The organism is Vibrio sp. R10-SG3-ISO3 (assembly GCF_059834225.1).
Genome location: NZ_JCBDHE010000054.1, coordinates 1 through 57,421 on the forward strand (window position 1 = coordinate 1; position 57,421 = coordinate 57,421).

The window sequence follows — 57,421 nt, forward strand, 5'->3', positions numbered from 1 at the left end:
CCAACAACATCCTCAAAAAAGGCGGCGCCTGCGGCCGACGCCTCGACTTTATGATGCAAGAGTTCAACCGCGAGTCAAACACGCTCGCCTCGAAGTCGATCAGCACCGACATCACCGCATCCGGGGTCGAGTTGAAAGTGTTGATTGAGCAGATGAGAGAGCAAATTCAGAACATCGAATAGTCTCTTTTAGATGACTAACTGTGCAAAGCTCCTGTTTACTTTATAAGTCGATAGGGGCTTTTCATTTTTCCACCAACATCCTCTGACTTCACCCAACAGCCCCACCACTGCTCTGACCTTTAAATAAAATTAGACTATCCCCTCCAGCCTAACCTTTTGATTTATTTTGGAACGCACTCTCTTAGCACTCGTTAATGACAATAAACTAAACTATTAAGTCACTTGCCCTAAGGTAATGGGATGTCAAAAGGGCGGCCTTGATGCCGCCCTTGTTGTGTCTGCAATAGCAATAATGGCGATGGCAGCCATATGTCCGCGATTATAAAAGCACCAAATACGCCATAAACAGCCCAGACAGCACATAAATGACTGGGTGAACCTGCTTGGCTTTGCCTGCTACCACCATGCTAAAGGCGTAGCTGATAAAGCCCATCGCCATGCCGTTGGCCGGTGAGAAGCTCAGTACGGTGAACATGATGGTGAAAAACGCCGCGATGCGAGACTCTTTTTGCTCCCAGCGGATTTGGCCAAGGCGACCAATCATGTAGATGCCGACCACCACCATCGCCGGGGCGACCATGGCCGCAGAGAAGATGGAAAAAAGCGGGTAGAGGAACAGCGACACCAAGAAGAGCCCCGCAACCACCACCGCAGCCAGGCCGGTTTTCGCGCCTTGCGCAGAGGCAATGCCCGATTCTGAGAATGCGGTGACTGAAGTCGTACCCAGCACAGAGCCAATCACGGTGCCGCCTGCGTCCGCAACCAGCGCCGAGCGCGCGTTCGGCACTTTGCCATCTTTGTCGATGATGCCCGCATCTCGGCCGACGCCAACAATGGTGCTGAGGCCATCAAAGAAATCGACAATCAAGAAAATCACCACAATAAACAGCAGATCAAACAGCTTGTCGGCCGTCAGCCCTGAGAAATTGAAGATGGCGCCAACGCTGCCCGACAGGCTTGGCGGCGCAGCCACTAGGCTCTCTGGGATGGGGGCGTTTTGCGTCCCTAGCATCCAGTCGGCCACAACGGTCAGCACAATCGCCGATACAAACGAGATAAAGGTCGCCAGTTTGATGTCACGAATCATGCAGCCGAGCGCGATAAAGATACTGATGTAGGCAATGATGACTTGCGGGTCATTGATTTTGCCCATGCTGACCAAAATGATCGGGTTCGAGACGATGATGCCGGCGTTTTTCAGGCCCAAAAAGGCGATAAACAGACCAAGCGATACGGTGATCGCCAATTTGAGATCTTCTGGAATAGACTCAATCATCGCCTTGCGAATATGGGTCATCGACAAAATCAGATAGAGCACACCAGAGAAGAAGATCCCCAGCAGCGCTTCGTGCCACACCAGCGCCACTGAGCCGCTCAGCAGCATGCCTTTAAAGAAGCCGTTCATGCTCATGCCTGGCGCGAGCATGACTGGGTAGTTACCAAACACACCCATGATCAGCGTGGCCGCTGCCGCCGCCAGTGCTGTGGCGGTAAAAATCGCGCCGCGATCCATGCCTGGGATGTCACCCAAAATCGCGGGGTTAACCGCCAAGATGTAACTCATCGCCAAAAAAGTAATAAATCCAGCGTACAGCTCCGTGCCTAGGGTCGATTTGCGCGCAGAGATATGAAAAGTGGATTCAAGCCACCCAGCGTTGGCTGAGCGTGGAAGTGCAGTGTCAGAACTCACAATACAACCTATCGGTAGATAAATAAGAGGGCCATAGCCCATCGCCAGCAGCAATGCCCGCAACAAGCCAAACGTTTGCGCGAATTGTAATGAGATGGGAACGGATTTCAACTGGTTTGGAAAAAGTGGGTGGTGGGTGGTGGGTGGTGGGTGGTGGGTGGTGGGTGGTGGGTGGTGGGTGGTGGGTGGTGGGTGGTGGGTGGTGGGTGGTGGGTGGTGGGTGGTGGGTGGTGAAATTTTGATGGATGAAAGGACCATGTCAAGAACATTCCCCCAACCTAATACCCATTACCCCTAACCCATTACCTATCCCCCCTTACCCATCACCCCTTACCCACCTCCCCCCTAGTCACTCCCCCCGATCCATGCTACTCTTCGCCTCCCTTTTTCTGGCCGAATTTTCGCCACCGATGTTGAGAGAAATCGCGCTCTTGACTGACGTTATGCCCGCGGTCAGTGCTATCTTTAATACATCGAATCTTATGGTGGACGTAACCTTATGGCCAAAGGCACCCTATACATTGTTTCTGCGCCCAGCGGCGCGGGTAAATCGAGCTTGATTTCAGCCATGCTGGAAACCAACCCTACCTACGCAATGAAAGTGTCCGTGTCGCACACGACACGTGGCATGCGCCCGGGTGAGCAAGATGGCGTGCACTACCACTTTGTGCAAAAAGAGCAGTTTGAAGCGCTGATCGAACAAGGTGCGTTTTTGGAATACGCGGAAGTGTTTGGCAACTACTACGGCACCTCTCGCCCGTGGATTGAGCAAAACCTCGATAAAGGCATCGACGTCTTCCTCGACATTGACTGGCAAGGCGCGCGTCAAATTCGTGAGCAAATGCCACAAGCTAAGAGCTTGTTCATCCTGCCGCCGTCAAACGGTGAGTTGGAACGTCGCCTGAACGCACGCGGCCAAGACAGTGAAGCGGTGATCGCAAAACGCATGGCGGAAGCGAAATCGGAAATTTCTCACTACAACGAATACGACTACGTGATCATCAATGATGATTTCGATAACGCGCTGATGGACTTTAAAGCCATCATTCGCGCCGAACGCCTCAAGCAAGATAAGCAAGCCCTCAAGTACAAAGGCATGCTGGATGCGTTGTTGAAATAAGAATCTAGACTATTCTCTACGAGATCTTGTATAATTTCTCGTCATACAAAATTTTAGTTAACTATTTGGAGTCCTTATGGCACGCGTAACTGTTCAAGACGCTGTTGAAAAAGTTGGCAACCGTTTCGACCTAGTTCTCATTGCGGCTCGCCGCGCTCGTCAAATGCAAACTGGCGGCAAAGATTCACTGGTGCCAGAAGAGAACGATAAGCCAACGGTTATCGCTCTGCGCGAAATCGAAGAAAGCCTTATCACAAAAGAGATCCTAGATGCGCGTGAGCGTCAAGAGCAGCAAGAGCAAGAAGCCGCTGAACTTGCCGCTGTTAGCAGCATTGCTCACGGTCGATAATCCTCTTCATCACACTCTGCCGGGCCTAAAATTTGTATCTATTCGATAGCCTCAAAGACGTTGCCCAAGAATACCTAACAGAGCCTCAAATTGAGGCTCTGCGTCAATCTTATGTGGTAGCGAAAGATGCCCATGAAGGGCAAACCCGCTCAAGCGGGGAACCATACATCATCCACCCTGTTGCTGTTGCTCGTATCTTGGCGGAAATGCGCCTGGATATTGAAACCCTCCAAGCCGCCCTTTTGCACGATGTCATCGAAGATTGTGATGTCACCAAAGAGCAGCTAGAAGAGAAGTTTGGCAACACCGTCGCAGAACTGGTCGATGGCGTCTCTAAGCTGGATAAGCTCAAGTTTCGTGATCGCAAGGAAGCTCAGGCTGAGAACTTTCGTAAGATGGTCCTTGCGATGGTGCAAGACATCCGCGTCATTTTGATCAAACTGGCAGACCGCACGCACAACATGCGCACGCTCGGCGCACTGCGCCCAGACAAAAAGCGTCGCATCGCACGCGAAACCCTCGAAATCTACTCACCCTTAGCGCATCGCTTGGGTATCCATAATATTAAAACCGAACTGGAAGAGCTCGGTTTTGAAGCGCTCTACCCCAACCGCTATCGCGTGTTAAAAGAGGTCGTCAAGGCCGCTCGCGGTAACCGTAAAGAGATGATTCAACGCATCCACACCGAAATTGAAGGCCGACTGGAAGAAGTGGGCCTGTCTGCGCGTGTGGTGGGGCGTGAGAAAAACCTCTTCTCCATCTACAACAAGATGAAGACCAAAGAGCAGCGCTTTCACACCATTATGGACATCTACGCGTTTCGTGTGGTGGTGGACACCGCTGACACTTGCTATCGCGTACTGGGCCAAGTGCACTCGCTCTACAAGCCTCGCCCGGGGCGTATGAAAGATTACATTGCGGTGCCGAAAGCGAACGGCTATCAGTCTTTGCATACCTCGATGGTCGGCCCACACGGCGTGCCTGTCGAAGTGCAAATTCGCACCGAAGATATGGATCAGATGGCGGACAAAGGGGTCGCAGCACACTGGTCTTACAAAGGCAATGGCGAGCGTACCGGCACCACCGCGCAAGTCAAAGCGCAGCGCTGGATGCAGAGCCTGCTTGAGCTCCAACAAAGCGCGGGCAACTCGTTCGAATTTATTGAAAACGTCAAATCGGATCTCTTCCCAGATGAGATTTACGTCTTCACCCCAAAAGGGCGCATCGTGGAGCTGCCTGTCGGCGCCACTGCGGTCGATTTTGCGTATGCCGTGCATACCGATGTCGGCAACACCTGTGTCGGCGCGCGCGTCGATCGCAACCCTTACCCTCTCAGCAAAGCGCTGAAAAACGGCCAGACGATTGAGATCATCAGCGCACCGGGCGCCCGTCCGAATGCAGCATGGCTCAACTACGTCGTGACCTCACGTGCGCGCACCAAGATTCGTCAAGTGCTGAAAACCATGCGCCGTGAAGAGTCGATTACCCTTGGCCGCCGATTGCTCAATCACGCCTTGGGTGATTTGTCGGTTTCCGACATCAATGAAGAGAACATCAATCACGTCTTGAGCGATCTGAAAATCAAATCCCTCAATGATCTGCTCGCCGCTATCGGTTTGGGTGAGTTGATGAGTATTGTCATCGCCCGCAGACTGCTTGGCGACGCCGATGAGCTCACCGAAGTCATCAACACCGACGGCAAGCCGAAGAAGAAGCTGCCGATCCGCGGCGCAGAAGGCATCTTGCTGACGTTTGCCAACTGTTGTCATCCGATTCCGGACGATCACATCATTGCTCACGTCTCTCCGGGTCGAGGACTGGTGGTGCATCGTGAGACGTGCCCGAATGTGCGCAACCACGAAAAAGAGCCAGATAAGTACATGGCGGTGGAGTGGTCAGACGATTACGATCAAGAGTTTATCGCCGAGCTGCGTGTCGATGTGCAAAACCGTCAAGGCGCCCTCGCGGAACTGACCAACGTCATTTCACAAACCGGCTCCAACATTCACGGTCTCTCGACCGAAGAGCGTGACGGGCGTTTGTACACAGTGACTGTGGTGCTCACCACCAAAGATCGTGTCCACCTAGCGGGCATCATGCGCAAGATTAAAGCCATGCCGCACACGCTCAAAGTGCGACGTAGAAAGTACTGATCCCCATCCAAATCAGAAAGCGGTCTTTAGGGCCGCTTTCTTTATCATCCATTTTTGATCACCATATTCTTTATCAACTAAGCCCTAACACCATGAATTTAGAACGTTACCAACGCATTCAAGAAGTGTTAAAAGCGCGCCAAGCGGATTTGACCCTTTGCCTCGAAGAAGTCCACAAGCCCAATAACGTCTCGGCGGTGATCCGCAGCGCCGACGCCACCGGCATTCACAAAGTGCACGCGGTTTGGCCTGATAAAATGCGCACCTTAAGCCACACGTCGGCGGGCGCGCGCAACTGGGTGGAAGTGGAAACGCACGACACCATTGAAGACGCGATGGGTGAGCTCAAACGTCAAGGCATGCAAGTGCTGGTCACCAATCTCTCAGAGACGGCGGTCGATTTTCGTCAGATTGATTACACCAAACCGACGGCGGTGATCCTCGGCAGTGAAAAAATCGGCGCGTCAGAGCAAGCCAAAGCGCTCGCCGACCAAGACATCATCATCCCTATGGTCGGTATGGTGCAATCGCTCAATGTCTCGGTCGCCAGCGCAGTGATTCTCTATGAAGCCCAGCGCCAACGCCAAGCCGCTGGCATGTACGACAACGCACAAAGCGCCCTGCCCGCCGAGACCATCCACCGCATCCTCTTTGAGCGCGGCCACCCCGTGCTCGCCAAAGTCGCCAAACGCAAACAGCTCCCTTACCCTCCCCTCGACGAGCAAGGCCAAATCGTCGCGGATAAAGAGTGGTGGGCGCAGATGCAGAGTAGGTAGGTAGGTAGGTAGTGCCTAGTTTCTAGTTCCTAGTGCCTAGAGGACGGAATTTCTAGGAACTAGGCACTAGGAACTCCCCCTCTTTACTGTACAAAAACACAGATAAATGCTTAACTATCCCCATCATTAATCATTGCGTGAGCGAAGCTATGTCCCAACTTTTGTCGGCTATTCCACTGACCTCTCTGGCGGGTGTCGGGGCGAAAGTGGCAGAGAAATTGGCCAAAGTCGGGCTGCTGTCGGTGCAGGATTTACTGTTTCACTTGCCGCTGCGCTATGAAGACCGCACTCGGGTCTACCCCATTGTTAAACTGCACGCAGGGCTATGGGCGGCGGTGCAGGGCAAAGTGATGAGTGTCGATACCTTGTTTGGCAAACGCAAAATGTTGGCGGTCAAACTCAGTGATGGCAACGGCACCCTCACACTGCGCTTTTTTAACTTCACCGCTGGGATGAAAAATCAATTCGCGGAAGGCAAAACGGTGCATGCTTATGGGGAAATCAAACGCGGCAGCTACGGGTTAGAGATTGTCCATCCGGATTACAAGTTTTACACGCCGCAGCAACCGGTTGAGACGGAGCCGAGTTTAACGCCCGTCTACCCAACCACCGATGGCCTGCGCCAACTCACCCTGCGTAACCTGACAGAACAAGCGCTCGCATTGCTCGATAAATCGGCGGTGCAAGAGCTGCTCCCTGCCGGGCTCTATGATAGCCAAATCACCCTCAATCAAGCGCTGCACACCATTCATCGCCCACCACCGAACATCAATCTGGAACAGTTTGATGAGGGCAAACACCCGGCGCAAGTGCGCCTCATCATGGAAGAGCTACTGGCGCAAAACCTATCAATGCTCGCGGTGCGAAGCCAAGGGCAAAAAGAGGCGGCGATCGCGCTGCCGCCGAGTCAAACGCTGAAACAACAGCTATTGGACGCCCTGCCGTTCTCTCCGACCAATGCTCAGCGCCGCGTCGTAGAAGAGATTGAGAACGACCTCGCCAAGCCACACCCGATGATGCGGTTGGTGCAAGGGGATGTCGGCTCAGGCAAAACCTTGGTCGCGGCACTGGCTGCCGTGCGCGCCTTGGAGCAAGGCAAACAAGTGGCCTTGATGGCGCCCACCGAACTGCTGGCAGAGCAGCATGCATTAAACTTTAGCCAATGGTTTGAGCCAATGGGCATTCAAGTCGGCTGGCTGGCGGGCAAGCTCAAAGGCAAAGCCAAGCAGACCCAACTCGAGCGCATTGCCTCGGGCGAAGCGCAAATGGTGGTCGGCACCCATGCGCTGTTCCAAGAGCAGGTCAATTTTTCTCAATTAGCCCTGGTGATCATCGATGAGCAACACCGCTTTGGTGTCCACCAGCGGCTAGAGCTACGTGAAAAAGGCGAGCAGCAGGGCGCGTATCCGCATCAACTGATCATGACGGCGACCCCCATTCCGCGCACCCTGGCCATGACGGCGTACGCTGACCTTGAAACCTCCGTCATCGATGAGCTTCCCCCCGGTCGTACGCCAATTCAAACCGTCGCCATCCCAGACACCAAACGCGACACCATTGTTGAGCGCGTGCGTCATGCCTGCTTAAACGAGGGCAAGCAAGCGTATTGGGTGTGTACCTTGATTGATGAGTCGGAAGTGCTCGAGGCACAAGCCGCCGCCGATACCGCAGAGGAGTTGCAGCGCACGCTGGCGGACCTCAAGATTGGTTTAGTCCACGGGCGAATGAAACCGGCCGAGAAGCAGGCCGTGATGCAGGCGTTTAAAGACAATCAACTGCACTTGTTGGTCGCCACGACGGTGATAGAAGTTGGGGTCGATGTCCCCAATGCCAGCTTGATGATCATTGAAAACCCAGAACGCCTCGGTCTGGCGCAGCTTCACCAGTTGCGTGGCCGTGTCGGACGAGGCTCGGTCGCGAGCCATTGTGTGCTCTTGTATCACGCGCCGCTGTCTAAAACGGCGCAAAAGCGATTAGGCGTTTTGAGGGAAAGCAATGATGGGTTTGTGATAGCCCAGCGCGATCTCGAAATTCGCGGCCCAGGCGAGCTGCTCGGCACCAAACAAACCGGGATGGCCGATTTTAAGATTGCCGATCTGATACGCGATCAACGCCTCGTTCCCGAAGTGCAACGCATCGCGCGCTACCTGCATCTCAACTACCCTGACCACGCCCAAGCCATCATAGAGCGGTGGTTGGGCGAGCGTGATATTTACGCGAAGGCGTAGGTAGAGGGTTGTGGGTAATGGGTCTGGGGTAATGGGTTGCGGGTGGTGAATACATTTACCGACAAGCGCAGCGCCCTACCACCTATTACCCATCACCCATCACCCATCACCTATAACCTCACCCCTTCACCTTCAATATCTTATCCCACGGCAGTGTTTCGTCGCCGAGGACGATAAAATTGGGATTCTCTAGCGTCTCGCGCTCATTGTAGGAAAGGGGTTCGAGGTGGGTGCTGAGAATGCGTCCTCCGGCTTCTTGGACGATGCACTGGGTCGCGGCGGTGTCCCATTCGCCGGTTGGCCCGAGTCGCAAGTAGCAATCGACCGCGCCTTCGGCCACCAAACACGCTTTCAGTGCGGCAGAGCCGAGTGGGACTAGGTCATAATTCCACTGGCTGCTCATGCGGGAGGTGATACGGTTGATGTTCTGCCTGCGGCTGATCGCAATCGCAATCGGGTAGGCTTTGCCATCATGCTGGTGAGTTTTGATGCGCACGCTTTCACTCATGTCGGGGATTTTCCATGCCCCTTTGCCTTGGTAAGCGTAATACGTGACCCCAGAGACCGGCCCATACACCACGCCCATCACAGGCTGATTGTTGTCGATAAGGGCAATGATGGTGGCGAAATCACCGCTGCGCGCAATGAACTCCTGCGTCCCATCAAGCGGATCGACCAACCAATATTTGTCCCACTCTGCACGTTTTGACAAGCTGATGTCCGCCGCTTCTTCTGACAGTACCGGAATATCCGGCGTCAATTCAGAGAGTTTTTCGACAATCAATTTGTGCGCAGCGATGTCAGCACTGGTGACAGGCGTTTCGTCGCTCTTGGTGTACTCTTGGTACTCTTTCTTCTCATAAATATCGAGGATCAATTGCCCAGCAGAGCGCGCAATATCGATTACCGCGGGGAGATGATGAGACAGGTCTTGGGTTTTAGGCATAATGGCAAATCCTTGGCGCGCGGGAGGCCGTAACCCGCTCGCTCATAACGCAGTGCTAAGAATGGCGCAGTGCTAATAGCAACGCCGTAATGCTTCGCGCTTCACAAAAATCAAGATGCGTAAGAAGCTCATCCGCTTGCGCCAACGGCCAGCGAATCACTTCCAATGGTTCCGGTTCGTCCCCTTGCAACTGTTCAGGATAGAGATCCTTGGCAATAAACAGGGTCATGCGGCTCGAGAAGTAGGACGGCGCTAACACCACCTCTTTAAGGGGGATTAAGGTACGTGCGCCCATACCAATTTCTTCTTTCAGCTCTCGGCAGGCCGCTTCACTGGCGGACTCACCCGGGTCAATCAGCCCTTTGGGGAACCCCAATTCGTAGCGTTCCGTACCGGCCGCGTACTCTCGAACCAACAACAGATCCCCTTGCTCTGTGATGGGCACCATCATCACCGCGTTTCGACCACTGGGCTTCATACGCTCATACGTACGGGTTTCGCCATTGCTAAAGCGCAAGTCGAGCGCTTCTATCGCAAACAATTTGGACTTCGCCACGGTGTTTTTTGCCAGAATCTCTGGCGGCGTCTGTTTCGCCACGCGCTTACTCCATCACTGGGGGAAATGAATAATAATCATTAATATAGGGGAATCACTGCGAAGATCCTAGGATCGATTGAGAAAAACCGCGCGAAAGTATCGAGCCCAAATAGGCGCACTTTAGCTATAAAAAAGGCACCCCGAAGGATGCCTATCAATAACGTTGTCAGAATTAGTAGTAAGAGTGCTCGCCGCGATCGTGCTCAGTCGCATCACGTACGGCCGACAGCTCACCCGCAAACTCTTGCAGCAGCTGCTTCTCGATGCCTTCTTTGAGCGTCACATCGACCATAGAACAGCCGTTACAGCCGCCGCCAAACGCCACAATGGCCACGCCGGCATCAGTGATTTCAACCAGATTGACATGACCACCGTGCCCGGCGAGCTGCGGGTTCACTTGCGTTTGGATCACGTACTCAACGCGTTCTACGAGCGGCGCATCGTCCGACACTTTACGCATTTTCGCGTTTGGCGCTTTGAGCGTCAGCTGAGAGCCCATTTTATCGGTCACAAAATCGATTTCAGCGTCTTCAAGGAAAGGCAGGCTCAGCTCATCCACGTAAGCCGAAAAGCCTTCGAAAGCCAGTTCCGTATCGGTCGCTTCGACCGCTTCTGGTGGACAGTAAGAGACGCCACACTCGGCGTTTTGAGTGCCCGGATTAACAACGAACACACGAATATTGGTGCCCTCGGGTTGCTGACCCAGTAGGTTAGCAAAGTGCTTTTGTGCGGTTTCTGTAATAATAATAGGTTTTGACACGACGAATACCTGAGTAATTTTGTAGGCTATTTGTTCACCATTCTACTCCTCGCCCCCTTGGCAATGCAAGCCGTTGACCTTAACTCTCATCATCCGGTTCGGGAGTGCGGCATAGAGCGTAAATATCCACCCTTTTTACCCCCACTTCAAGCAGTAGTCGAGCCAATTGTGAGACGGTTTCGCCCGTGGTCACCACATCGTCCACTATTGCCACATGATCGGCCTCCATCCCATCAAAGCGACGCTCAAACACCCCGTGTAAGTTGCGCCGCCGCTCACGTTTGGACAGCCCCTGCTGAGCGGCGCTGTGGCGGACCCGGCGAAACAGAGGCTGATAACTCACCTTCAGTCGCCGCGCTAACGCCAGCGCCAATTGCTCACTCTGATTAAAGCCGCGATAGAGCCAGCGCCGCCAGTGCAGCGGCACTGAGGTCAGCAGGGGCGCCGTCTCAGCCTCTTGGCCTATACGCGCCGCGAGCAGCTCTGCCAGCTTATCGGCCTGCCAAAATTGGCGCTCATACTTGAGTTTGTGCACGTAGTGAGACAAAGGCGGCGTGTAGTCACCGACGCACACCAAGCGTGACCAAGCCGGCGGCGATGTCAAACACTCACCACACTGCGCCTCGGCATGACACAGCACCAACCCGCAACACGCACACCGCGGCTTTGGCGCCAGCCAAACCTGACACGCCGAACACAGCCAACGAGTTGGCGGTGATGATCCCCCCTGCGCCAACGAGTGGGCCGATATGGGTAGCTGACACAGTTCGCAGTAGTGGGGGGCAAGAATGGGGGGATGGGCAGGGGGGGAGGGGAAGTGGGTGGTGGGTGGTAGGTGATGGGCACCGTGCCTATAGACGTTCAAGCTCGTCTTTCTACTGTTTTTCCCTTTACCCCCCCCCTTAAAACCCATAACCTCCCCCTATTACCTATTACCTATTACCTATTACCTATTACCCATTACCTATTACCTATTACCCATTACCCATTACCCATTACCCATTATCCCCCTCCACCCCCAACAATAAGGATGAAAAAAGTGCGAGACATTGAGACGACAAACAAAGGGTTATTTTGGCAATCTTTTGGCGATCCGAGGGGTCAGAGTCTTGTCTTGGTCCACGGTTGGGGGATGAATGGCGCGGTCTGGCAGCAAACCGCTACGGCGCTGTCGACGCACTACCATGTTCATGTCGTCGACTTGCCCGGGTTTGGTCACAGCAGTCAGCATGACTTTACCGATATGGCGCATTTGGCGCAGCAAGTGCTGGTTGACGCGCCCGCACATGCGGTGTGGCTGGGTTGGTCACTAGGCGGTTTATTGGCGACCCATATTGCGCTGCACCACCCAGATCGAGTGAGCAAACTTATCACCGTCGCCAGCTCGCCCAAATTTGAAGCGGGCGAGCGCACCTTAGCGCACAGTGAGTCGTCTCAAACACCGAGCCAAACCCCATCCCGTTCGCTGTGGCTCGGCATTGCCCCTAAGGTGTTGAGCCAATTTAGCCAGCAGTTGGCGGACGATTTCGCCCTCACCATCGAGCGCTTTATGGCGCTGCAAGCAATGGGCAGCCCTTCGGCCAGACAAGACATCAAGACGTTAAAACACGCCGTGCTCTCACGCCCTGCGCCCAATCCAAACGCCCTGATGACCGGGCTCACCTTACTCGCCGACTGCGACTACCGCCACCAGCTCGCGGCGATCTCACAACCCACACTGCGCCTGTACGGCCGACTCGATGGTCTCGTACCCGCCAAAGTGGCCAAAGACGTCAGCGCCCTGATGCCACACAGCACCAGCCATCTCTTCACCGCCTCCTCACACGCGCCCTTTATTACCGAGTTCGACCACTTCTGCCAAATCATTAAAGAGTGGGTATAAGTGCCTAGAAAAAAGAAGTGCCTAGTTCCTAGAAAAAAGTGCCTAGAAAAACAAGTGACTAGTTCCTAGAAGTCAGTGACTGGAAAAACAAATACCGAATTCCTGACGTCCACCCTCTAGGAACTAGGCACTAGGAACTCTCCCCTCAACTTTTCCGTTCACTGGTCGATAAATAATCGATACCAAAAAATCACCGCGTTTGGTGAGGATTTGGTTGGGTGTGAGGAAGATAGCTATGCTCGTTTCACCAACGAATGTCAGTGTTCCACTCATCGCCCCATCGGTTAATGTGCAAACGGAGCAAGCGGCGCGGGAGAACAAAGTTCGCGAGCCGATTGGTCCAACAATGGCATTAGCCAAGAGCAACGCTGAGCGGAAAGTGAAAGCCGACGATAAGCGTCGCCGTGACGCCTCTTGGGATCCCTCAGAGCATCCGAGCTATGAGATGGATGAGAGTGGAGAGTCACACGCCGCGATTCGTGAAGAGCCTAAAGATAGACTCGATAGGCTGTTCGAGCTGCTGTCACTGGCCAGCTACAGCGAGCACCAAGGTAAAGGCTACGCCATGCGTTTTCGCTTGCCGAAACGCATAATCGATGCGGCGATAACTGAAGGCCAAATGGAAAAGCGTCGGACCGTGATTAAGTTTCACTACGGTCATGCCGTGGCCCCCAATACGCCGTCAGATGTCATTGCGGTATTGTAGTACGGAGCGACACTGTGCTTGGAAGGTCCAAACACACCGCTCGGAAATGCCGAAAAAAAATTCCCCGCCGTGGCGGGGATTTTCTTGGTGATGCTGGGTTTAGGGTTATGGGTAGTGGGTTTGGGGTTAGCGCTTTGCTTTGGCGAACGCGGCGGCAAACGCTCCGCCCATCGCACTCGCACCTTGGCTCTCTTTGCTGGCATGCTCGCGCGAACGGCCATTCGATGGGCTCTGACGACGCGGCGCGTTGGCGCGGCGCTCTTGCCCTGGCTCATCATTAAGACGCATCGACAAACCGATACGCTTACGCGCAGCGTCCACTTCCATCACTTTCACTTTGACAATATCGCCGGCTTTCACCACATCACGAGGGTCCGCGACATAGCGATCCGTCAACGCTGAGATATGCACTAAGCCATCTTGGTGTACGCCAATGTCGACGAAGGCGCCAAAGTTGGCCACGTTCGACACCACCCCTTCCAGCACCATACCCGGTTCCAGATCGGTGATTTTGTTGACACCTTCAGCAAAGGTCGCGGTTTTAAACTCAGGGCGAGGATCTCGGCCCGGTTTGTCGAGCTCTTTGATGATGTCGGTCACCGTTGGCAAACCAAAATGCTCATCGGTGTAATCCACCGCACGCAGATCGCGCAGGAACGCACTGTCGCCAATCAGCGATTGAAGCGCCACGCCATTTTTCTCTGCGATGTTTTTCACCACAGGGTACGCCTCTGGGTGCACCGCTGACGCATCGAGTGGGTTTTTGCCATTCATAATGCGCAAGAAACCGGCACACTGTTCAAATGCTTTGGGCCCCAAACGTGCGACTTTTTTCAAGGCGCTGCGCGTATCAAATCGGCCATGTTCATTGCGGTATTCGACAATGTTTTGCGCCAGCGTGCTACTTAGGCCCGCCACGCGCGTCAAAAGCGCCGGTGAGGCGGTATTGACATCCACACCGACCGCGTTCACACAGTCTTCCACCACCGCGTCCAAACGCTTGGCCAACATTGCTTGGCTCACGTCATGTTGGTATTGACCCACACCAATCGATTTAGGATCGATTTTTACTAGCTCAGCCAGCGGATCTTGCAAGCGACGCGCAATCGACACAGCACCGCGCAGCGATACATCCAGATCGGGGAACTCTTTCGCCGCGAGCTCAGACGCCGAGTAGACCGAGGCGCCCGCTTCACTGACCATGATTTTCTGCACTTTCAATCCGTAGCGCTTGATCAGATCCGCGACAAAGCTGTCCGTCTCACGCGAGGCGGTGCCGTTACCGATCGCAATCAAATCGACCTGATGCTGCTTGACCAGCGCGGCCACCACTTGGCCTGCTTTGTCGTATTGGTTTTGTGGCGGATGCGGGTAGATGGTCTCAGTGGCCAGCACTTTACCTGTGGCGTCCACCACGGCAATTTTGGAGCCGGTGCGCAGACCCGGGTCAAGGCCAAGCGTCGCGCGCGGGCCTGCCGGTGCGGCCATCAACAAATCTTTTAGGTTAGTGGCGAACACTTCAATAGCGTCGATTTCTGCGCGCTCTTTCAATGCGCCCATCAGTTCGGTTTCCATGTGCATGGCAATTTTGATGCGCCATGCCCAGCTCACCACTTGTTTGCGCCATCCATCGGCAGGGGCGTCACTCAGTGACAAGCCGTAGTGATCGGCGATGAGGGTTTCGCAATAGGATTGGCGCACGCCCTCTTCCTGGGCAGGGTCTGCGTCCATGGTCAGCGTGAGGAAGCCTTCATTGCGGCCTCGCAACATCGCCAAGGCGCGGTGAGACGGCACTTTGGCGAGCGGCTCGCGGTGATCAAAGTAATCTTTAAACTTCTCACCGTCACGCTCTTTCCCTTCAACAACGCGTGAGACCAACTCAGCGTGGCGGGTTAAGTAGGCGCGCACCTTCTCCAGTAAGCTGGCGTCTTCTGCCAAACGCTCCATCACGATAGCGCGCGCGCCATCGAGCGCCGCTTTGCTGTCGGCGACCCCTTTACTTTCATCGACGTAACGCAGCGCTTCACGCTCCGGATCATGTTCAGGGTGATGCCACAAGGCGTCGGCGAGCGGCTCGAGTCCGGCTTCAATGGCGATTTGCCCTTTGGTGCGACGCTTAGGTTTGTAAGGCAGGTATAAATCTTCGAGACGGGTTTTGCTGTCCGCTTGTTCGATCTGCGCTTTCAGCTCCGGGGTGAGCTTACCTTGATCGTGAATCGATTTCAGAATGGTCTGACGTCGGTCATCCAGCTCACGCAGGTAAGATAAGCGGCTATCTAGGGTACGCAGTTGGGTATCATCGAGTCCGCCGGTCACCTCTTTACGGTAACGGGCGATAAACGGCACCGTGTTGCCATCATCAATCAGCTTGACGGCAGACACGACTTGCTCAGGGCGAACATTCAACTCCTGAGCGATCAATTGGCAGAGTGCTTGGCTCATCCTTTGGCTCTCATTTTTCTCTTTAATGGGCGATATATTGGGGTGTGCACGATGAAATGCAACGATTTTCCATTCGAGACGCATCGCACCTCAAACAGTATCAAGGTCAAGATAGTCGCCAAACTGGTTGGCAATTGTGTGAAAATTGTGTCAGAACTAGAAAACGTCACGAACTTAATCACTCAGCACCCCTCTCACTCATTTCAACGAGTGACATTCACTAATCATGATGGAAATGCGATGAAAAAACTCTGGCTCAGTCTCTCCTTAACGCTTCTTTCCCTGTTGGCCCCGACGTATGCGCTGGCAGACGCCGCGTACGTCACGCTCGATACGCGCATCGACGCGACCACTGATGCGCCCATCACCCGCCTCGATGAAAAATTGGTGCTCGGTCGACTCGAAAACGTCACCTTGAGCGTCAAAGATGAGCAAGGGCAAGCCGCTCTTGAAGGGGTGCCCTTTGCCGGCAAAATTGATACAGGCGCGGACACCACCTCGATGCACGCCATCGATATTCACGTCTCCAGCCAACATCCGGACTACGCCCAGTGGCAAGATGAGGCGTTAATGCGCGCGCTGGTCAAAGACGTCGAGCAAGTGCGCGATATTAATTACAACGATTGGAACCAAGCGGTGTTTGAGCCGTATCAAGTCAGCGTGCGCTTTTCCATTATTCACCCCTATAGCGGAGAGCGCGTCACCTTGGCTCAGCCTCTCGAGCGTGTCGGCGTAATTCGCAGCCGCTCCAGCGCTGAGCCCATTTTGCGTCCGACGGTCAATGTGCCGCTGACCATTGCTGGCACAACGGTGGACACCGACGTCAACTTAACCGATCGCAGTCAGTTTTCAGCGCCAATCTTGATTGGCAAAACGTTCCTCAAAGATCACGCTTGGGTGTTTGCCGGCGCCGACCATCTGCAAACGTGGAACAGCGCGCAGCTGATTGGCCGCAAAGAAACCGTAGAGATTGACGGCGTGGCGCAGCGCGTCAGCTACTCGTTAAACGCCGCCTACAGCGCGCTCGATGCCAGTGACATTGACGTGAGTGACGATGGCATGCAAGTGCGTTTTACGATTGAAGGCCCGCAAGGCGAGCGCAAAACGCTCTCTCGCCCGGTGATTCGCACGCTTAAGGTGAGCGGCAAGTCGCGCCCTATGGTTTACGTGCCTGTCACTCTCGGCGAGCAACAGAGTCAGCAGTGGCTGGTGTATCTCACCGATCGCCACCACAAGAGCAGTGACATTCGCCTCGGTAAACAGACGCTCAGCGAGCACTTTGTGATTGACCCAAGCGCGACGGATCTATTGGCCGGCAAAGCGCAAACGCTCTCGAGTCGTCAAGCGCAAGCGGCGCTTCAAATCACGGGGCAAGAAACGCTGCTGCTCGATGGTATCGCCCTGCACGCCGAGCCCTCTTGGACAGTGGGCACACCGCTATTGAAAGTCGCCAGCTTTGAGACCTATCAACAAAAAGGCAAAGAGTGGGTCACTTATTATCTCAATGACAACGAAATCGGGCTCAATAACAACAAGGGCGAGGCCAAGCAGTTCTCCAAACCGATCCACAAAAAACTCAAAGTTGGGGAGACCATACGCCCAGTAGTGTTTGGCTCGTTTATGTTAAAAGGGCAAGAGGTGGAGCTGCCATACGCGATTGAGGTGCTTGGCGATAAAGAACCGCACGAGCACTTTATCATCGGCCGCAACATGACCGAGGGTGGCGTGCTGATCAACACTCGCAGTGAAGAATTACTCAGCCGCTACCCGCTGTTTAAAGCCGGCCACATTGAAGTCGCGCAAGTGGAAGGGCTCACCTTCCCGGTGAAACTCGATACCGGCGCTGACGTCTCCTCACTTAACGCGCAAAACATCGAGCGCTTTGAACGTGATGGTCAAGCCATGGTGCGTTTTGATTATGAAAACGATCAGGGCGATAAAAAGACCTTCACCCTGCCGGTGGTGCATGAGATGAGCGTGCGCGCCAAAAAAGGCGAGCAAGCCAATGTGCGCCCAGTGGTGGAAATGCGCGTCAAGCTCGGCGAGCTAGAGAAGAAGATTCGCGTCAATTTGCAAGACCGCGACCGCTTCCACTACAGCATGATTTTGGGCAAGAACTTCCTCAAATATGGCGTGGTGGTCAGCAGTGATGATGACTATCTAGTGACGAAAAAGCCAAGCGGCGAGTAATATAATAGGCCGGTAAAGCGGTTCAATAACTTGGATTACAGCAGTGAAAACAAAACTCATCACCCGCGAAGGTTACAACAAGCTCAAAGCCGAGCATGACCATCTATGGAATGAAAAACGCCCGGAAATTACCAAAATAGTCACCTGGGCGGCCAGCCTTGGCGATCGCTCTGAGAACGCGGATTACACCTTCAACAAGCGCTTGCTTCGTCAAATCGATCGCCGAGTGCGCTTTCTTCGCAAGTTTCTCCCTGAGGTAACCATCGTTGACTACTCGCCGCAACAAGAAGGTAAAGTCTTCTTCGGCGCGTGGGTCGAGATTGAGAATGAAGCGGGTGAGGTCAAAACATTCAGAATTGTTGGGCCGGAAGAAATTTATGGCGACGCCAAAGATTACATCTCCATTGATTCACCGATGGCGCGCGCGCTCCTCAAAAAAGAGGTCGATGACGAGGTCACCGTTCGCACCCCTGAGGGCGATAAAGAGTGGTTTATCAACGCCATCAGCTACCAGAAGCCTGAGTGTTGATGCGCGTCTCTCACCGACCCCACGATTAAGATCCGGTTTAATATCAAAAAAGTCATACTCGCTAACAATTCTTTGCACCACTTTGCGCGGCGCTCTGTTACATTTTACTGTGCGCCCACTCAAATCGACTCGGTCGCATTGGAATGACATAGGTGGATTCACACATGCAAGAAAATCACAAAATCCTCGTCGTGGATGACGATGCCCGTTTGCGTGCATTGTTAGAACGTTACTTGTCTGAACAGGGATTTCAGGTACGCAGTGTCGCCAACAGCGAACAGATGGATCGTTTATTAACCCGCGAGAACTTTCATTTGATGGTGCTCGACCTTATGCTCCCTGGTGAAGATGGCTTGTCGATTTGTCGCCGTCTGCGCAATGCCGGCAGCTCACTACCGATTCTGATGCTCACCGCCAAAGGCGATGAAATCGATCGCATCGTGGGCCTCGAAGTGGGCGCCGATGACTATTTGCCTAAGCCGTTTAACCCACGTGAGTTGTTGGCGCGCATTAAAGCGGTGCTGCGCCGCCAAACAGTCGAGCTGCCAGGCGCGCCAAGTTCTGCTGAGTCGATTGTTGAGTTTGGTGAGTTTCGCTTAAACCTCGGCACGCGTGAAATGTACCGCGGCGAGGAAGCGATGCCGTTAACCTCGGGCGAGTTTGCGGTACTCAAAGCGCTCGTGACCAACGCGCGCGAGCCGATGTCGCGTGATAAACTGATGAACATGGCTCGCGGCCGAGAGTACTCCGCGATGGAGCGCTCCATCGACGTGCAGATTTCACGTCTGCGCCGCATGTTGGAAGTCGATCCCAGCAAGCCAAGATACATTCAAACCGTTTGGGGCTTAGGTTATGTCTTTGTCCCTGATGGTAAAGACGCCTAAGCGGCTAGAGAGCGGGGCGCGCCTACCACAGGCGTTCCCCATCCCCTAGCCACCTTTCGGACCCGCTAGGAAAACTCCATGCGCATTCGCAGCTCATTCACTCAATCGATTCTCATCTTTCTGACCTTGCTGATTGCCAGCCAAGTCTACTCCTACTACGCCGTATTCAACTATGCGTTGATGCCCAGCTTGCAGCAGTTCAATAAGATCCTCGGCCATGAGATCAATTTGATGCTCGACGATACGCAAGACTTAGACAGCGAGCTCGATATGGACGCGCCGCTGCGTCGCCGAGTGCTTGAGCAGCTTGGTGTCACCATTCACGCCGAAAACAGCCCGATTGCTGCGGAGTACGAGCATGCGGTGACCATCGATTTGATGAGCGAAGAGATGAGCCAAGAGCTAGGCTCGGCAACCGACGTGCGGATGATGCTTGGCACAGACAGCTACGTGCTGTGGATGAAAATCGAGTCCCTGCCCGGCTCGCTGCTGCGCATCCCGCTCTCTGAGCTGCAAGAAGAGGATTTCACGCCCCTATTTCGCAACAGCGTCATCATGGCGCTGCTGATTGTTGCTGGGTGTTGGCTGTTTATTCGCTTGCAAAACCGTCCACTGATCGCACTAGAAAAAGCAGCCAAAGTGGTGGGTCGCGGTGAAATCCCACCGCCACTGGTGGAGCAAGGCGCCTCAGAGATCCGCTCGGTCACACGAGCGTTTAATCAGATGTCGAAGGGGATTCAGGCGCTCGAAGAAGATCGCGCGCTGCTGATGGCAGGGATCAGCCACGATTTACGCACCCCGCTCACGCGCATTCGCCTGGCCACCGAAATGATGTCACCCGAAGACAGCTACTTGGCTGAAGGTATCATCAGCGATACCGAAGAGTGCAATGAAATCATCAGCCAGTTTATGGATTACCTTAAACCGGTGAATAAAGAGTCGTTTGTTGAGGTGGCACTCAATGAGATTGCCAGTGACGTCGCCAGCGCAGAGGGCGGCTATGAGATGGAAATTGACACCCACTGGCACCCTGCGCTCAAGCCGATCAACGGCAGCCCGATTGCCATTAAACGAGCGATCAGCAATCTCGTGGTCAACGCCGTCCGCTACGGCAACGGCTGGGTGAAAATCTCAACCGGCATGACCGCCGACAGCAAGCTGGCCTGGGTATCCATCGAAGACAACGGCCCCGGTATCAAGCAAAGCGACATCGGCAAATTGTTTGAACCCTTCACCCGCGGCGACACCGCCCGCGGCAGCGAAGGCACCGGACTGGGCCTTGCCATCGTCAAACGTATCATGAGCCAACACAGCGGCTCGGTGATCGTCAATAACCGCAGCGGCGGCGGATTAAAAGTGCAGTTGAGTTTTCCGGTCCGAACTAAAGGTGTTTAGGGGGGAGTTCCTAGAGAAAACAAGTGCCTAGTTCCTAGAGAAAACAATCACCTAGCTTCTAGAAATCACCCTCTAGGCACTAGGAACTAGGAACTAGGAACTAGGAACTAGGAACTAGGAACTAGGAACTAGGAACTAGGAACTAGGAACTAGGAACTAAAAACTTCACCACCTCCCCCCATATTCAAACGCGTACTTTCCGTCCGTTGGCGCGGGGAGCCATTTTAGCTGCTCTTGGAGCGCTGGGGGGAAGTTGGATTGCGGTGTGAACCAGGCGCGGGTTTGGTAGCGGCGATCGGGGGTGAGATCGAGCGTGAAAGCGCTCTCGACCTGATCGCTTTGCTGATTACCTGCGACGCTAAGCGCGCTGTCTTGACAAGTAAACGGCGCGACAACAGGGCCTGTGGTTAATTCGGCGATGGGCGTGCCGACGCCTTGCGTATTGAGCACCACGCTGCCTTTCGCCGAGCGGCACCATGGCGCTTGATAATCCCAGTGCTGGATATTGAACTCCACCCGCCCTTGCACATCGAGTGGTACGGGCGGGCGAGGTAGCCAAGGTGTGATTTTCTCAACGGAGAGACTGGCCACCACGTTTTGTGCGAATGCGCCTTGGCGATTGAGACCCAGTGTGCCACGCCCCACGACAAGGCCGCCGCCTTGGCCCACGCGCACTTGCGCTTGTAAGCGGCCACTCAAAAGCGCGCCGATATCAAGCGACCAATTCACTGCGCCCAAATCGTAGCGCTGCCAACGCACTTGCGCCGCGCGCCCTTGCCAAAGGGTGCCTTGAATGCCATCGACACGCAGTTGCGCTGGGATAGCGGCATACTGACCTAAGGTGTGATAAACAAACGATGCCGGCATGTGCACCAACGCGCTCAAGCCAAATACACCCAGTAAACCTGCGCCGAGCAGAAGCCGTTTTTTCATCCCTCTACCCCTTCACCAACTGTAAGCGACGCACATCCACTACGCCCTCTTGCTTGCCTCTATCGAGATCGAGCGCTGTGACGTGCACGCCGTGGGTCTCTTGCAAAAAGGCAATCCAACTGACGAACTGGTTGAACGGCATTGGGCTTATCCACACTTGTAGCTCCTCACCGCGTGGCTGAACGCGCACCAACTCGACGTTGAAACGCTTCGCCGTTGAGGAGACCGCCTGATTCAGCGCTAAGGTGGATACCGAGCGCCCACCGGCGGCGCGCAAACTCGCGATCGTCTCGGCTTGATCTTCGACCCAGCCCAATAACTGCTTTTCGCTTTGCAGCCTAAGCTCTGCCTGCTCTGCGCGCGTGGTCAAGGGTTCGACAATGCCCCAGTATAGGCCGCCCGCCATCACAAGGCCCGCGCATACCATCACAAGGCGCTGCTCACGCGGGGTAATGGCGGACCACCATGCGCTCAGCTTGGTACTAAGCGGCGCCAATAGCGGCGCAAGGCTCGATTGAAAACGTGCTTTCATGACTCTCCTTACGACTGGCCGTCACGTAGCGTTAAAACAAACGAGCCGTTGACACGCTCGCCACTGCGACTGAGCTGCCCTTGCTCAACCTTAAAACGCGATTCAAGCTGCGCTTTGGCACGCTCAAAACTTTGGAAATCATCGCTTTGCGCTTCAAGGCGCACTTCTTTGCGATTGCGATCAAACTTGATACTGGTCAAGCTCAAACCCGGCACTTTGCTAACCGCATCAGGCAGTTGCACCATCCACTCTAACCAGACCGTTTCACTGCTGCCACCGGACAGTTGCGCCGCTTCTCGCTCCATCTCCCGTTTTAAATAGCTGACGGTCGGGATGCGCGTGCGCCCCGGTAGTGCCTCACGAAACAGACGCTCACTCTCGTTGCGATACGCATCGGCTTGTGTTTCAAAGCGCGCGGTTTTCAGCACACTGTCGACGCAAATCAGCGCCAGTAGCAGCATCGCGGCCATGGCACTGCCTTGCCAGACGCGCCAATATTTGCCGAGTGACGATTTAGGCTTGAATGCACCGGTTAATAGATTAACTGGGCTGAGTAAGGCGTGCTCGGCGAGCACCTGCATCACGAGCTTGCCCTCCTCGTTTTCCCAAACGCAATCTTGCCAAGCGGGATGCGCCTTAATCACAGACTCAGGCAGTGGGGTAAGCGCAGTCAGCGCCAAAGGCTCGCCAGCGCTATCTTTGACCCAATCAGAGGCGGTAATCCAAGGTAAAAAGCTTGCCTCTACCGAGACGCCTTGCCACTGACCTTTGCCAATCAGCCACTGCTCACCAATTTGCGCGGCGCACAGCGGCGTCTCCTTCGGCAGTGCCAATACATCCGGCAGCACTTTGCGCACCGAGCAGCCAAGCTCACGCAGATCATCGAGCACACTCGCCAGCCAAACACGCGGCGCGGCGCACACGTGCGCTTGATTGCCTTGTTTAGCCAGCACAACAAAGTGCAGCTCATCGACATCTTGCGCCAACTCATCTTCAAGCAAATAAGGCAGCATAGACTCAAATTGACGCCCAGCGCCGGCCGGGATTTCAACCTGCTTGAGCACCACATCGGCCGCAGAGAGCAGCACAGTCGTCGCGCGCCCCTTAGCGTATTGCGCTAACGCGTCACGCTGGGAATAGTTGGCCAGTTCGCCACTGGCGATCACGGCCCGCTCGCTCGCAGACCAGACCAACCATTGAACAGCGGCATTAGGGTTGTGACTCAGTCGAACGATCAGACTCTCGTTCACCGATACCTCCAAAGCGACGGCGTATCACCGTTGCAGTTTCACGATTTTCACTATACAGCAGGCTCCGCACTCGCACGCGCGAGTCGTTGACCAGCAGTTCAGCATCCATTTCAAAATAACGGCTATCGATATCCAAATAGCCTTTCGCCTGACTTTTCACATCGGCGCTGACCGAAGAGAGCGCCGACTCGGCATAAAATTCATCGACCGATTGCCAGCCATCATAGGGGCGATTGTCGATGACGTTTTTGGCTTGTTCGACACTCAAGTTGGGCGCCAACATGGCCGCGAGCAGCGCACTGTGACGCGCATCCAGCGTATTAATGTTGAGGCGAAAATCACTGGTCGGCAGCGCGCATACATGACCGCGCAGCTTCGTCATCACCTCTGCGCTCACTTGATGAATCGCGCGCAGCTCGCTGGCATCCGCCAGTAAAGAGTTGGCCGTCAGGTAGGCTGGCGACATCGACTCATAGTAGCTGTCTTCCACACCGGAAGAGGTATTCACCGTGGTGTCTTCATCAATGAACTCCCACACCGACTCCGCGATCGCCTGCGCTTGATAACTCTCCACCTCTAGGTATTCGAGCAAGGTTTGCAGCACCTCAACCAAATAGGGCGTGGCGTTGGAGTTGGCCGTCTGCACAACCGCGTAGAGCGCATTGAGGTTCAAGCACGCTTGCCCGTCGGTCAGTGATCCGCGCAGCGTGCCAAAATCGAGCGGATAGGTTTGCTCTTCTATCGCCCAAGGCTGCGAGAGATTGACCGTGTCGCTATCTTGGTAGCTTTGTTCAATGCCCGCCCGCGCAAGCGCCTCTGCACTCAAGCTATACCAATACGCCTGCTGATAATCGAGCTGACTGCTGGCACGGCGAAACTGAGAAAAGAGCCGATCCGCCATGCTAGCGGCAATGCTGACCATCACTGCCAACAGCAGTAAGATCACAATCAGGGCGACGCCGCGCTGCGAGCTAGCCGTTCTCATCGCTCTCTCCTACGCCCGCCAATGTGCCGCCACCCGTCAAATAAATGCGCTCTATCTCACCATAATCTTCCAGCGTTAAGGTCAGTGCCACCGCACTCGGCAACTGGTTACTGGCACGCCATTCACGCTGCCACTCACTGCCATCAAAAAAGCGTAAATCAAACTGCTCGACCTTATCGAGCAGTGGCATCACGATGCCCGCCTGCCCGGTGGGCGTATCTGGGTATCGCCACCAAATTCGTTGTAATACGCCATCTTGGATGCGATAGCCCACTTTGGTCACCTCGCCGCGCGGGAACTGCTGCTGCGGGTTAAACCAACCCAGGCGTGCGAACATCACCCCTTTTTCATCACTGTCGAGCAAGTTATCTTGCCAAGCGATCAGGGTAGATGAAGGCGAATCACCGCCGGAGCGCGTTTGGCGCAGCGCCATTTGGCGAAAATCATTGTCGAGATAGACAAGGCTACGCTGCAATTCTCCTAGGCGCGCACTGCGTTGCTCTGAGAGCACATTGCTGCGCTGTACCTGATTGAGCACTTGATAGGCCGCGACGCTCAAACTGGCAAAGATCGCCATCGCGACTAAGACCTCAATCAAGGTAAAACCTTGTGTTCGGCTTGCTTGTCTAGAGCGCCACATAGCTTCTCACCACCACAATCGGCGCTGCTTGCGCGCCCAGTGATACTTTGACATCAAACGCCGCCAACAGATCGCCGGTGGTGCTTACTGGCACCACTTGCCACTGCCATTGGCGCCCCGCTAACTGAGTAGTGCCCTTTTGCGCGCTGGGCTTCACGCCCGCTAAATGTACTTTGGCCATTTGGTTGTCGGCGACCATGGCAGCGAACGTCTTTTCCTCGATGTAACTTAGCGTATTGATGTGCTGACTGACCGAGCGCACTGTGGCGATCGCCGCCGTCGCAAAAATGGCAAGCGCGACCAACACTTCCAGCAAGGTAAAACCGCGCGCGGTAGCGGGGCGAGCAGCCGCAAATCGCCGTGTCATCATCATCGCGCGTGGTTTACTCATCGCTCTCTCCCGGCGCCAGCAGCACAATTTGGCCGTTCTCTTTGGCGATCACGCGCCATGCGGCCTCTTGTGACCACTGGCCGCTACTGGCCTTTGGCGCAATCGCGAGCTCAAACGGGCTCACTTCACCGCTCGACATAATAAAGACTTGCGGCGTCGGTAGTGCGTCTTTCTCTTCAAGGTCTGCAAAACGGTCATCATCAAACAAGCTGCCGGGGCGAAACAGGCGATCTTCGTCCTGCCACGCCGAGCCGCCCATCGTGAGCTTGAGTGCCAAGTTTTCTCCAAGCTCCGTCTCTGCCGGAATTTGGCCATCGTCTAGACGCTGCCACCCCTTCGCGGTTAAGCTTACCAAACGATAGCGGCCGCGCTTTTCATCGACCCACAAACCGTAATCTTTCCCCGCCAGCATCGCCTCTTCGTTGAGGAGTTGCAGGCGATGAAACGCGGCGCTGGCCTGCTTTTTTGCCTCATCACTGCTGCGACTGACCAAGGTGGAGACCACCGCCGCCGATGACAGCGCGGCGATCACCACCACCAGCAAGACTTCAAGTAAGGTAAAGCCGCGAGCGCGTTGACGCATTATTGAAAGTCTTGGATATTCCAGTTACCAATGTCGGCATTGATGCCTTCACCGCCCTCTTGGCCATCGGCGCCCAAGGTAAAGATATCGATATTGCCGTTGTCACCTGGGCTTAGGTATTGGTAGTCGTTGCCCCAAGGATCGCTTGGCAAACGGCGAATGTAGCCACCCTCACGGTAGTTACGCGGCTCCGGGTTGGATGGCTTGCTGACCAACGCCTCTAGCCCCTGATCTGTGGTCGGGTAGACGCTATTATCAAGCTTGTACATGTCGAGTGCGTTTTCCAAGGCGACGATGTCTGTAACCGCTTTTTGTTGATCCGCCTTCTCTTTGTTACCTAACAGGTTAGGCACCACAAAGCTGGCTAAAATCCCCAAAATCACCACGACGACCATCACTTCTAATAACGTAAAGCCCGACTGTTTTTTGATTCTGTTTGTCATTGTTGTTCTCTCCGAGTGCGGGATCATCCCGCCATTAAATTATTCATTTCTAAAATGGGCATTAACGTCGCCATGACGATAAACAGCACCAATCCCGCCATCAGCGCAATCAGTACCGGAGTAAAAATGCCCAGAGCAATATTCACCATAGATTCAAAGTTGGCGTCTTGGTTGTCGGCGGCGCGCGTCAGCATGCCTTCAAGCTGACCACTTTGTTCACCACTGGCGATCATGTGCAGCATCATAGGTGGGAACAGTTTGGTCTGCTCGAGTGCGCGACGCAGGCTTGCCCCTTCACGTACGCTATCGGCGGCTAGGGTGACTTGCTGCTTGACGTAGCGATTGCTCATCACATCCACCGCCACCTTCATGCCATCCAAAATCGGGATCGCGCTCGACGTGCAAATCGACAATGTGCGGGCAAAACGCGAGGTGTTGAGCCCTTTGCTGATTTTGCCAATCATCGGCAGGCCAATCAGTTTTCGATCATAAGCCAGACGCACGCTCGGCTTGGCTAACGCCAGCTTGATGACGTAGCTCAGCGCCACGATCGCAAGTGATAAGTAGAGACCAAAGTTCTGAACAAACTCGCTTGAGGCGAGCAAAAACTGGGTCGATTGCGGCAGTGCTTGGCCCATCTGGACAAACTGACCGACAATTTTCGGCACCACCGCCGCCAACAAAAACGCCACAATGCCGATGGCAAACACCACCAGCACCACAGGGTAGATCATGGCTTGTTGCAGTTTCGAGCGCATTTTCTGCCGATTTTCGGCGTAATCCGCCAAGCGCTCTAACACGGAGTCCAGATGGCCCGATTTTTCCCCCGCCGCGACCATAGAGCGAAACAGATCATCAAACATATGAGGAAAGTCCGCCAAGCTGTCGGCCAAGGTGTACCCTTCGGTCACTTTGGAGCGCACCGCAAGCAACATCGAACGAATGCGCGCTTTTTCTGACTGCTCAGACACGGCGCGCAAACACTCCTCAAGGGGCATGCCCGATTGCACCAAGGTGGCGAGCTGGCGGGTGATCAACGCCAAATCTGGAGTACTGATTCCACGACGAAAACCGCTGCGCCCTGAATGGGCTTGCTTGGCGTTTTTCTGCCGCGTCTCTTTGACCGCCATCGGCACCAAACCCTGCTCTTTTAGCCGCGAGCGCAACTGGCGCGCTGTATCGGCTTCGAGCACGCCGGTTTTGGTTTTGCCTTTGCTGTCTAACGCTTTGTATTCAAATGCCGCCATTACGCTTCCTTGGTCACACGCAACACCTCTTCAAGCGTCGTGATGCCTTGTCTGACTTTCTCAAGGCCATCGCGTTGAATGCTTGGCGTGCGGGCACGAATGGCTTTCTCAATCGCTTGCTCGCCCGCGTCATCATGGATGAGCGATTGCACCTCGTTATCGACCCGCAGCAGCTCATGGATCCCGGTTCGGCCGCGATAGCCTTTAAAGTTGCACGCTTCACAGCCAACGGCTTTGTGCAGCGTGAGGTTCTCATCTTCGCCGAGCGCAAACCACTGTTTGATTTGCGGGTCAGCCTGATAGGGTGCTTTACACGATGGGCACAGGGTGCGCACCAAACGCTGAGCCAACACACCAAGCAGCGAGGAGGAGAGCAAAAACGGTTCAATGCCCATATCACGCAGACGCGTAATCGCCCCTGTGGCGGTATTGGTGTGCAAGGTCGACATCACCAAATGGCCAGTCAATGAAGCTTGAATGGCAATTTGCGCCGTTTCGAGATCGCGAATTTCGCCGACCATCACCACATCTGGGTCTTGGCGCAAAATGGCGCGCAAGCCGCGCGCAAAGGTCATATCCACTCTCGGGTTGACCTGCGTCTGGCCGATGCCGTCGATATCAAATTCGATCGGATCTTCCACCGTCAGAATGTTGCGCTCGTTACTGTTGATCTCACTTAAGCCCGCGTACAAGGTGGTCGATTTACCTGAGCCCGTAGGACCGGTGACCAAAATGATGCCGTGCGGGCGACCGATGAGCTGACGGAAATCATCGTGATTGGCCTTGGTCATACCAAGGCTGTGCAGATCCAATCGCGTGGCGTTTTTGTCCAAAAGACGCATCACCACGCGCTCGCCGTGCGACGATGGCATAGTCGAGACACGCACATCGACCGCGCGGCCACCCATACGCAGGGAAATTCGCCCATCTTGAGGCACGCGTTTTTCCGCGATGTCGAGCCGCGCCATCACTTTCACCCGTGAGACCAGAAGGGGCGCAAGTTTGCGACTGGGTGATAACACATCACGCAGTACACCATCGACGCGAAAACGGATCGCTAAGCTTTTCTCAAAGGTTTCGATGTGGATATCCGACGCGCCCTCTTTGATTGCCTCTCCTAGCATGGCGTTGATGAGTTTGATGATCGGCGCGTCGTCTTCTGACTCCAGCAAATCTTCATCCTGCGGCAGCTCTTCGGCCAGTGAGAAGAGATCGTCACTGTCCGCGCCAATGTCTTCCATCAACTGGCGCGCTTCCGAAGAGTCGCGCTGGTAGGCGCGGGTTAAACGCTGTTCAAACTCACTGCTGCTGACCGCTTGCATACCAAACGGCTCGCCGACCACGCGGTTCACTTCGAGCAGGGCGTCTACCGCAAGCGGTTCAACATAATAGAGCACCAAGCCAGGTGACTCGGTCTGCTCGGTTTCCAACACCAAGCTGAAACGCTTGGCAAAACTAAACGGCAGGCGACGAACGGACGGTCTCTCCATTACTGCATATCCATTTGGTCAAGGAAGGCTTGGATTTCCACCGGATGGCGGATCTCATCACCAAATTTTGGCAGCACAGGAATGTGCGCATCGTCCATCAGCTTAAGACCTTGGTCCGCTTTATAAAGCTGCTCAGCACGGATGAAGTTGTATTTACGCTGCGTGATGCCATCGGCCGTCATACCATCGCGAATGATGGTCGGTTTGATGAACACCATCAGGTTCTTTTTCTCCACTTGGGTACTGGTCGATTTGAACAGATGGCCAAGATACGGAATGTCGCCCAGCAGCGGCACTTTCGATTCGCTCTCTAGCGCGCGCTCATCAATCAAACCGCCGAGGACAATCATCTGACCGTCTTCGACCATTACAGACGTGTTGAGCTGGCGCTTGGCAAACCGCACATCCACCGCGCCATTGGCACCAAGCACGTTGGACACCTCTTGCTCAATATTGAGTTGTACTGAGTTGCCTTCGTTAATCTGCGGCACCACTTTGAGTTTGATGCCGACCTCTTTACGGTCGACGGTTTGAAATGGGTTATCGTTGTTCGAACCGGCCGTAGAGCCCGTCAATACCGGCACCTCTTCACCGACAATAAACGAGGCCTCGCCGTTATCCATCACGGTGATGCTCGGTGAGGAGAGAATATTGGAGTTGGAGTCAGTCGATACCGCGCTGATCAGCGCCGTCCAGTCGCCCATCACCACACTGAGCGCTGCGCCATTGACGCCAGAGAGTGCCGAGGCCAGCGTAGAATAGTCGCCTTCTTCCGTAGTGGTCTCATTACGCAAAAAGTCGCCATCTGAGTCATATACTGCTGTGGTGGTGGTGGTATCTTTAGCTTCCTCCAACCCGACCATCACTTCACCGATGCCAGCCCCTGTATTTCCATACTGGATGACAGAGCCGGTTTCCAACGATCCCCATTGCACACCAAGGTTGATGCCATCGCCCTCTGCCATTTCAACAATCAGTGCTTCAATCAGCACTTGCGCGCGGCGAATATCCAGTTGTGAAATCACCTCTTGCAACGCGTTCATGATATCTGGCGGCGCGGTGAGCACGAGCGCGTTGGTCCCCGGGTGGGCTGCGATCATCACGTCATTGCGCTGCGAATTGGTGTTGCTGCCGGCGTTTTTCTCCGCTTGCAGGTTGGCAGACACGCCTTTGAGCACCTCAACCATTTCATCGGCTTTGGCGTATTTGAGGTAGACCACGCGGTTGTTGCCTTTCGACGCCATTTCCACGTCGAGCTGCTTGATCAGTCGGCGCAGGCGTTCACGCACTTGCGGATCGCCGGAGATCAAAATCGAGTTGGTGCGATCGTCTGCCACCAACTTAGGCTCCAAAAACGCTGGGGTGTTTTTATCGGCGCTTTTATTCAGCGCATCGACAATACGCACCATCTCTGCGGCAGAAGCGTTGGCTAAATCCACCACTTCGATCTCTTTGTCGCCCGCCTGGTCGACGCGTTTGATGATGTCCGCCAAGCGGTTAACCACGGCGGCGCGTCCGGTGATCAAAATGATGTTGGCAGGGTCGTAGTGCACCACGTTACCGGCACCAGCGTTGTCATTGAGCTGTCTTAGCAGTGGCGAGAGCTCGCGCACCGAGACATTGCGCACGGCCACTACGCGAGTGACCACGGCGTCACCTTGCACGCTGCCATCACCCACCACTGGAATAGCCGAGGTTTTGGCGTCTTTTGCGCGAATGACTTTGAGTACGCCGTTCTCCATCTCCACCACGGCAAAGCCATACACTTCGAGCACATTGAGGAAAAAACGGTAGTACTGCTCTTCGGTCAACATGTCGTAGCTGCGCACATCGACTTTTCCGCGTACCGCTGGATCCACGATAATGGTCTTTTCTAAGTTTCGCCCCACAATGTTAATGAACTCTTGAATGTCCGTGCCCTTAAAGCTGGCACTGAAATCATTGGCGCTCACCAGTGGGGTCAATAAGCTTGCTGCTAACAGCCAAGCACTTCTCTTAATTCTCATGTCCCCACCAAAAAAGCGCCTACAAAAAACGTTCTCAAGCCACTGCTTCACATTATTCTCCTTGTGACTCGCGCCGCTGGGCAAGTCTTATAATTCAATATAAATCTCATAGGGTTGGCCTTCTCGCTCTACGGTGAGCGTCAATTCCGTTAACTCAGACAAGGCGTTGAACACCTGTGTCATTGCCGCAGCGTCCTTTAGGTCGAGGCCATTGATCTGCACCGCGATATCGCCATTTTGCAAACCCACCTCATCAAACAATTCTCGGTCTTTACCCGGAGAAAGGCGGTAACCCACCACATCATCACCTTCTTTAATTTGCGACATGCGCACGTACTGAAAAACCTGTTTGGCGTCTTGACCTATCTCTTCTCGGATACGCTCTAAGGTGTCAGGGGAGATGTCCACTCGATGGCTCGATGATGAGGAAGAAGAGGTCCCTTTCGATGAAGAGGAAGAAGGCGCCGACTGCGCAGAGTAGTCGATGCCTTGCAGCATGATGGTTTCATTGCGCCCCGCGTTGTCGATGATGACCCGATCGCTGTGGACTTGGACCAACTTGGCGCGCGTACCTTGAATGGCTTCACCGATGCCGACTGTCTCTTGCTGGCCCCTGTTGGCGATGACTGCCAAGCTCTTCTCGCTGTTGGAGCTGACCACCGCGCCCACCAGCACCAAATTGAGACGACTTTTGGGCGCTTCTTGAATCGGCGCCGCCTCGGTTGGGGTCTCTTGGGTGTAGCGGCCAAACAGGTGGCTATTTTGCAGAGAGGAGAGGTTTAAGCGCTCTGGCGCAGTTCGGGTGACTTCACCACTGGCGCGAATGGAGCGTGACACCACACTCGGCGAGTCCACCATCGACCAGACCAGCTCGCCCGCCAGCCAAGCGCACACCACCAAGAGCACAACGGTTAGCCCGCGACTGATTTTTGCTTGAACCTGACTGTTTTTGAGCGACATGCCGAGTTGCGACAGCCGAGTTGCCGAAAATTCCACTCAATTTCCTTATTGTCTGCACCTGGGAGTCCTGATATTCGGGAAAAACGACTCTGTGCAGGGAGTTAACACTGTTCTCATTGTATCAAAGTTTGCTATGAGCTCACTATCAATGCCACTGGGCGCGCTGTTAACGAACGAAAATCTGCCGATTTGCTTGAAAAATCGGATCTCCATCACCATTGTTAACGAATCGGTTATGCCGTGACCAGGTCATCGGCATCCCACTTCGATGTTTTTCATACATGAGGTCGCCTTTTTCACCTCTTTCATCTCAATACAGAGCCAAGAAAGAGACGATGAAGTTCATGCACGCTTATTAGAGAGTAAAAACCACAATGGGTTCCCAAACAGATGTCGTCAGGCTGGATAAATGGCTCTGGGCGGCTCGATTTTACAAAACACGCTCGATTGCACGAAACATGGTCGATGGTGGCAAAGTTCACTATAATGGCCAGCGCAGTAAACCGAGTAAAGCGGTGGAACTTGGCGCTGTCATCACTCTGCGCCAAGGTACGGAAGAGAAAACCGTGGTGATCGAGAAGATTTCCGATCAACGCCGCGGCGCACCTGAAGCGCAAACTCTATACAGTGAAACCACAGAAAGTATCGCCAAGCGCGAAGACAATGCCTTGCGTCGTAAGCTTCATGCTCACAACCCAAGCCCAGATCGTCGCCCGGATAAAAAGCAGCGTCGCGACATCATCAAATTTAAACATCAATAATGTCTACCCGCACCAGCAAGGCAAAAATTTACGAGGAATCGCCACATGGCAAGCAATGTTTTGAATCGCTACTTATTTGAAGATCTATCAGTACGTGGCGAGTTGGTACAACTGGACGAAGCCTACCAACGCATCATTTCCAGCAAGGAATACCCAGTCGCTATTCAAAAGCTACTGGGGGAGCTGCTTGTATCAACCACTCTTCTCACCGCTACGCTGAAGTTTGAAGGGTCCATCACACTGCAACTGCAAGGGGATGGCCCGGTCTCTCTCGCGGTGATTAACGGTGACAACAAACAGAAAATCCGCGGTGTGGCGCGCTTTGAGGGCGACATTGCCGATGATGCCAGCATCCACGATATGATGGGTAAAGGCTACTTGGTGATCACCATCGATCCGAAACAAGGCGAACGTTACCAAGGCATTGTTGCACTGGAAGGCGATACCTTAGCCGAGATCCTCGAAGGCTACTTTGCTAACTCTGAGCAGTTGAAAACGCGTCTATGGATTCGCACCGGTGAATATGAAGGGACGCCGAAAGCCGCTGGCATGTTGATCCAAGTGATGCCCGATGGCACCGGCAGCGCCGATGACTTTGAGCACTTAGAGCAGCTCACTAATACCGTCAAAGATGAAGAGTTGTTCTCACTTGAAGCCAATGAGTTGCTGTACCGTCTATACAACCAAGAGAAAGTCCGCCTGTTTGATCCGCAACCTGTTGCGTTCCATTGTGGCTGTTCGCGTGAACGTAGTGGCGCAGCAATCGTTACGCTCGACCGTGTGGAAGTAAACGACATTTTGGCCGAAGAAGGTTCAATTTCTTTACATTGTGATTACTGCGGCACGAATTATTCGTTTGATGAATTCGAAGTCGCCGAACTGTTCTCACAAGCCTCAAACGGCAATTCCACGCTGCATTAATTTTCATAACGCAGCAAGCGTGTAATTTTTCTATCAAAAGGCCGACTCTATGTCGGCCTTTTTGTGATCCAATGGCCGTAATCACTCGCTTCAGCCGTAATAAACTAACCTCTTAATTTTAAGCAATTAATAATCCCTTGCGCTCTAGCGCAATGCTTTGCGCACACGATACACTGATCGCGCCAATATGTGATGAGTCGCTTAAAACCCCACGAAAATTACGGTTAATCTTTGAACTATATCCCTGTTTTCGAGCAAGCCCATTGCTAGCATGGTGAGCAGATAAATAAAAAAATATTGACAAAATCCCTACAAAAATATTCCTATAAGGAGCACCTATGACCGTTATGGAACATACAAAGGCTGCAACACTTGATCTTACCAAGCACGGACTTCACAACGTAAAAGAGGTGGTACGCAACCCCAGTTACGAGATGTTGTTCGCAGAAGAAACTCGCGCGGATCTGGAAGGCTACGAAAAAGGCGTAGTCACCGAACTCGGCGCAGTCGCTGTTGATACCGGGATTTTTACCGGCCGCTCACCAAAAGATAAATACATCGTGAAAGACGCCACCACCGAAGAGCACATGTGGTGGACATCCGACGCGGTGAAAAACGACAACAAACCTATCGATCAAGCGGTCTGGAACGACCTCAAAGCCTTGGTCACCCATCAGCTATCTGGCAAACGCGTGTTTGTGATTGATGGCTACTGCGGCGCCAACCCTGATACGCGCCTCAGTATTCGCGTCATCACTGAAGTGGCGTGGCAAGCCCATTTCGTGAAGAACATGTTCATTCGCCCAAGCGAAGAAGAGTTGGCAACGTTTGAACCCGACTTTGTCGTCATGAACGGCGCGAAGTGCACCAACGATAAATGGCAAGAGCACGGCCTCAACTCAGAGAACTTCACCGTGTTCAACCTCACCGAGCGCATGCAGTTGATCGGCGGTACCTGGTACGGCGGTGAAATGAAGAAAGGCATGTTCGCCATGATGAACTACTTCTTACCATTGAAAGGCATCGCGTCTATGCACTGCAGTGCCAATATGGGTAAAGAAGGCGATGTGGCGATTTTCTTTGGTCTATCTGGTACAGGTAAAACCACACTATCCACCGATCCAAAACGTGCCCTGATCGGTGACGACGAGCACGGCTGGGATGACGATGGCGTGTTCAACTTCGAAGGCGGCTGCTACGCCAAAACCATCAAACTATCGAAAGAAGCCGAGCCAGATATTTACCACGCCATCCGTCGTGATGCCTTGTTGGAAAATGTCACGGTACGCAATGACGGCTCCATCGATTTTGATGACGGTTCGAAGACTGAAAACACGCGCGTTTCCTACCCTATCGAGCACATCGACAACATCGTTAAACCGGTGTCTAAGGGGGGTCATGCGAACAAAGTGATCTTCCTCTCTGCGGATGCCTTCGGCGTGCTGCCTCCTGTGTCTAAATTGACGCCGGAGCAAACCAAGTACCACTTCTTGTCTGGCTTTACCGCCAAACTTGCGGGTACAGAGCGTGGCATTACGGAGCCAACGCCGACCTTCTCTGCCTGTTTTGGTGCTGCGTTCCTCACGCTTCACCCAACCAAGTATGCAGAAGTGTTGGTCAAACGTATGGAAGCGGCGGGTGCTGAAGCCTACCTCGTCAATACCGGCTGGAATGGCAGTGGCAAACGTATCTCTATCCAAGATACGCGCGGCATCATCGACGCCATTTTAGATGGTTCGATTGAACAGGCAGAAACGAAGCACATTCCAATCTTCAACCTCGAAGTGCCGACCTCTCTACCGGGTGTCGACCCTGCGATTTTGGATCCCCGTGATACCTACGTTGATCCGTTGCAGTGGGAAAGCAAAGCCAACGATTTGGCCGAGCGCTTTATCAACAACTTTGATAAGTACACCGACAACGCTGAAGGTCAATCACTGGTTGCGGCAGGGCCACAACTCAAATAACGTGACCCTTCACCGTTAACTGTCGCCAAGCCCCTCATTTGAGGGGCTTTTTGATTGCCTGTTGAAGCAAAATGTTTCACTCTAAACACAAGGTGACCCCAACGGACTGGACTGTGAAGAAAACACTCAAGTGGTTAATGATCTCAATACTGCTGATAGCGATGATGGCTATCGGTGCGCTGTTTGCTGTGTTGCACACGAACAAAGCACCGCAAGTGGTCAAGCAACTGCTTGAGTCCTTGACCCCGTATCAGATCGAGATTGAGTCACTGCGTTACACAGCGCCTTACCAGTTTGAGATGGAGCAAGTCTCCCTGCACCTTGCCGCTGGAAAGCCCGATTCCCTCTTTAGCGATACAGACCATAACCACCCCACGCTCCAGTTGCCCAAGCTCACCCTATGGCTCAGCCAGTGGCCGTGGAAGGAGGGCAAACTCGCCTTCGACTCCGTTTTGATAGAAGAGGCTCGCTTGGATGTCACACAACTGCGCGATTGGTTGAACCCGCTACGCGATGCTACGCGTTCTCCTCTGCCCATTCATACCCAGCAACTGGCGTTGAAGCATGTCGATTTGAGCGGCGCCCACTGGTCCGCGCGCGATGTGGATCTGCAAATTCAAGCACCAAGTTGGCAATCCGATACACAAACAGTGCCGTTTGGCGACATTCAACTGGCGGCGAAGCAGCTCTACATTCACGGCGAAGCGTTGAATAACCTACTGATTGATGGTCGCTATCGCGCACAAAACAGCACCGTCTATGGTGCCTCGTTTGACTGGAATAACGCGCAGCTGTCAGGCCAAGCGGAGCAATACCCGCATGGCTGGTCACTGGTCAATGTGACGTTAACCCATCCAAACCAAAATCAGCCGCTCAACATTGAGCGCCTGCGTCGTAGTCTCGCCGCGGTGACGCTGCCGATTGTTCACATCAACAGCTTAGATATTCTTGGCGCGACCTTGCGCTATCAAGATTGGCAATTGGACAATCTCGATGCCTCGCTGGAAAACCTCGACCTCACCCAATCGCTCTGGCAACAAGACAATGGCTACCTATCACTCAGCGCCGATCGTATCCACAATGGCGAGTTGGCATTGCTCTCGCCACTGACCAAAATCACCTTCAGTCAAGGTGAGCTCAATGTTCAGGAGTGGGATGCGGATTTTAAACAAGGAAGGGTGCAGCTGCGCGGTAAGGTCAGCCCAACGCACGTGGCGCTCGATGAGGTCAAACTCAATAACATCAAATGGTTGGAGGATACACAAAGCCTGCTGAACGGGTTTGAGCGTTCGCACTCCACCCTCGACACGCTCTCTATCGAACAATTGCACATTAACAATGGCCAGGTCATCCAAGTCGAAAAAATGCCCTATTGGCAGCTCAGCGGCCTCAATGTTCGAGGCAAAGGGCTGACCTTGATTCAAGACCACCAGCTTGGACTCTATGCGGGGGAGCTGGAAGTAAGCGCCAACAACGCCAGTTACGACAAGCTGCTGACGACGCAAGCGGTGCTCAATGCGCGCGTGGAGCAAGGCATCGTCTATCTGGATCGCTTTTTTGCGCCGTTGGCCACAGGCTATATTGATGCGAACGGTCACCTCGATAGGCGCACCATCAGCCGTCCTTGGTCGCTCACTTTGCACGGCGATGGCGTGCCGCTAGAGCAAAGCTGGCTTTTGCGCTGGCTGCCCTTTACCTTGAGCGGATTTGCCGAACTCAGCGCCGAGCTGTCAGGATTAGCGGGCGATTACAGCATGCTGTCGCACAGCGTGTCGGGCAAAGTGACATTGGCCATGCATCAAGCCACCCTGGAAGCGTACAGCAGTGATGGTGAGCAGCAGTATCAACTCGCGTTGCCCAGTGATCCGCTCGTCAGCCACGTTGATCGCGGCCGCATTGAACTGAGCGCGCCGTTTGACGCGCCCAGTATTGCCGGTCACATCGATTTGACCAAACCACGCTTTGCCACCTTGCTGATTAAAAGCGAATCTGGCTGTCAGCACCTTTGGTCAGAAGTGTTCAGTCAGACTACTCAGATCTTCGACCGCTGCCCTTAATTAGCGGGTTAAACGGCCAGTTCGCGCCCGGCTTCGCCAAGCATAGTGCGGTAATCAGGCAGCAGCATGTAGGTACCAATAAACTCCACCGCCGCCACATCGCCACTGTAGATGGTGACATGGATGACGATGCGCGCTTTGCGCCCTTGCGCTAAGCGGTCCAAATCGCCGCTGATGCCATCCAGGGAGGTCGACGCCACCGGGTTTTGTACCACAGGGTGGCGATAGCGAATTTGGCTGTCAGCGAGCACGATGTCACCGTGCAAGTTGCGCTCTTTCATCAACAGCCAAGTCATGCCCCATCCAGTGAGAGTGGCCAATGTAAAGGCGGAGCCTGCAAACAAGGTGTTGTGCGGGTTGAGGTTAGGATTGAGCTGAGAGACACACTCAAATTGATAGCCCGTGTACTGGTTGATCTTAATGCCCATTTTGTCGCTGATCGGGATTTGATGCTCCCAGCGCTCTTGCAGCTCAGTGCACCATTCGGGTTTACGCAGAACATTTGCCATGGGATCGAGCGGCTTGACCATTTGCTGATGGCGCACGGGGCCACGCTCATCCGTCAACTCACCACGGCGCTCAAAGCCGTTTTTCTCATAGAAATCTATCGCGTCCTCACGGGCATTACACACCAAGCGCTTGGCGCCTTCTTGACGAGCAAGCGACTCGAGCGCGACCAACACCAGTGACCCCATACCCTTGCTGCGACGATTGCCTTTGACCGCCATAAAGCGGATCTGACCTTCGTTGTCTGAGGTAATGTATAAGCGCCCAATCGCCATCGGTCGGCCACGGCCATCAACAATCATACGATGGTGGCTCAGCGGATCAAACTCATCGCGTTCAGATCCGATTGGCATCCGCCACGGCTCTCTGAGCATTTGCCAACGAAAATGGTAATACTTGTTGAGCTGGTTGTCCGTCTTTGGCGTAATTAGCTTAAACATATCTATCCTTGTGTCTGTGTATTTACGCTTGGAGCCAGAAGGTCACAGGGCCATCGTTGACCAAAGAGACTTTCATATCTGCGGCAAAGCGTCCTCGCTCTGTGGGCAGTACTTGCTCACACAGATCGGAGAAATAATTATAGAGGCGCTCGGCATCCTGTGGCGCCGCGCCGCGAGAAAAGCCCGCTCGCGTGCCCTTTTTGGTGTCTGCGGGTAAGGTGAACTGCGAGACGACCAACAGCTTACCGCCCACTTGCTGCACGTTGAGGTTCATTTTCCCTTCCTCATCGCTGAACACGCGATAAGCGGTGACGCGCTCCATCAAGCGCTTGGCTTTGGCTTCGTCGTCGTCTTTTTCGACCCCAAGCAGGACCAATAAGCCATGTTCAATCTCACCCACGACATCGCCATCGACGCGAACGGCCGCTTCACTCACTCTTTGAATCAGCGCTATCACTCTCTTTTCCTTCTTGTTGTGCTGTCTCATCTGGGCGTGAGTGTACCACGGCTAACGTCTGGCTCCACTTCTCCCGCTCACCAAGAGAAGCGGTCACTTCTGCGCCAATCAACACAATCAGCCAGCACAAATAGACCCAAACGAACAAAATCGGAATCGCGGCCAGCGCGCCATAAATTAACTGATAGGAAGGAAACTGAGTAATGTAGAGGGCAAAGCCTTTTTTGCTCGCCTCAAACAGCAGCGCCGCAACAATCGCACCGATCACCGCATGGGTAAAACGGACCTTTTTATTGGGCACCAACATATAAAGACCAATAAAGGCGAAAAAGGACAACAAAAACGGCAACCAGCGCAGCATCAAGGTGTAGATACTCGACAAGGTTTCATGCTCAAGAATTTTTAGCGAGGTGACGTAAGAGGTCGCGGCGATACTTGCCCCAACTAGGATAGGGCCGAGTGTGAGCACCATCCAGTACATCGAAAAGGAGAACACCAAACGGCGCTTTTTGCGCACCCTCCAGATGTAATTGAGATTCTTATCGATGTTGGAGATCAGCATCAGCGCAGCGACAAATAAGAACGCACTGCCGATCGCCGTCATCTTGCCCGTATTGGTAACAAATTGCAGCAGCGCGTTTTTCACCGCATCGCCCGCCGCAGGGACAAAATGGGTAATGACAAAGTCTTGAATCACCTCGCCTGCGTTCTCAAATACCGCAAACGAGGACAAAATGGACAGCAGCACCGTCAACATGGGCACGATCGACAGCAGCGTAATGTAGGCCAAATACCCCGCATTCACACTGACGCGGTCGTGGTCAATGCGCGCAGCGAGGTAGCGCACAAACAGCGCAGCCAGCTTGATGACAGGCTCCAATTTCAACTTGTATCTCCTTGTTTCCTCAGTCATCCTATGACTTTATCAGGATTAACAGTATAACCCTAAACGTGCGCGCCGTGGGGCAATAAGCCAAACTTCTCGCACGCGTGTTCGGTCAGAAAAGGAATTCACTATGCCGCAGTTACTCACCCTTATGCTCTCTCTGCTGACCTTGGTTGGCTGTCAATCCACCTACTATTCAGCGATGGAGCAAGTAGGCTATCACAAACGCGATATCATGATCGATCGGGTTGAAGACGCCAAAACGTCACAGCAAGAGGCGCAGCAAGAGTTCAGCAGTGCGCTTGAAGCGCTATCGGTACTGACGCAGTTTGATGGCGGTGAGCTGGAAAGCGTCTACGAGCAAATCAACGACAAGTACCAAGCCAGTGAAGAGGCGGCCGAAGAGGTAGCCGCGCGCATTGCCGCGATTGAAGATGTTTCCGAGGCGCTGTTTGATGAGTGGCAAGAGGAGCTGGATCTCTACACCAGCGCGACGCTGCGCCGCTCAAGCGAGCAAAAGCTGCGTGAGACCAAAGCCTCTTACCAAACCATGCTCAAAGCGATGAAGCGCGCAGAAAGTAAGATGACCCCAGTGCTCAACACGCTGCGTGACAATACGCTCTATCTCAAACACAACCTCAACGCCAGCGCGATCGGTTCATTGCAGGGTGAATTTACCAACCTAGAGAAAGAGATTCAGTTTGCCATCGCGCAAATGAACGAGGCGATCAGCGAATCCGATAAGTTCTTGCAAACTTTGCAGCAATAGAGCCCTATTCTCTCTTTCTCTCCAAACAATATTTCTGCCCAAGGCATCTCCCTCCTGGGGCATCTCCCAAAACAAAAAAAAGCCCCTAGTCTCAGACTCGGGGCTCATTAAATACGTTATGCTTTAAGGCGATTACTTCGCTGCGCGAGACGCACGCTTACGGTCGCTTTCCGTTAGGAACTTCTTACGAATACGGATGCTTTCCGGCGTCACTTCAACTAGCTCGTCATCATCGATGAACTCTAGCGCTTGCTCAAGCGTCATCTTGATTGGCGGAGTAAGCACCTGTGCGTCATCGGTACCCGATGCACGAACGTTGGTAAGCTGCTTACCTTTCAGTGCGTTAACGGTTAGGTCGTTGTCACGGCTGTGAATACCGATCACCATGCCTTCGTACACTTCCACACCGTGACCGATAAATAGACGACCACGCTCTTGAAGGTTGAACAGCGCGTTAGTCAGCGCTTTACCCATAGCGTTAGCAATCAGTACACCGTTGACACGTTGACCGATGTTACCGCCTTTGTGTGGCGCGTAGCGATCAAACGTATGGTAAAGAAGACCAGAACCCGACGTTAGCGTCATGAATTCGGTTTGGAAACCAATCAGACCACGAGATGGCATTTCGAAGTCCATACGAACGCGGCCTTTACCATCTGGAGACATGTCTTTCAGCTCACCTTTACGCAGGCCGATGTTCTCCATGATGCCGCCTTGGTGCTCTTCCATCACGTCGATCGTTACCGTCTCGAATGGTTCCAATAGCTGACCATTCTCTTCTTTGATGATAACTTCAGGACGCGATACCGCAAGCTCAAAGCCTTCACGACGCATGTTTTCAATCAGGATAGAGAGGTGAAGCTCACCACGGCCTGATACGCGGAATTTGTCTGGATCGTCAGTTTGCTCAACGCGTAGTGCTACGTTGTGGACCAGTTCTTTCTCTAGACGCTCAAGGATGTTACGTGACGTCACGAACTTACCTTCTTTACCCGCGAATGGAGACGTGTTGACTTGGAACGTCATCGTTACTGTTGGCTCATCAACAGAGAGCGGTGGTAGCGCTTCAACTGCGTTTTGTGCGCAGATGGTGTCAGAAATTTTAAGCTCACCCAGACCTGTGATGGCGATGATATCACCTGCGTTCGCTTGCTCAACTTCGTGACGTTCTAGACCAAGGTAGCCCATGACTGTGCCAACTTTACCGTTGCGCGTTTTACCGTCTGCACCGATGATCGTCACTTGTTGGTTCGCTTTCACGCTACCACGAGTCACACGAGCCACACCGATAACACCCACGTAAGAGCTGTAGTCTAGCTGAGAAACCTGCATCTGCAGTGGACCATCAAGGTCAACATTTGGCGCATCAACCACATCAACGATGGTTTGGAATAGAGGTTCCATGTTCTCGCCTGTTGCGCCTTCTTCTAGCGTAGCCCAGCCATTCAGTGCTGACGCGTAGACCACTTTAAAGTCTAGCTGTTCGTCGGTCGCGCCTAGGTTGTCAAATAGGTCAAACACTTGGTCCATAACCCAATCAGGACGAGCACCAGGGCGGTCAATCTTGTTGATGACAACGATAGGCTTTAGGCCGTGTGCGAAGGCTTTTTGCGTTACGAAACGGGTTTGCGGCATCGGGCCGTCTACCGCGTCAACGATCAGTAGCACTGAGTCTACCATCGACATGATACGTTCTACTTCACCACCGAAGTCCGCGTGTCCTGGGGTATCAACGATGTTGATGCGGTAGTCATTCCAGTTGATGGAGGTGTTTTTCGCCAAAATGGTGATGCCGCGCTCTTTCTCGATGTCGTTCGAGTCCATGACTCGCTCTTCCGCTTCACCGCGAGACTCAAGCGTGCCTGATTGCTGGAGCAGTTTGTCAACCAGCGTGGTTTTACCGTGGTCAACGTGCGCGATGATCGCGATATTTCTTAAATTATCAATCTGTGGAGTAGCCATGGATTTGATTCACTCGAATATGAGAAACACGCCGTTTATCTTAGGTGAATAAGGGTCATTGCCCTATTACCTATCAAACCGCGTGCTTACTTGATTAAAAAAACGGCCATAATGTACCAGATTTTCGCAAAAAACCCAGAAATATGTGATCTGCTTCGGCTCTTTTCACCTTTATTTTCCGTTTTTTCTCGCAGGCATTCCAATACGGCCTGACGTACCGACGCACAGTGCAGATTAGGTGAAAAATGCGGATTGACAATTGAGCAAAATCTAGGCTGAATGGTGTTCGGTCTTGAGTCATATTGGTGCATAAAAATGAAATTGCACCAAAACAATGCACTATGAGATCATTTTGGTGCAACAACGTGCACCAAACTTAAGCCCCATCCGCTAATTAATTGAAATTAATGGATTAATTTTTTTGGCATGATTTTGGCTTAGTTTGGATCAGCATCGGTTAATCAAGCGACACGGAATTAATCAATGCTGGATTTTTCCAAATCGAGTCATTCACGCTTTATCAACACTGGAGGTTTTCCAAGATGTCAGTAGAAAATGTTCTATCGCTGATCCAAGAGAACGAAGTTAAGTTCGTTGACCTACGTTTCACAGATACAAAGGGTAAAGAGCAACACATCTCTATCCCGGCTCACCAAATTGATGCGGACTTCTTCGAAGAAGGCAAAATGTTTGACGGTTCTTCTGTTGCTGGCTGGAAAGGCATCAACGAGTCAGACATGGTGATGATGCCAGACGCAACAAGCGCTGTACTTGACCCATTTACCGAAGATGCGACTCTGAACATTCGTTGTGACATCCTAGAGCCTGCAACCATGCAGGGCTACGATCGCGACCCACGCTCTATCGCAAAACGCGCGGAAGACTTCATGCGTTCAACAGGTATTGCTGACACAGTGCTTATCGGTCCTGAGCCAGAATTCTTCCTGTTTGATGACGTAAAATTTGCGACTGACATGTCAGGTTCATTCTTCAAGATTGATGACGTTGAAGCAGCGTGGAACACAGGCTCTGACTACGAAGAAGGCAACAAAGGTCACCGTCCTGGTGTGAAAGGCGGTTACTTCCCAGTCGCGCCAGTTGATTCTTCTCAAGACATCCGTAGCGCCATGTGTTTGATCATGGAAGAGATGGGTTTGGTTGTTGAAGCACACCACCACGAAGTGGCGACTGCGGGTCAAAACGAAATCGCAACTCGCTTCAACACGCTAACAACAAAAGCGGATGAAATCCAAATCTACAAGTACGTCGTACACAACGTAGCTCACGCGTTTGGTAAGACAGCCACCTTCATGCCTAAGCCACTCGTGGGTGACAACGGTAGCGGTATGCACGTTCACCAATCTCTAGCGAAAGACGGCGTAAACCTGTTTGCTGGCGATAAGTACGGCGGCCTATCTGAAACTGCGCTTTACTACATCGGCGGTATCATCAAGCACGCTCGCGCAATCAACGCGTTTGCTAACCCGTCAACCAACTCGTACAAGCGTCTTGTCCCAGGCTTTGAAGCACCTGTTATGCTCGCTTACTCAGCGCGTAACCGCTCTGCATCAATCCGTATCCCTGTGGTACCAAGCCCTAAAGCGCGTCGTATCGAAGTCCGCTTCGGTGACCCAGCAGCGAACCCATACCTATGTTTCGCAGCAATGCTGATGGCTGGTCTTGACGGTATCAAGAACAAGATCCACCCAGGCGAAGCGATGGACAAAGACTTGTACGACCTACCAGCTGAAGAAGCAGCAGAAATCCCAACTGTTGCCTACTCACTGAAAGACGCACTAGAAGAGCTGGATGCAGACCGTGAGTTCTTGACAGCAGGTGGCGTATTCTCTGACGACTTCATCGACTCTTACATCGGCCTAAAAGCGCAAGATGTAGAGAAAGTGAACATGACAACGCACCCACTAGAATTCGAACTTTACTACTCAGTATAAGTCTCGGTATAAAAAATCTAGTCGCGACGTTTCGTCACGTTACATAATTCTAAGGCTCGCCTCGCAGGCGAGCTTTTTTTATCTGTGCACATTGCCACTCTTGACTACTATGGGTTCACACCGTCAACGTGAGAGCTTAAGTATGAAACCTCTAGCCCCTTTCACTGCGTTCACTTTACTGAGTCTATCCTTTGTAAGCCTGCCGCTTTGTCACGCGCAGACCGTCTACACTTGGGTCGATGATGAGGGGGTGCGCCACTTCAGTGATTCACCCGGTCATGAGCGGGCGAGCGCTTTAACCTTGCCTGACGTCAACTCCCCGCCGCCCCAACCGGAATTTGATGCCGCCGAGCCAGTGCCAAGCAGAGACCATTCAAACGCACAAGCAAACGCGCGCAGCCAAGAGGCCACAAGCGCCTCTTCGGAGCACGCCGCTACCTCTTTGCAAGTGAATACACCTTTGCAAGTGACGATTATCTCACCCAGTGACGATCAAGCCGTGCGCAGCAACAGCGGCCGTTTGACGATTCAAGGCGAAGCCAACCGAAAACTGGCGATTGGCGAGCAGTTTCAACTGTTGATGAACGGTCAACCCTTCGATGCGCCAACACACCGCCCAAACTGGTCCTTGACCAATGTGGACAGAGGCTCACACTCTTTTATTATTCAAGCCTTTAGAGACGGCAAGCTTATTGCATCTTCCAACCCTATTACGGTGCATCTACAGAGAGTCAGTACCGCTGCGGCGCCGAGCTCGCCCTAAGCCCATAAAATCAAGCTTTTGAGCTTTTACTCTCTCTGGGATTGCGCCATACTTGGGTGTTGCAATGCACCATTTTTGTGCATTGCACTATTCAGGTTCACGGAAGAGGGTAAACCGAGTGGAAAGTGGATTAAACGACATCATCTTGAATCATCAAGTGACCGCGATACTCATCATGAACGAGTCGCTTCAGGTTCGCTACGCCAACCCTGCTGCCGAGCAACTCTTTGCCCAGAGCATGAAACGCATTGTGGGCCAACCACTCTCTCATTTAGTTCAGCACGCTTCGATGGATCTCGCCTTGTTGTCGCAGCCCCTGCAAAGTGGTCAAAGCATTACCGACAGTGACGTGACCTTTGTTGTTGATGGCAAACCGCTGATGTTGGAGGTTACCGTCAGCCCAATATCTTGGGAAAAGAAACTGATGCTGCTGGTTGAGATGCGTAAGATTGGTCAACAGCGTCGCTTATCACAAGAGTTGAATCAGCATGCGCAGCAGCAAGCCGCTAAACTCTTAGTGCGTGGCCTTGCGCACGAGATCAAAAACCCACTTGGCGGCCTGCGTGGCGCCGCTCAGCTGCTCGAGCGTACCTTGCCCGATCCAACACTGACCGAATACACCCACATCATCATCGAGCAAGCGGATCGCCTGCGCGCCTTGGTCGACCGACTGCTTGGCCCGCAGAAACCGGGCAAAAAGCAGCTCGAAAACTTACACCTCATTTTGGAAAAAGTCCGTCAGTTAGTGGATCTTGAAGTCAATCAGCGTATCGAGATAGAACGCGACTACGACCCAAGTTTGCCGGAAATTTTGATGGACGCCGACCAGATTGAGCAGGCACTGCTCAATATCGTGAGCAATGCCGGTCAGATTTTGTCATCGCAAGACAATGGCAAGATCACCATTCGCACCAGAACGGTGCATCAAACCAATATCCATGGCCAGCGCTGCAAACTGGCAGCGCGCATTGAAGTGATTGATAACGGCCCCGGCATTCCGTCTGAGCTACAAGATACGCTGTTTTACCCTATGGTCAGCGGCCGAGACGGCGGAACGGGGCTAGGATTATCCATCGCGCAGAACCTTATCGATCAACATCAAGGAAAAATCGATGTCGAAAGCTGGCCAGGAAGAACCACATTTACGATTTATCTGCCCATTTAAGGTAGAGATTTATTTGCTGCCCGACGTCAAAGGCGAAGGGAAAGACTGTCATTTGGCGATGCTGTGAGGAAAGGAAGTTATGAGTAAAGGATACGTTTGGGTCGTCGATGATGACAGCTCGATTCGTTGGGTAATGGAGAAGACCTTATCGTCGGCCAATATTAAATGCGAAACTTTCGCGGATGCTGAGAGTGTCTTAATGGCTCTTGAGCGCGAGTCACCCGATGTATTGGTGTCGGATATTCGCATGCCGGGCATTGATGGCATTCAGCTACTCAAGCAGGTTCACGAGGCCTCACCCGACCTGCCTGTTATCATCATGACGGCGCACTCTGATCTGGATGCCGCGGTCAACGCCTACCAAAAAGGGGCGTTTGAATATCTGCCCAAACCTTTTGATGTCGACGAAACCCTCACCTTAGTGGAGCGTGCGATTACGCACAGCCACGAGCAAAAGCGTGAGCACGCCACCGCCGACCATGACACCTACAGCCCGCCAGAAATCATCGGTGAAGCACCGGCAATGCAAGAGGTATTTCGCGCCATCGGCCGCCTATCACGTTCGTCCATTTCGGTGCTGATTAATGGCGAGTCCGGTACCGGTAAAGAGCTGGTGGCACACGCACTGCACCGTCATAGCCCTCGAGCGAGTAAACCGTTTATTGCCCTCAACATGGCCGCGATTCCCAAAGATTTGATTGAATCGGAGCTGTTTGGCCATGAAAAAGGCGCTTTCACCGGTGCCAACAACGTGCGCCAAGGCCGATTTGAGCAAGCCAATGGGGGAACCCTGTTTTTGGATGAGATCGGTGACATGCCGCTCGATATTCAAACTCGCTTGCTCCGTGTCTTGGCCGATGGTCAGTTCTATCGCGTCGGCGGCCACTCGCCAATCAAAGTGGATGTGCGTATCGTCGCTGCGACCCACCAAAACTTAGAAAAATTGGTTCATGAGAACAAATTCCGCGAAGATTTGTTCCACCGCCTGAATGTCATCCGCATCAAGATTCCGTCACTGCGCGAACGCAAACAAGACATTGAGAAACTGACGCTGCACTTCTTAGCACTGGCCGCCGAAGAGCTGGGCGTAGACGTGAAGACACTGCATCCGACCACAGTAGACACGTTAAACCGCCTCGATTGGCCGGGTAACGTGCGCCAGCTAGAGAACGTCTGTCGCTGGCTGACCGTGATGGCCAGTGGCAGTGAAGTGTTACCCAACGATTTGCCGACGCAGTTACTGCAAGACAGCCATACGACGCAAAGCAGTGGTGAAGGCAACTGGCAGCAACAACTGTCGAGCTGGGCGCGAGACGCACTCTCCAAAGGCGACTCTGAGCTGCTCTCTTACGCACTTCCTGAATTTGAACGTATACTTTTAGAAGCAGCACTTGAACATACCAACGGTCACAAGCAGGATGCCGCAAAGCTCCTTGGTTGGGGGCGCAATACACTTACCCGCAAACTGAAAGAGCTTTACTGATTGTATTTAAAGAGAAAATCGAGATGCAACCCTTTGCATGATAAGGATCCAAGGTCTCGATTTTTCTCTGATTTTTTCCTCGCTTGACTGTTTTAAAGCCGATAAGATGACTTAACGCACACGCAAGAATCCGGACTTTATGGCGACCACTCAAATCACTCTAAGAACTGCCGTTGTTCTCCCATTCGTGATGATCTTTATCATCACACTGGGTGTGATTGTTGCGGTGCAAAAAAGCAGTTATGAAGACATGGTCGTGAACGTCAGTGACCAGGCGCTCTCGTCACTGACCGACAACGTCACCTTAGAGCTCAATCACTTTCTCAGTCCCGCCTTTGATGCCAGTCTGGCGATCAGCCACACCATCGGCTTTGGTGAGCTCTATCGTCATGATGATATGCGCCAGATCGAAGCGTATCTGCGCAGCAGCTTTTCGGATCTCTATCGCTCGATCCCTAACTTGGATGCGATTGGTTTTGGTGGTGAAGGCGCCGAGTATGTCGGTTATCGCCGCGAAGCCAATCAAGGGCTGACCTTGATGCTAAAAGACCGCCGCACTTTAGACAAACTGGTGATTTATCGCGGTCAACAGGTCTCTGGAGAGGTTCGCTCCGTCATCGATAACTATGACCCGCGTGTGCGCCCTTGGTACACGCCAATCGCAGACCATCACCATGGTGCCTGGTCGTCCATTTACGCCAATGCCGATGAGCGGCAAGATATCACGCTGACCGCACTGACGCCCGTGTTTGCTGAAGAAAAGTTTGTCGGCGTGGTGGGTGCCGATCTGAAAATCGACACGTTTAATGCCTTCTTGCGTCAGCAGCGCGATAAGAACAGCGTGATTATTTACATTACGGATGCCGAGCAGCGTTTAGTCGCCCATTCCACCGAAGGGAGCGTCGTTTCTTGGGGTACCGCGCAGAGCAAAAAAGGCGACCGCCTGCTTGCCATCGAGAGTGGTCATCCGGTGGTCAAAGCCAGTGCCTTGCACGCCAGCGAGGCCAATCTATTCCACCAAGGACGTTTCGAGCAGCAGCAATATTATCGCTTCCCGCTTTCGCTAAATGGCCAACGTTACTTCAACCACATTACGCCCTACACCGACTCACATGGTTTGACCTGGTATATCGGCGTCGCCATCGCTGAGCAAGATTTACTGGGCGATTTGGCACAAAGTCAGCGCAACGGTTGGTTAACGGGTTTATTGGTCAGCGTCTTGGGAGTCCTCGTCTGCCTTATCGCTCTGAACAAAGTGGTCAAACCCATCACCTCAACCGCTGATGCCGCCAAGCATCTTGCCAAAGGCGATTGGGATAGCCACATGCCTAAACCTGGCCATATCTATGAAACCAATCTATTGGTGTTCGCGTTTAACGAAATGGCAAACAACCTCAAAGCCTCTTTCAAAGCCTTAAAATCGCAACTGCTGTACGACTCGCTGACTCGCTTATATAGCCGTGAAGGGCTGGTCGATACCTGTGATAGCCTGAGAAAGCTCGAGGGGACCCTGCTGTTAGTCGGGATCAACAAATTCCGTGATATCAATGACAGCCTCGGCCACCTGCAAGGCGATCAACTGCTGGCGATCATTGCAGAGCGGCTGAAAACACGGTTTGAACAAAACAGCTATTTGGCGCGCATCGGTGGCGATGAGTTTGCGATTTATATTCCCGCTCATCGCGACAACGAACCTGCCAATGTCTACGCTAACCAAGTGTTGCAGATGTTTGCCTCGCCGTTTTCCATGGCGAGTGAAAATGTGGTGGTCAATGTCTCCGTCGGGATTGTGGAAGAAGGGCCAAGCCACAACATGACCCTGTGGCTAAGAAACGGCAGTATTGCCCTGAGTAACGCTAAGCAAGAGCCGTCCAACATCAGTTACTACAAACCTGAGATGGCGGATATTTCGCGTAAACGCACACTGATGCAAGCGAAGATCCAATCCGGCGTGGAGAAGCAAGAGTTTTTGCCTTTCTATCAACCGATCGTCGATTTAGCCACTGGCAAGGTGGTCGGCGCCGAAGCGCTAGCACGTTGGCAATCCGCAGACTCTGGGCTTATCTCTCCTATGGAGTTCATCCCTATCGCTGAAGAGAGCGGACTGATTGGCGCCATCGGTGAGACCATTTTGCGTCAAGCGTGTAACGACATGGTGAAGGGGATGCAAGAAGGCAAATGGGATGAGGATTTCCATATCCACGTCAATTTGTCGGTTAAACAACTGTCGAATGTCGATTTGATTGCCTCACTCAAGCGCATCCTTGAGGAATCCGGACTCGATGCCGATAACCTGACGTTGGAAATCACCGAGTCCCGTATTGTCGATAATGACCCAGTGATCATCAAAAACATGCGGGCCATTCGCGATCTTGGTGTCCATATCGCCATCGATGATTTTGGTACGGGTTACAGCTCACTGGCGTATTTGCACAAGCTGCCGTTCGATTGTCTAAAAATCGATCGCACCTTTGTCAACAAAATGCGCCCAGAGCAACTCGATACGTCGATCGTCGCTGCAATTGTCAACATGACCAAGAGCATGAAAGTAGAACTGGTTGCCGAAGGGATCGAGACCCAAGAGCAAGCGCAAATGCTCACCTCCCTCGCCTGTCCATTAGGTCAAGGCTTCCTCTACAGCCGCCCCATTACCTATCAGGATTGGCCAACAGATCTGGTTAACATGAAGCGATAATCAGCACATCGGGTCGATTTTGCGCGCTTATCCTACTGACACTCACATCATTGACTCTTATACTTAGCTCAAATTAGACCCATTGGATCCGTCATAATGATAACGAAAAATCTCCCGCTTACCGATTTGCACCGTCACCTTGACGGCAATATTCGCACTCAAACGATTTTAGAACTGGGCCAGAAGTTTGGCGTCGCCTTGCCCGCGTATGATGTGGCATCGTTAACCCCCCACGTACAAATTGTGGAAGCAGAGCCTTCATTGGTTGCCTTTTTGTCCAAGCTTGATTGGGGCGTAGCGGTCTTGGGCGATCTTGACGCGTGTCGCCGAGTCGCCTATGAAAACGTGGAAGACGCTCTGAATGCTCGTATTGACTATGCCGAGCTGCGTTTCTCTCCTTACTACATGGCGATGAAACACAAACTGCCCGTGGCTGGTGTGGTGGAAGCCGTCGTCGATGGTGTAAAAGCGGGTGTGCGAGATTTTGGCATTCAAGCCAATCTGATTGGGATCATGAGCCGCACCTTTGGCACCGATGCCTGTCAGCAAGAGTTGGATGCGATTTTGACACAGAAAGATCACATTGTTGCCGTTGACCTCGCCGGTGACGAACTCGGCCAACCCGGTGATCGCTTCGTGAAGCACTTTAAGCAAGTGAAGGATGCGGGCCTCAACGTCACGGTTCACGCTGGCGAAGCGGCGGGAGCAGAAAGCATGTGGCAAGCGATCAACCAACTTGGTGCGACGCGTATTGGCCACGGTGTAAAAGCCATCCACGACCCGAAATTGATGGATTATCTCGCAGAGCAGCGCATTGGCATTGAGTCCTGCCTAACGTCTAATATCCAAACCAGTACCGTGGATTCATTGGCCAACCACCCAATTAAGACCTTCCTTGAACATGGCGTGCTAGCCTGTCTCAACACCGACGACCCTGCTGTTGAGGGTATTGAGCTTCCTTATGAGTATGAGGTCGCTGCGCCGCAAGCAGGCTTGTCAGCAGAGCAAATTCGTCAAGCTCAGATCAATGGTTTAGAGTTGGCCTTTTTGTCCGAAGCCGACAAACAAGCCCTGAGAGAGAAAGTCGCCCAGCGCGTCTAGAACACGCCTTACCGTCCGTATCTAGCCGACCGCATCTAGCCAGCCATCGTGCTGGCTTTTTTGTATTTGGCGTTTGTGGGTGTCGTTTTTGAGGGGAAAGGTCAAGGACAGGTAGGTTGCAGCGACTCGAAAAACACATGATAGTGACAGTCGCAGTCGGTAGATATAGATTTGAAAAAATAGATATGCGCAGATATGAAAAAAGCCTCGCTATCACTAGCGAGGCTTTCAATAGTGGCGGAGAGATAGGGATTTGAACCCTAGATACGCTATTAACGTATGCCGGTTTTCAAGACCGGTGCTTTCAACCACTCAGCCATCTCTCCACAAATTGTGTAATCAAAGTCTTACTCACCCTTAAAGGTCGCTTTGATTAAGAAATTGTTTCTATAACGCATCAGATTTTGGTGTGAGAAGCGCAGTGTGCAGTCGCACATGAGCATCGCAGCAACAAAAGATGCAAGTTACGGGAACAATTTACAATCGAAGCCTGGCGATGTCCTACTCTCACATGGGGAAGCCCCACACTACCATCGGCGCTAATTCGTTTCACTTCTGAGTTCGGCATGGAATCAGGTGGGTCCAAATCGCTATGGTCGCCAAGCAAATTCTTTAATTCGGAAAGCTGTTTACGTTCTTACACATTCAATGTTCTTACATTGAGTCCATCAAAACCCTTTGGGTGTTGTATGGTTAAGCCTCACGGGCAATTAGTACAGGTTAGCTCAACGCCTCACAGCGCTTACACACCCTGCCTATCAACGTTCTAGTCTCGAACAACCCTTAAGGGCACTTAAAGTGCCAGGGAAGACTCATCTCAGGGCTCGCTTCCCGCTTAGATGCTTTCAGCGGTTATCGATTCCGAACTTAGCTACCGGGCAATGCGTCTGGCGACACAACCCGAACACCAGAGGTTCGTCCACTCCGGTCCTCTCGTACTAGGAGCAGCCCCCTTCAATCTTCCAACGCCCACGGCAGATAGGGACCGAACTGTCTCACGACGTTCTAAACCCAGCTCGCGTACCACTTTAAATGGCGAACAGCCATACCCTTGGGACCGACTTCAGCCCCAGGATGTGATGAGCCGACATCGAGGTGCCAAACACCGCCGTCGATATGAACTCTTGGGCGGTATCAGCCTGTTATCCCCGGAGTACCTTTTATCCGTTGAGCGATGGCCCTTCCATTCAGAACCACCGGATCACTATGACCTGCTTTCGCACCTGCTCGAATTGTCATTCTCGCAGTCAAGCGGGCTTATGCCATTGCACTAACCTCACGATGTCCAACCGTGATTAGCCCACCTTCGTGCTCCTCCGTTACTCTTTGGGAGGAGACCGCCCCAGTCAAACTACCCACCAGGCACTGTCCTCACCCCGGATAACGGGGCTAAGTTAGAACATCAAACATACAAGGGTGGTATTTCAAGGTCGGCTCCACAGATACTGGCGTACCTGCTTCAAAGCCTCCCACCTATCCTACACATGTAGGCTCAATGTTCAGTGCCAAGCTGTAGTAAAGGTTCACGGGGTCTTTCCGTCTAGCCGCGGGTACACTGCATCTTCACAGCGATTTCAATTTCACTGAGTCTCGGGTGGAGACAGCGTGGCCATCATTACGCCATTCGTGCAGGTCGGAACTTACCCGACAAGGAATTTCGCTACCTTAGGACCGTTATAGTTACGGCCGCCGTTTACCGGGGCTTCGATCAAGAGCTTCGACCGAAGTCTAACCCCATCAATTAACCTTCCGGCACCGGGCAGGCGTCACACCGTATACGTCATCTTACGATTTTGCACAGTGCTGTGTTTTTAATAAACAGTTGCAGCCACCTGGTATCTGCGACTCTCAATAGCTCCATCCGCAAGGGACTTCACCGTCAAGAGCGTACCTTCTCCCGAAGTTACGGTACCATTTTGCCTAGTTCCTTCACCCGAGTTCTCTCAAGCGCCTTGGTATTCTCTACCCGACCACCTGTGTCGGTTTGGGGTACGATTCCAACTTATCTGAAGCTTAGAGGCTTTTCCTGGAAGCATGGCATCAATGACTTCACGCCCTTGGGCGCTCGACGTCGTGTCTCAGCCTTAGAGAGAGCCGGATTTACCTAACTCTCAAGCCTACGCACTTGAACCTGGACAACCGTCGCCAGGCCCACCTAGCCTTCTCCGTCCCCCCATCGCAATAAGTTGAAGTACGGGAATATTAACCCGTTTCCCATCGACTACGCCTTTCGGCCTCGCCTTAGGGGTCGACTTACCCTGCCCCGATTAACGTTGGACAGGAACCCTTGGTCTTCCGGCGAGGAGGTTTTTCACCCCCTTTATCGTTACTCATGTCAGCATTCGCACTTCTGATACCTCCAGCATGCTTTACAACACACCTTCAACGGCTTACAGAACGCTCCCCTACCCAATACCTAAAAGGTATTGCCGCAGCTTCGGTTTATAGCTTAGCCCCGTTACATCTTCCGCGCAGGCCGACTCGACTAGTGAGCTATTACGCTTTCTTTAAATGATGGCTGCTTCTAAGCCAACATCCTAGCTGTCTAAGCCTTCCCACATCGTTTCCCACTTAGCTATAATTTGGGACCTTAGCTGGCGGTCTGGGTTGTTTCCCTCTCCACGACGGACGTTAGCACCCGCCGTGTGTCTCCCGGATAGTACTTACTGGTATTCGGAGTTTGCAAAGGGTTGGTAAGTCGGGATGACCCCCTAGCCTTAACAGTGCTCTACCCCCAGTAGTATTCGTCCGAGGCGCTACCTAAATAGCTTTCGGGGAGAACCAGCTATCTCCAGGTTTGATTGGCCTTTCACCCCTAGCCACAAGTCATCCGCTAATTTTTCAACATTAGTCGGTTCGGTCCTCCAGTTGATGTTACTCAACCTTCAACCTGCCCATGGCTAGATCACCTGGTTTCGGGTCTATATCCAGAGACTGAGCGCCCAGTTAAGACTCGGTTTCCCTACGGCTCCCCTAGATGGTTAACCTTGCCACTGAATATAAGTCGCTGACCCATTATACAAAAGGTACGCAGTCACACCACGAAGGTGCTCCTACTGCTTGTACGTACACGGTTTCAGGTTCTATTTCACTCCCCTCACAGGGGTTCTTTTCGCCTTTCCCTCACGGTACTGGTTCACTATCGGTCAGTCAGTAGTATTTAGCCTTGGAGGATGGTCCCCCCATATTCAGACAGGATATCACGTGTCCCGCCCTACTCGATTTCACTGAATGTGCGTTGTCAACTACGGGGCTATCACCCTTTATTGCCGGACTTTCCAGACCGTTCGTCTAACGCATATAAAGCTTAAGGGCTAGTCCAATTTCGCTCGCCGCTACTTTCGGAATCTCGGTTGATTTCTTTTCCTCGGGGTACTTAGATGTTTCAGTTCCCCCGGTTCGCCTCGTTATGCTATGTATTCACATAACGATACCTGCTTATGCAGGTGGGTTTCCCCATTCGGAAATCCCAGACTCAAGTGGTTTTTACTACCTAATCTGGGCTTATCGCAAGTTAATACGTCCTTCATCGCCTCTGACTGCCAAGGCATCCACCGTGTACGCTTAGTCACTTAACCATACAACCCCAAAGGGTCTTATTGGCTCATTTACTTTCACTTTGAAAAGTGAAAACAAACTAAGCAACCAAAGTTGTCTGCAATTATTTAAACATGATGCAGACTCGATTTTGCCGGACTCAAATATGAATAAGTGCCTAGAGACTAGTGTCTAGTTCCTAGATAACTTATTCCCAAGAACACTTGAATGTGTTTTTGTGTATTCATAGTATATGAATACTTTGAGAACTTTACAAACAACAATAAATTGTTGTTTTGTCAGCTTTCCAAATTGTTAAAGAGCATGATTCTTCCGAAGAAGGTCATTTTCTAAAGACTTTCGGCGTCAAAAAAACTCAACCACATGACGAATTACTGAAGTAGGTTTGAAATTTCTGATCCAAAAACATTTAGAGCAATGGTGGGCGATCACCGGGCTCGAACCAGTGACCCCCTGCTTGTAAGGACAGGTGCTCATCCCAACTGAGTCTAATCGCCCACATTATGTGGTTACTTTTTTCTTAGGCAAGACAAGTTGTGAGGCCGTGTACAAAAGTACACAACGAGCAACTTAACGCCGCATAAGAGATAAAGTGGTGGGTCGTGCAGTGGATTCGAACCTGCGACCAATTGATTAAAAGTCGAACTGCTCTAACCAACTGAGCTAACAGACCCCTTTTACTTCACAAAGGAAGTGGTATCCCGTAGGGGAGTCGAACCCCTGTTACCGCCGTGAAAGGGCGGTGTCCTAGGCCTCTAGACGAACGGGACACTAAGTTGAAGATATTGGGATATCTTCTATCTCTTAAACTACATAAACCATCAATCTGTGTGGACACTCAAAACGATAATCATCGTATAAGGAGGTGATCCAGCGCCAGGTTCCCCTAGCGCTACCTTGTTACGACTTCACCCCAGTCATGAACCACAAAGTGGTGAGCGTCCTCCCCGAAAGGTTAAACTACCCACTTCTTTTGCAGCCCACTCCCATGGTGTGACGGGCGGTGTGTACAAGGCCCGGGAACGTATTCACCGTGGCATTCTGATCCACGATTACTAGCGATTCCGACTTCATGGAGTCGAGTTGCAGACTCCAATCCGGACTACGACGCACTTTTTGGGATTCGCTTACTCTCGCAAGTTCGCCGCCCTCTGTATGCGCCATTGTAGCACGTGTGTAGCCCTACTCGTAAGGGCCATGATGACTTGACGTCGTCCCCACCTTCCTCCGGTTTATCACCGGCAGTCTCCCTGGAGTTCCCACCCGAAGTGCTGGCAAACAAGGATAAGGGTTGCGCTCGTTGCGGGACTTAACCCAACATTTCACAACACGAGCTGACGACAGCCATGCAGCACCTGTCTCAGAGTTCCCGAAGGCACCAATGCATCTCTGGTAAGTTCTGTGGATGTCAAGAGTAGGTAAGGTTCTTCGCGTTGCATCGAATTAAACCACATGCTCCACCGCTTGTGCGGGCCCCCGTCAATTCATTTGAGTTTTAATCTTGCGACCGTACTCCCCAGGCGGTCTACTTAACGCGTTAGCTCCGAAAGCCACGGCTCAAGGCCACAACCTCCAAGTAGACATCGTTTACGGCGTGGACTACCAGGGTATCTAATCCTGTTTGCTCCCCACGCTTTCGCATCTGAGTGTCAGTATCTGTCCAGGGGGCCGCCTTCGCCACTGGTAT

At 52.9% G+C, this 57,421-nt stretch carries 46 protein-coding genes, 4 tRNA genes and 3 rRNA genes; 23 read left to right on the forward strand and 30 right to left on the reverse strand.

Features of this window, described 5'->3' with window-relative positions:
• On the forward strand, positions 1-182 hold a 182-nt coding region (locus tag AC6R1A_RS16600), incomplete at its 5' end, for an endoribonuclease YicC domain-containing protein (RefSeq protein WP_500646206.1).
• Between the two features lie 319 nt (positions 183-501).
• Here the strand turns inward: AC6R1A_RS16600 and AC6R1A_RS16605 are convergent.
• A complete protein-coding gene (locus tag AC6R1A_RS16605; RefSeq protein ID WP_500633508.1) occupies positions 502-1,914 on the reverse strand; it encodes an NCS2 family permease in 1,413 nt (470 codons plus the stop codon).
• Between the two features lie 457 nt (positions 1,915-2,371).
• Here AC6R1A_RS16605 and gmk point away from each other — a divergent pair, with 457 nt between their 5' ends.
• The 5 genes from gmk (at position 2,372) to recG (ending at position 8,498) form a co-directional block, all read left to right on the forward strand.
• Entirely contained in the window at positions 2,372-2,992 is a 621-nt protein-coding gene (gene gmk / locus AC6R1A_RS16610) for a guanylate kinase (protein ID WP_334554887.1), read from the forward strand.
• Positions 2,993-3,068: 76 nt separating this feature from the next.
• Positions 3,069-3,341: a DNA-directed RNA polymerase subunit omega gene (gene rpoZ, locus AC6R1A_RS16615; protein WP_487903057.1), complete on the forward strand. Its 273-nt coding sequence runs from the start codon at positions 3,069-3,071 to the stop codon at positions 3,339-3,341.
• A 32-nt stretch (positions 3,342-3,373) separates the two neighbouring features.
• Positions 3,374-5,494, forward strand: a complete 2,121-nt coding sequence (spoT, locus tag AC6R1A_RS16620) for a bifunctional GTP diphosphokinase/guanosine-3',5'-bis pyrophosphate 3'-pyrophosphohydrolase (RefSeq protein ID WP_500631407.1) — start codon at positions 3,374-3,376, stop codon at positions 5,492-5,494.
• Positions 5,495-5,586: 92 nt separating this feature from the next.
• On the forward strand, positions 5,587-6,270 hold the full coding sequence (gene trmH, locus AC6R1A_RS16625; RefSeq protein WP_500627782.1) for a tRNA (guanosine(18)-2'-O)-methyltransferase TrmH: 684 nt from the start codon (positions 5,587-5,589) through the stop codon (positions 6,268-6,270).
• A gap of 149 nt (positions 6,271-6,419) precedes the next feature.
• Complete coding sequence (gene recG / locus AC6R1A_RS16630) at positions 6,420-8,498, forward strand: ATP-dependent DNA helicase RecG (RefSeq protein ID WP_500633502.1); 2,079 nt, start codon at positions 6,420-6,422, stop codon at positions 8,496-8,498.
• A gap of 118 nt (positions 8,499-8,616) precedes the next feature.
• Here the strand turns inward: recG and cysQ are convergent, their stop codons facing one another.
• The 5 genes from cysQ to AC6R1A_RS16655 all read right to left on the reverse strand — a co-directional run bounded on the left by cysQ (position 8,617) and on the right by AC6R1A_RS16655 (position 11,566).
• Complete coding sequence (gene cysQ, locus AC6R1A_RS16635; protein WP_500633501.1) at positions 8,617-9,444, reverse strand: 3'(2'),5'-bisphosphate nucleotidase CysQ; 828 nt, start codon at positions 9,442-9,444, stop codon at positions 8,617-8,619.
• 55 nt (positions 9,445-9,499) lie between these two features.
• Positions 9,500-10,042: an ADP compounds hydrolase NudE gene (gene nudE / locus AC6R1A_RS16640; protein WP_334554899.1), complete on the reverse strand. Its 543-nt coding sequence runs from the start codon at positions 10,040-10,042 to the stop codon at positions 9,500-9,502.
• Between the two features lie 172 nt (positions 10,043-10,214).
• Positions 10,215-10,802 carry a Fe-S biogenesis protein NfuA gene (gene nfuA / locus AC6R1A_RS16645; RefSeq protein ID WP_500633500.1) on the reverse strand — a complete coding sequence of 196 codons (588 nt, stop codon included), beginning with the start codon at positions 10,800-10,802 and terminating at the stop codon, positions 10,215-10,217.
• Between the two features lie 79 nt (positions 10,803-10,881).
• A complete protein-coding gene (locus tag AC6R1A_RS16650) occupies positions 10,882-11,406 on the reverse strand; it encodes a ComF family protein (RefSeq protein ID WP_500633499.1) in 525 nt (174 codons plus the stop codon).
• A gap of 4 nt (positions 11,407-11,410) precedes the next feature.
• Entirely contained in the window at positions 11,411-11,566 is a 156-nt protein-coding gene (locus AC6R1A_RS16655) for a hypothetical protein (protein ID WP_500646207.1), read from the reverse strand.
• Between the two features lie 266 nt (positions 11,567-11,832).
• Here AC6R1A_RS16655 and bioH point away from each other — a divergent pair, with 266 nt between their 5' ends.
• Both bioH and AC6R1A_RS16665 read left to right on the forward strand, forming a co-directional pair.
• A complete protein-coding gene (gene bioH / locus AC6R1A_RS16660; RefSeq protein ID WP_500632564.1) occupies positions 11,833-12,684 on the forward strand; it encodes a pimeloyl-ACP methyl ester esterase BioH in 852 nt (283 codons plus the stop codon).
• A gap of 235 nt (positions 12,685-12,919) precedes the next feature.
• The gene (locus AC6R1A_RS16665) at positions 12,920-13,390 is read left to right on the forward strand and encodes an ATP-dependent Lon protease (RefSeq protein ID WP_334554907.1); all 471 of its coding nucleotides are present in this window, start codon (positions 12,920-12,922) and stop codon (positions 13,388-13,390) included.
• Positions 13,391-13,516: 126 nt separating this feature from the next.
• Here the strand turns inward: AC6R1A_RS16665 and AC6R1A_RS16670 are convergent, their stop codons facing one another.
• Complete coding sequence (locus tag AC6R1A_RS16670; RefSeq protein ID WP_500632563.1) at positions 13,517-15,832, reverse strand: Tex family protein; 2,316 nt, start codon at positions 15,830-15,832, stop codon at positions 13,517-13,519.
• Positions 15,833-16,072: 240 nt separating this feature from the next.
• Here AC6R1A_RS16670 and AC6R1A_RS16675 point away from each other — a divergent pair, with 240 nt between their 5' ends.
• The 4 genes from AC6R1A_RS16675 to envZ all read left to right on the forward strand — a co-directional run bounded on the left by AC6R1A_RS16675 (position 16,073) and on the right by envZ (position 20,830).
• On the forward strand, positions 16,073-18,022 hold the full coding sequence (locus AC6R1A_RS16675) for a putative ATP-dependent zinc protease (protein WP_500632562.1): 1,950 nt from the start codon (positions 16,073-16,075) through the stop codon (positions 18,020-18,022).
• A gap of 43 nt (positions 18,023-18,065) precedes the next feature.
• Positions 18,066-18,551 (forward strand): transcription elongation factor GreB, encoded by a 486-nt coding sequence (greB, locus tag AC6R1A_RS16680; protein WP_500630596.1) that lies wholly within the window; start codon positions 18,066-18,068, stop codon positions 18,549-18,551.
• 164 nt (positions 18,552-18,715) lie between these two features.
• Positions 18,716-19,435: an osmolarity response regulator transcription factor OmpR gene (gene ompR, locus AC6R1A_RS16685; RefSeq protein ID WP_500626432.1), complete on the forward strand. Its 720-nt coding sequence runs from the start codon at positions 18,716-18,718 to the stop codon at positions 19,433-19,435.
• A 78-nt stretch (positions 19,436-19,513) separates the two neighbouring features.
• Positions 19,514-20,830 carry a two-component system sensor histidine kinase EnvZ gene (gene envZ, locus AC6R1A_RS16690; protein ID WP_500632561.1) on the forward strand — a complete coding sequence of 439 codons (1,317 nt, stop codon included), beginning with the start codon at positions 19,514-19,516 and terminating at the stop codon, positions 20,828-20,830.
• Between the two features lie 165 nt (positions 20,831-20,995).
• Here the strand turns inward: envZ and AC6R1A_RS16695 are convergent, their stop codons facing one another.
• The 12 genes from AC6R1A_RS16695 to gspC form a co-directional block, all read right to left on the reverse strand.
• On the reverse strand, positions 20,996-21,763 hold the full coding sequence (locus tag AC6R1A_RS16695; protein ID WP_500630702.1) for a type II secretion system protein N: 768 nt from the start codon (positions 21,761-21,763) through the stop codon (positions 20,996-20,998).
• Between the two features lie 4 nt (positions 21,764-21,767).
• Positions 21,768-22,259, reverse strand: a complete 492-nt coding sequence (locus AC6R1A_RS16700) for a type II secretion system protein M (protein ID WP_500632567.1) — start codon at positions 22,257-22,259, stop codon at positions 21,768-21,770.
• Positions 22,260-22,303: 44 nt separating this feature from the next.
• Positions 22,304-23,545, reverse strand: a complete 1,242-nt coding sequence (gene gspL, locus AC6R1A_RS16705; RefSeq protein ID WP_500630701.1) for a type II secretion system protein GspL — start codon at positions 23,543-23,545, stop codon at positions 22,304-22,306.
• Positions 23,505-24,530 (reverse strand): type II secretion system minor pseudopilin GspK, encoded by a 1,026-nt coding sequence (gspK, locus tag AC6R1A_RS16710; RefSeq protein WP_334554925.1) that lies wholly within the window; start codon positions 24,528-24,530, stop codon positions 23,505-23,507. Before gspK ends, gspL begins: the two co-directional genes overlap by 41 nt.
• Positions 24,517-25,170, reverse strand: a complete 654-nt coding sequence (gene gspJ / locus AC6R1A_RS16715) for a type II secretion system minor pseudopilin GspJ (RefSeq protein ID WP_500632560.1) — start codon at positions 25,168-25,170, stop codon at positions 24,517-24,519. The genes gspK and gspJ overlap by 14 nt, the downstream gene beginning before the upstream one ends.
• A complete protein-coding gene (gene gspI, locus AC6R1A_RS16720) occupies positions 25,157-25,537 on the reverse strand; it encodes a type II secretion system minor pseudopilin GspI (RefSeq protein ID WP_500632566.1) in 381 nt (126 codons plus the stop codon). Before gspI ends, gspJ begins: the two co-directional genes overlap by 14 nt.
• Positions 25,538-25,553: 16 nt before the next feature.
• Positions 25,554-26,144 carry a prepilin-type N-terminal cleavage/methylation domain-containing protein gene (locus AC6R1A_RS16725; protein ID WP_500632559.1) on the reverse strand — a complete coding sequence of 197 codons (591 nt, stop codon included), beginning with the start codon at positions 26,142-26,144 and terminating at the stop codon, positions 25,554-25,556.
• Entirely contained in the window at positions 26,144-26,587 is a 444-nt protein-coding gene (gene gspG, locus AC6R1A_RS16730) for a type II secretion system major pseudopilin GspG (RefSeq protein ID WP_334554933.1), read from the reverse strand. The genes AC6R1A_RS16725 and gspG overlap by 1 nt, the downstream gene beginning before the upstream one ends.
• A 23-nt stretch (positions 26,588-26,610) precedes the next feature.
• Entirely contained in the window at positions 26,611-27,834 is a 1,224-nt protein-coding gene (gene gspF / locus AC6R1A_RS16735; RefSeq protein WP_500632558.1) for a type II secretion system inner membrane protein GspF, read from the reverse strand.
• Positions 27,834-29,324, reverse strand: coding sequence for a type II secretion system ATPase GspE (gene gspE, locus AC6R1A_RS16740; protein ID WP_500632557.1), 1,491 nt, complete (start codon positions 29,322-29,324; stop codon positions 27,834-27,836). Before gspE ends, gspF begins: the two co-directional genes overlap by 1 nt.
• Positions 29,324-31,330 carry a type II secretion system secretin GspD gene (gene gspD, locus AC6R1A_RS16745; protein ID WP_500632556.1) on the reverse strand — a complete coding sequence of 669 codons (2,007 nt, stop codon included), beginning with the start codon at positions 31,328-31,330 and terminating at the stop codon, positions 29,324-29,326. Before gspD ends, gspE begins: the two co-directional genes overlap by 1 nt.
• Positions 31,331-31,417: 87 nt before the next feature.
• Positions 31,418-32,290 (reverse strand): type II secretion system protein GspC, encoded by an 873-nt coding sequence (gspC, locus tag AC6R1A_RS16750; protein ID WP_500632565.1) that lies wholly within the window; start codon positions 32,288-32,290, stop codon positions 31,418-31,420.
• Between the two features lie 374 nt (positions 32,291-32,664).
• On the opposite strand from gspC, the gene hslR reads away from it, so the two are divergent.
• The 4 genes from hslR (at position 32,665) to AC6R1A_RS16770 (ending at position 37,996) form a co-directional block, all read left to right on the forward strand.
• Positions 32,665-33,051, forward strand: a complete 387-nt coding sequence (gene hslR, locus AC6R1A_RS16755) for a ribosome-associated heat shock protein Hsp15 (RefSeq protein WP_334554939.1) — start codon at positions 32,665-32,667, stop codon at positions 33,049-33,051.
• 45 nt (positions 33,052-33,096) lie between these two features.
• A complete protein-coding gene (gene hslO / locus AC6R1A_RS16760; protein ID WP_500630184.1) occupies positions 33,097-33,972 on the forward strand; it encodes an Hsp33 family molecular chaperone HslO in 876 nt (291 codons plus the stop codon).
• Positions 33,973-34,310: 338 nt separating this feature from the next.
• Positions 34,311-35,939 carry a phosphoenolpyruvate carboxykinase (ATP) gene (gene pckA / locus AC6R1A_RS16765; RefSeq protein ID WP_487903079.1) on the forward strand — a complete coding sequence of 543 codons (1,629 nt, stop codon included), beginning with the start codon at positions 34,311-34,313 and terminating at the stop codon, positions 35,937-35,939.
• Positions 35,940-36,010: 71 nt separating this feature from the next.
• Positions 36,011-37,996, forward strand: a complete 1,986-nt coding sequence (locus AC6R1A_RS16770) for an AsmA family protein (protein WP_500632555.1) — start codon at positions 36,011-36,013, stop codon at positions 37,994-37,996.
• An 8-nt stretch (positions 37,997-38,004) separates the two neighbouring features.
• On the opposite strand, the gene AC6R1A_RS16775 is transcribed toward AC6R1A_RS16770, so the two are convergent.
• From AC6R1A_RS16775 to AC6R1A_RS16785, 3 genes are read right to left on the reverse strand one after another with little or no spacing between them, the layout of a single operon-like run.
• Positions 38,005-38,943 carry a bifunctional GNAT family N-acetyltransferase/hotdog fold thioesterase gene (locus AC6R1A_RS16775; RefSeq protein WP_500628046.1) on the reverse strand — a complete coding sequence of 313 codons (939 nt, stop codon included), beginning with the start codon at positions 38,941-38,943 and terminating at the stop codon, positions 38,005-38,007.
• 22 nt (positions 38,944-38,965) lie between these two features.
• Positions 38,966-39,400 carry a D-aminoacyl-tRNA deacylase gene (gene dtd, locus AC6R1A_RS16780; protein WP_500625617.1) on the reverse strand — a complete coding sequence of 145 codons (435 nt, stop codon included), beginning with the start codon at positions 39,398-39,400 and terminating at the stop codon, positions 38,966-38,968.
• Positions 39,372-40,313 (reverse strand): virulence factor BrkB family protein, encoded by a 942-nt coding sequence (locus AC6R1A_RS16785; RefSeq protein ID WP_487903083.1) that lies wholly within the window; start codon positions 40,311-40,313, stop codon positions 39,372-39,374. The genes dtd and AC6R1A_RS16785 overlap by 29 nt, the downstream gene beginning before the upstream one ends.
• Positions 40,314-40,416: 103 nt before the next feature.
• Between AC6R1A_RS16785 and AC6R1A_RS16790 the strand changes: the two genes are divergently transcribed.
• Positions 40,417-41,055, forward strand: a complete 639-nt coding sequence (locus AC6R1A_RS16790) for a DUF2959 domain-containing protein (protein ID WP_500630187.1) — start codon at positions 40,417-40,419, stop codon at positions 41,053-41,055.
• Between the two features lie 132 nt (positions 41,056-41,187).
• On the opposite strand, the gene typA is transcribed toward AC6R1A_RS16790, so the two are convergent.
• Positions 41,188-43,017 (reverse strand): translational GTPase TypA, encoded by a 1,830-nt coding sequence (gene typA, locus AC6R1A_RS16795; RefSeq protein WP_500632554.1) that lies wholly within the window; start codon positions 43,015-43,017, stop codon positions 41,188-41,190.
• A gap of 542 nt (positions 43,018-43,559) precedes the next feature.
• On the opposite strand from typA, the gene glnA reads away from it, so the two are divergent.
• From glnA to add, 6 genes are all read left to right on the forward strand, one after another.
• Positions 43,560-44,969 carry a glutamate--ammonia ligase gene (glnA, locus tag AC6R1A_RS16800; RefSeq protein WP_500630188.1) on the forward strand — a complete coding sequence of 470 codons (1,410 nt, stop codon included), beginning with the start codon at positions 43,560-43,562 and terminating at the stop codon, positions 44,967-44,969.
• A gap of 142 nt (positions 44,970-45,111) precedes the next feature.
• Positions 45,112-45,732, forward strand: a complete 621-nt coding sequence (locus AC6R1A_RS16805) for a DUF4124 domain-containing protein (protein ID WP_500632553.1) — start codon at positions 45,112-45,114, stop codon at positions 45,730-45,732.
• Positions 45,733-45,850: 118 nt separating this feature from the next.
• Positions 45,851-46,897 (forward strand): nitrogen regulation protein NR(II), encoded by a 1,047-nt coding sequence (gene glnL, locus AC6R1A_RS16810; RefSeq protein ID WP_334554963.1) that lies wholly within the window; start codon positions 45,851-45,853, stop codon positions 46,895-46,897.
• Between the two features lie 79 nt (positions 46,898-46,976).
• On the forward strand, positions 46,977-48,380 hold the full coding sequence (gene glnG, locus AC6R1A_RS16815) for a nitrogen regulation protein NR(I) (protein WP_334554965.1): 1,404 nt from the start codon (positions 46,977-46,979) through the stop codon (positions 48,378-48,380).
• Positions 48,381-48,519: 139 nt separating this feature from the next.
• Entirely contained in the window at positions 48,520-51,075 is a 2,556-nt protein-coding gene (gene gepA / locus AC6R1A_RS16820; RefSeq protein WP_500632552.1) for a phosphodiesterase GepA, read from the forward strand.
• 96 nt (positions 51,076-51,171) lie between these two features.
• Entirely contained in the window at positions 51,172-52,176 is a 1,005-nt protein-coding gene (gene add, locus AC6R1A_RS16825) for an adenosine deaminase (protein WP_487903088.1), read from the forward strand.
• Between the two features lie 235 nt (positions 52,177-52,411).
• On the opposite strand, the gene AC6R1A_RS16830 is transcribed toward add, so the two are convergent.
• The 7 genes from AC6R1A_RS16830 to AC6R1A_RS16860 form a co-directional block, all read right to left on the reverse strand.
• Positions 52,412-52,502, reverse strand: a tRNA-Ser gene (locus tag AC6R1A_RS16830).
• Between the two features lie 162 nt (positions 52,503-52,664).
• Positions 52,665-52,780 (reverse strand): 5S ribosomal RNA (gene rrf, locus AC6R1A_RS16835).
• A gap of 85 nt (positions 52,781-52,865) precedes the next feature.
• A 23S ribosomal RNA gene (locus tag AC6R1A_RS16840) occupies positions 52,866-55,754 on the reverse strand.
• 398 nt (positions 55,755-56,152) lie between these two features.
• Positions 56,153-56,232: transfer RNA gene (locus AC6R1A_RS16845), tRNA-Val, on the reverse strand.
• Positions 56,233-56,327: 95 nt separating this feature from the next.
• Positions 56,328-56,408 (reverse strand) — tRNA-Lys (locus tag AC6R1A_RS16850).
• A gap of 20 nt (positions 56,409-56,428) precedes the next feature.
• Positions 56,429-56,504, reverse strand: a tRNA-Glu gene (locus AC6R1A_RS16855).
• An 88-nt stretch (positions 56,505-56,592) separates the two neighbouring features.
• A 16S ribosomal RNA gene (locus AC6R1A_RS16860) occupies positions 56,593-57,421 on the reverse strand; the annotation flags it as partial.

Excerpts from the sequence above, each read along its gene's own strand:
- gspF (WP_500632558.1), bottom strand. The coding sequence starts at position 27,834 with ATGGCGGCATTTGAATACAAAGCGTTAGACAGCAAAGGCAAAACCAAA.
- hslR (WP_334554939.1), top strand. The coding sequence starts at position 32,665 with ATGGGTTCCCAAACAGATGTCGTCAGGCTGGATAAATGGCTCTGGGCG.
- AC6R1A_RS16670 (WP_500632563.1), bottom strand. The coding sequence starts at position 15,832 with ATGAGCCAAGCACTCTGCCAATTGATCGCTCAGGAGTTGAATGTTCGC.
- add (WP_487903088.1), top strand. The coding sequence starts at position 51,172 with ATGATAACGAAAAATCTCCCGCTTACCGATTTGCACCGTCACCTTGAC.
- gspK (WP_334554925.1), bottom strand. The coding sequence starts at position 24,530 with ATGAGAACGGCTAGCTCGCAGCGCGGCGTCGCCCTGATTGTGATCTTA.
- envZ (WP_500632561.1), top strand. The coding sequence starts at position 19,514 with ATGCGCATTCGCAGCTCATTCACTCAATCGATTCTCATCTTTCTGACC.
- glnG (WP_334554965.1), top strand. The coding sequence starts at position 46,977 with ATGAGTAAAGGATACGTTTGGGTCGTCGATGATGACAGCTCGATTCGT.
- trmH (WP_500627782.1), top strand. The coding sequence starts at position 5,587 with ATGAATTTAGAACGTTACCAACGCATTCAAGAAGTGTTAAAAGCGCGC.
- typA (WP_500632554.1), bottom strand. The coding sequence starts at position 43,017 with ATGGCTACTCCACAGATTGATAATTTAAGAAATATCGCGATCATCGCG.
- AC6R1A_RS16695 (WP_500630702.1), bottom strand. The coding sequence starts at position 21,763 with ATGAAAAAACGGCTTCTGCTCGGCGCAGGTTTACTGGGTGTATTTGGC.
- rpoZ (WP_487903057.1), top strand. The coding sequence starts at position 3,069 with ATGGCACGCGTAACTGTTCAAGACGCTGTTGAAAAAGTTGGCAACCGT.
- AC6R1A_RS16725 (WP_500632559.1), bottom strand. The coding sequence starts at position 26,144 with ATGCGTCAACGCGCTCGCGGCTTTACCTTACTTGAAGTCTTGCTGGTG.
- gmk (WP_334554887.1), top strand. The coding sequence starts at position 2,372 with ATGGCCAAAGGCACCCTATACATTGTTTCTGCGCCCAGCGGCGCGGGT.
- recG (WP_500633502.1), top strand. The coding sequence starts at position 6,420 with ATGTCCCAACTTTTGTCGGCTATTCCACTGACCTCTCTGGCGGGTGTC.
- AC6R1A_RS16775 (WP_500628046.1), bottom strand. The coding sequence starts at position 38,943 with ATGTTTAAGCTAATTACGCCAAAGACGGACAACCAGCTCAACAAGTAT.
- pckA (WP_487903079.1), top strand. The coding sequence starts at position 34,311 with ATGACCGTTATGGAACATACAAAGGCTGCAACACTTGATCTTACCAAG.
- cysQ (WP_500633501.1), bottom strand. The coding sequence starts at position 9,444 with ATGCCTAAAACCCAAGACCTGTCTCATCATCTCCCCGCGGTAATCGAT.
- glnA (WP_500630188.1), top strand. The coding sequence starts at position 43,560 with ATGTCAGTAGAAAATGTTCTATCGCTGATCCAAGAGAACGAAGTTAAG.
- hslO (WP_500630184.1), top strand. The coding sequence starts at position 33,097 with ATGGCAAGCAATGTTTTGAATCGCTACTTATTTGAAGATCTATCAGTA.
- gepA (WP_500632552.1), top strand. The coding sequence starts at position 48,520 with ATGGCGACCACTCAAATCACTCTAAGAACTGCCGTTGTTCTCCCATTC.
- AC6R1A_RS16675 (WP_500632562.1), top strand. The coding sequence starts at position 16,073 with ATGAAAAAACTCTGGCTCAGTCTCTCCTTAACGCTTCTTTCCCTGTTG.
- AC6R1A_RS16790 (WP_500630187.1), top strand. The coding sequence starts at position 40,417 with ATGCCGCAGTTACTCACCCTTATGCTCTCTCTGCTGACCTTGGTTGGC.
- AC6R1A_RS16770 (WP_500632555.1), top strand. The coding sequence starts at position 36,011 with ATGTTTCACTCTAAACACAAGGTGACCCCAACGGACTGGACTGTGAAG.
- gspI (WP_500632566.1), bottom strand. The coding sequence starts at position 25,537 with ATGACACGGCGATTTGCGGCTGCTCGCCCCGCTACCGCGCGCGGTTTT.
- gspD (WP_500632556.1), bottom strand. The coding sequence starts at position 31,330 with ATGAGAATTAAGAGAAGTGCTTGGCTGTTAGCAGCAAGCTTATTGACC.
- gspC (WP_500632565.1), bottom strand. The coding sequence starts at position 32,290 with ATGTCGCTCAAAAACAGTCAGGTTCAAGCAAAAATCAGTCGCGGGCTA.
- AC6R1A_RS16785 (WP_487903083.1), bottom strand. The coding sequence starts at position 40,313 with ATGACTGAGGAAACAAGGAGATACAAGTTGAAATTGGAGCCTGTCATC.
- gspG (WP_334554933.1), bottom strand. The coding sequence starts at position 26,587 with ATGACAAACAGAATCAAAAAACAGTCGGGCTTTACGTTATTAGAAGTG.
- gspE (WP_500632557.1), bottom strand. The coding sequence starts at position 29,324 with ATGGAGAGACCGTCCGTTCGTCGCCTGCCGTTTAGTTTTGCCAAGCGT.
- ompR (WP_500626432.1), top strand. The coding sequence starts at position 18,716 with ATGCAAGAAAATCACAAAATCCTCGTCGTGGATGACGATGCCCGTTTG.
- bioH (WP_500632564.1), top strand. The coding sequence starts at position 11,833 with ATGAAAAAAGTGCGAGACATTGAGACGACAAACAAAGGGTTATTTTGG.
- AC6R1A_RS16605 (WP_500633508.1), bottom strand. The coding sequence starts at position 1,914 with ATGGGCTATGGCCCTCTTATTTATCTACCGATAGGTTGTATTGTGAGT.
- AC6R1A_RS16665 (WP_334554907.1), top strand. The coding sequence starts at position 12,920 with ATGCTCGTTTCACCAACGAATGTCAGTGTTCCACTCATCGCCCCATCG.
- gspJ (WP_500632560.1), bottom strand. The coding sequence starts at position 25,170 with ATGTGGCGCTCTAGACAAGCAAGCCGAACACAAGGTTTTACCTTGATT.
- AC6R1A_RS16805 (WP_500632553.1), top strand. The coding sequence starts at position 45,112 with ATGAAACCTCTAGCCCCTTTCACTGCGTTCACTTTACTGAGTCTATCC.